The organism is Streptomyces deserti (assembly GCF_054782695.1).
The window spans coordinates 56,172-111,930 of record NZ_BAAGRZ010000019.1 but is presented as its reverse complement, the minus strand read 5'-3'; the positions used below and the strand labels follow the sequence as shown (position 1 = coordinate 111,930).

Here is a 55,759-nt window from a genome sequence, read left to right as displayed (position 1 = left end):
CGTCCGCAGCCTCGCCGGCGGCATCGTCGCCTGGCGCGATGCGGGCGCTCCCCTGGTACGGGACTGACATGACCGTCACCTCGGCCCGGGGCAACGGCATGGTCTTCCCCGACGACCTGCGGGACTGGCAGCGCGAGCTGCGCGGCCAGTTCCCGATCATCACGGCCCATCCGGAGCTGGCCTACCTGGACAGTGCCGCCACCGCCCAGAAACCGCAGTCCGTGCTGGACGCCGTCCAGACGTACCTCACCACCGCCAACGCCAACGCCGGGCGCGGCACCTACACCTGGGCCAACCGCACCACGGAACTGGTGGAGCGGACCCGGGACCGCGTCAGGGAGTTTTTGGCCGACCCGGCTCCGGAACGCTCCGGCGTGTACTTCACCAGCGGCACGACCGAGGGGCTGCGCACGATCGCCCGCGACTGGCTGACCTCGTACCTCACCGACGGGGACGAGATCGTCGCCCCCGTCGCCGACCACCAGGCCAACATCGCGCCCTGGCTGGAGACGCAGGCACTCCTGGCCGGTCAGGGGGTGCGCGTCCACGTCCGTCCGATGCCGTACCAGCCCGGCTCCCACGACTACGACCACCTCGCACTGGCACAACTGGCCGGGCCGCGCACCCGGTTCGTCGCCACCACCCACGTCCACCACGTCTACGGCGGCAACATGAACGTCCACCGCATCCGCCAGGCGGTCGGCCCGGACGCGGTCATCTGCCTCGACGCCGCCCAGAGCATCGGCCACCTGCCGGTGTCCGTGGCCGACCTGGACGTGGACTTCGTCGTCTTCTCCGGGCACAAGGCCCTGGCCCTGCCCGGCACGGGCGCGGTCTGGGCTCGGCAGGCACGTGGACCGGCCTTCTCCCCCGGCGGGTGGAACGGCACCCCGAACACCACCGGCATCGCCTCCCTCGCCGCCGCGCTCGACTGGCTGGAGGCCGCAGGCACCGACCGCGTCGAGCGCTGGACGGTGGCCCTGGCGGCCCGGCTCACCGAGGGACTGCGCCACCTGGACGCCTACGAGATCCTCGGCTGCCACCTCAGCCTGGCCGCCGACTCGCCCGTCCAGCAGCGCCAGGGCATCGTCACCTTCCGGCACCGCGACATCGACTCGGGCGACCTCGGCTTCATCCTCTTCAGCCACGGCTTCATGGTCCGCTCGGACCACCACTGCCAAGGCAGCGCGGGTGAGACGACCGGATCGGTACGGGTCAGCCTGCACGTGTACAACACCCCTGAGGAAATCGACCGGTTGTTGTCCGTACTCGCCGGCCTTCACTGAGATGGCCGCGCCAGATGTGAATGAGAACCGTTTCCACCTGTAGGGTGCGAGAGTTCCCGGAAGACAGGTGCGAACGGCGAGGGTGGCACGACCGGATGGGGCTGAGCATGGCGACGGCCGAGCTGTGGGTGGAACGCTGGGAACGCCAGCAGCAGCGGTACGCCGTCGGCCGCGAGGAGCGGTTCACGGTCATCGCGGACGTGGTCGAGCACATCACGGCCGACAGCCCCGCCACGCCCCTGGTACTCGACCTGGGCTGCGGCCCCGGCTCTCTGGCGGCACGACTGGCCCGGCGACTGCGGGACGCGGAAATCGTGGCCGTGGACTTGGACCCCCTGCTGCTGGAGCTGGCCCGCACCCATCACGGCGCCGCCGCCCGCTATGTCGAGGCGGTCATCGGCGAGCCCGGCTGGATCCGGGCACTGGGCCTGGACCGCCCGCTGGACGCGGCCGTGTCCACCACCGCGCTGCACTACCTCGCCCAGGACGATCTGCGGCGCACGTACCGGCAACTCGCCGCGCTGCTGCGTCCCGGCGGAGTCCTCGTCAACGGCGACCACCTGCCACCGGAGGGCAGCCCCCGGGCCGCCGGGATCGTCACCCACGTCGCACGACGCCGGGCGGAGCGGCAGCAGGCGTTCACCCACGAGGACTGGGACTCCTGGTGGGCGGCCGTGGCCGACGACCCGGAACTGGCGGACCTCCTCGCCGAACGCCGCCGCCGGCAGCCACGCGACGGCACGCGTGCGGGAACCGGCCCCGGCCTGCCGCTGTCCACGCATCTGCGGCTGCTACGGCAGGCCGGGTTCGCGCATGCCGGTCCCGTCTGGCAGTACGGCAACAGTTACGTCGTGGTGGCGACCCGTTAGACGACCTGCCGCGCCGGCCGGTCCCCGTCCGGTCGCCGGACGAGCTACGCGAGGAGCCGAGGAAGGCGTTGATCACCGGGGCTCGGGAACGGTTCGCCCGGCGCCCCACTGCCGGGTCCGGTAGGTGCCCATCAGTCGGCAGAGGATGTAGATCGTGAACGAGATGGTGGTGACGTAGGGGCTGATGGGGATGCTGCTGCCCAGGGCGAGCAGGATCCCGCCCAGGATGGAGGCCACCGCGAACGCGACGCTCAGCACGGGCAGCAGCACGGGGGACGCCGTGATCCGCGCCGCGGCGGCCGCGGGGGTGACGAGGAGGGTGAGGACCAGCAGCGCCCCCACGATCTGCACGGACAGCGCGACCGCGAGCCCCAGTACGATCATGAAGGCGAAGGACAGGGCGCGGACCGGCACGCCCCGCGCCTCGGCCACCTCCGGGTCGGCGCTGACGAACGCCAGCGGCCGCCACATCACCGCCAGCGCCAGGAGCACCACGGCCGACGTGCCGAGCAGCCAGGACATCTGCGGGGTGTCGACGGCGACGATCTGCCCGGTGAGGATGCCGAACTTGTTCGCTGCCCGGCCCTTGTACAGGGCGAGGAAGAGCACGCCCAGTCCGAGGCCGAACGGCATGAGAGTGCCGATCACCGAGTTGCGGTCCCGGGCGCGGGAGCCGAGCAGACCGATCGTCCCGGCCGCGATCAGCGATCCGACGATCGAGCCGCCCACGATGTTCACCCCCAGCAGCAGGGCGGCCGAGGCGCCGGCGAACGACAGCTCGCTGATACCGTGCACCGCGAACGGCAGGTCCCGCATGATCACGAAGACGCCCACCAGGCCGCCGACCAGGCCGAGCGCGGCGCCGGCGATGAGGGAGTTGCGCACCAGGGCGAGCAGTTCTCCGTAGTCGGCGAAGTTGAAGATCTGCTGCCAGATCCCGTCGGCGAGGGTCATGGCCGTACTCCGTGCGGCAGTTCGGGATGGTGCGGCGGTTCCGGATGGTGCGGCGGCTCGGTCACTTCGTCGGGCACGCCCACGACCGTGATCCGGTCCCGGACGCGGACGACGTCGACCTGCGTGCCGTACAACCGCGACAGCGCCTCGGAGGTCAGCACCTCGTCCGGCGTGCCGACCCGGTGGCCGCCGCGGGCGAGGTAGAGCACGCGATCCACCAGTCCCAGTACGGGGTTGATCTCGTGGGTGACGAAGACCACCGCCGTGCCGTGGGAGCGGCGCCGGGCGTCCACCAGTTCCGTCACGGCCCGTTGATGGTGCAGGTCGAGGGAGAGCAGGGGTTCGTCGCAGAGCAGGATCCGCGGGTCGGTCGCCAGCGCCTGTCCGATGCGTACGCGCTGCCGTTCGCCGCCGGAGAGCAGGCCGACGGGGACGTCCGCGTACGCGGCGGCCCCGACGGCGTCGAGGACCTCGTCCACCCGGCGGCGCACGGCGCCGGTGCGCAGCCGGGGTCCGAAGCCGTGTCCGTCGATGCCGAAGCGGACCAGGTCCCGGGCGCGGAGCATCGCGTGGGCGGGCAGCGTCGCCTGCTGCGGGACGTAGCCGATGTGCCGGCTGCCCTTGCGGGGCGGGCGGCCCAGGACCGTGAGCGTGCCGCCGGACAGCTGCCGCCCGCCCAGCAGGGCGCGTACGAAGCTGGTCTTGCCCGATCCGTTCGGCCCGAGCACGGCCAGGAACTCCCCGGGCCGTACGTCCAGATCCAGCCCCTGCCACAGCACGCGCTCGCCGTAGGACAGGGCCGCGCCGCGCAGGCTGATGAGCGCGGCGTCCGCGCCACGGTCCTCGGCCCTGCCCTCGCGGGCACGGGGCAAGGAGGCCACCGTGGGCCGCCTCACTTGCCCAGCGCGCCGGCGAGCGCGTCGACGTTGGCGGTCATCCAGCTGAGGTAGTCCTGGCCATGGGGCAGGGTCTCGGTGACGGGGACGACGGGAATCCGGGCGGTCCTGGCCGCCTGCTCGGCCTTCTCGGTCTGCGGGCCGGAGGTCTGCGCGTTGTAGACGAGCGCCTTGACCTTCTTGTCCGTGAACAGCGCCAGCGTGTCCCGCAGGGTCCTCGGGGAGACGTCGTCACCTTGCTCGACGGCCTCGCTGAACTCCTGGGGCGTCGCGTTCTTGAGCCCGCTCGCCTCGATCATGTACAGCGGCACGGGCTCGGTGATGGCCACTTCCTCGCCGCCGTGGTCCTTCTTGATCTCCGCTTCCTTCGTCTCCAGCGGCTTCAGCTTCGCCTTGAAGGCGTTCGCGTTCCCGGTGAAGGTGGCGGCGTCGTCCGGGTCTGCCTTGCCCAGGACGGCGGCGAGGCGGTCGGCGAGCCTGCCGACCGTGGGGAAGTCGTACCAGACGTGCTCGTTGAGCTCCCCGCCCGCCGGAGCGGTCTTCCCCGAGACCTTGACCGCGTTGACGACCTCGACCGACGAGTTGTCGCTGCTCTTGAGCATCCGGTCGATGAAGTCGTCGTAACCCCCGCCGTTCTCGACGACGACCTTCGCCTTGGACAGCACCAACTGGTTCTGGGTGCTGGCCTCGTAGGAGTGCGGGTCCTGGTCCGGGTCGCTGATGATCGAGGTGACCTTCACCTTCCCGCCGCCGATCTGCTCGACGATGTCCCCGTAGACGTTCGTCGAGGCCACCACCGGGATGGCGGACGAGGCAGCGGGGCTCTGAGAGGCACCGGTGCCGGTGCCGGAACCGGACGAGCCGCCGCATCCGGCCAGGACCACCAAGGAGACGCCGGTTATGAGTGGCGCCAGACGCCGGGACGAGGACGCGCGCATGGAGGATCCCTCCGCAGTGAAGTGAGTTGTCCGCCGAGCTCAGCCTGTCCCGGCTTCGGCACACGCTAGATGGCAATGGATGTCAAGACCACCTTCCGGCCATCCGATACGGGGATCCTTACCAAGAACTCAACTTCCGTCGCCTCGGCCTGCGCGGCTACGGCTCCCCGGGTGCGGCCGACTCGGACGGTGGGGAACCCGTCAGGTGTGGAAGGCGTCATCCGTGGTGAGCGGGGTCTGCCGACGACGAGACGAGGACGACGTATGAGTGACAAGGCCCGGATACTGTTCGAGGCGCTCGACCTCGACCGGAACGGGATCCTGACCCGCGAAGAGGTGATCGTCGCCCTGCGGACGAAGGGGCCCTCCTTGGCCGCGTCGGGCGTTCTGCCGGTGTGGGGAGTGCAGGACGCCGACGCCGCCTCCGCGCTGTTCGACGCGGCCGACCAGAACGGGGATGCCGTGCTCACCCTGGAGGAGTTCGCCGCGGAGGTGGACCGCCGGTTCGGCTGGAGCTGACACATCCACCTTGCGGGGCGCCGTATCGCCGCCCCGACAGGAGCAGTTGGCCACCGCGGGGCACCTCCGTCTTCTGCACCGCCGCTGCCGCAGCGGACTGCCGGCCGTGCCGAACAGGGGCCGAACCGGTGCGCTACATTTTGCCTCTCCTTGACCGCGATCATTCACGATCCCTCACGCTACGGAGTCGGCACCCACCATGAGCGACATCGTCAACGGACTCGGCCGAGCCACCGCCTACGGCGCCCTGGGCCTGGTCCTGCTGGTCCTGGGCATCGTCCTGGTCGACGTGCTGACGCCCGGAAAGCTCGGCCGGCAGATCTGGGAGCAGCGCAACCGCAACGCCGCCACGGTGCTCAGCTCCTCGCTGCTCGGTATCGGCGGGATCGTGTTCACCTCCATCTGGACGACGTACGAGGACTTCGGCAAGGGACTGGTGTCGACCGCGGCGTTCGGGCTGCTGGGGCTGGTGATGATGGCTGTGGCGTTCCTGGTGGTGGACCTGATCACGCCGGGACGCCTGGGCGCGACACTGGTCGAGCCGGAACCTCACCCCGCGGTCTGGGTGACGGCATCCTGCAACCTCGCTGTGTCCGCCGTCATCTCGGCTTCCATCGCCTGACACGGTCTCCCGACGAGCGGGACGGGATCGGGCCGGGGCGCCCTACGGACCGGAACTGATTCACGGCCCGAGCCGCTGGGTACCCGACGCCTCGGCGCGCGGGTCCGGGCACGCGTTCCGCTGTACGAAACCCAGCCGAGGACGGTATCGCGATGACCGAGTACGAACGTTCACGCACGATGCCCGCACAGCCCGAGCACGTCTTCGACCAGGCCGCCAATGTCGACCAGCTGGATGCCTGGCTGCCGGAGGCCCTGCACGTCGACGCCGGGGAGCCGCCCGCCGTCACCGTGCACGAGGACCGCACCGACGAGGACACCCCCGCCCTGTTGCGGGCGCAGCGCGACCAGATGCGGCTCGAATGGGGCACCCGCGACCGAGGCAGCTACACCGGCTGGCTCCAGGTCGCCGGCATCGGCAGCGGCGCCAGTGAGGTGACCGTGCACCTGTCGTTCTTCGACGACAGCCACGACCCGGGCGAGGAGGCCGTACGCGACGCCCTGGACACCAGCCTTCAGCGCCTGGAGGAGCAGGTGCGGCTACGGGTCGACAACGCGGCCGGCTGACCGGCGGCCCGCGCACGCCATGGCACGCGTCAAGCGGTACGCCGTCGCCGCCTCCGGACAGTGGACCGACGAGGAGGAGGGCCGCCGCCGCCTGCCCGCCGGGGAGGTCCACGCCTGGGAGCCGGGCCTGAACCAGACCGTCTGCGGGCTGTCCCTGAGCCGCTCCCAGCTGGTCCGCTTCCCGCACGTCACCTGGTCGGACACCTTCCCCGAGTCCGGCGGCGCGGCGGACCGGGTGCAGCGCCAGTGCCCGCGCTGCGCCTCGGTCGCCGGACGCCGCGGCGGTGACGCACGCCCACGGTGGCACCGCACCAACCCGCGACCGTGAGCGTCGGCGTGTCCGCTGCTCACAGACGGCCGAGACGACACCGGGCCGGAGACGGCCGCTCCGCACGTCACTCTCCGGCCCGACCAGCCGGTTGCGTGGGTGTTCGGGCGGTGGTTCCTGGCCCGGCCTCGGACACCGAGCGGCGTCACCAGGCCATCTCGTCGATCAGCGGGGTCACGTCCGGTTCCGGGGTGCGGCCCAGCGTCTGTTCGGCCCAGATCACCTTTCCGTTCGCGACGTAGCGTGTGCCCCACCGGTCCGCGAACTGCGAGACGAGGAACAGGCCGCGGCCTCCTTCGTCGGTGGTGGCGGCGCGCCGCAGCCGGGGTGAGGTGTTGCTGCCGTCCGAGACCTCGCAGACGAGGGTGCGGCCCAGCAGCATCCTGACCCGTACGGGCGGAGCGCCGTACCGGATCGCGTTGGTGAGCAGCTCGCTGAGGATGAGTTCCGTGGTGAAGGACGACTCCTGCAGCCCCCAGCCGTCCAGCCGGCGGCTCACGTCCGTACGGAGGCGGGAGACGGCCCTCGCGTCGAACGGCACGTCCCAGGCCGCGATGCGGGACGGATCGAGCAGGCGTGTCCGGGCGACCAGGAGCGCCACGTCGTCGCTCGGGTGCTCGGGCAGCATCGTGTCCATGAGGGCCCGGCAGGTCTCCTCCGGTGTCTGGCCCGGATGGGCGACAGCCGAGCGGAGCAGCTCCAGACCCTCGTCGATGTCGCGTCTGCGGTCCTCGATCAGACCGTCGGTGAACAGGACGAGCCGGCTGCCCTCGGGCAGGTCCAGCTCGCCGGCCTCGAAGGGATGCCCGCCCACTCCCAGGGGCGGCGACAAGGGCAGGTCGGGGAAGGTCACCCTGCCCCGGGGATCGACCACGGCCGGTGCGACGTGCCCGGCGCGGGAGAGGGTGCAGTGCCCGCCGACCGGGTCGTAGATGGCGTACAGGCAGGTGGCGCCCGTGACCGGCGCGGCGTCGCTGTGGGCGTTCGCGGTCTGGGTGTCCAGGAGTGTCACCATCTCGTCGAGACGGGCGAGCAGCTCGTCCGGGGGGAGGTCCAGCGACGAGAAGTTCAGCACCGCCGTCCGCAGCCTTCCCATGGTCACCGCGGCGTGCAGCCCGTGCCCCACGATGTCGCCGACGACCAGCGCCACCCGGAAGCCGGGCAGCGGGATGACGTCGAACCAGTCGCCGCCCACGCCGGCCTGCGCCGGCCGGTAGCGCCAGGCGATCTCCAGCGCGTCCTGCTCCGGAATGTCCCGGGGCAGCAGGCTGCGCTGCAGGGTGACGGCCATGGCGTGCTCGCGGGAGTACCGGCGTGCGTTGTCGATCGCGACGGCCGCCCGGGCCACCAGCTCCTCGGCGACCGCGACGTCCTCCTCCTCGAACGCGGGGGAGCCTGCGCCCCGCCAGAAGTTGGCCATGCCGAGGACCACGCCCCGTGCCCGCAGCGGCACCGTGATCAGCGAATGGATGCCGTAGTTCAGCGCCTGGCGTGCCCCCTGCGGATCGTGGGCCCGCCAGTCCTGTGCGGTGTGCAGGTTCGGCACCAGCACGGCCTTGCCGCCTTGCAGTGCCGCCACCATCGGTGTGTCGGCCACCACGAACTGAATCAGGTCTCCCACCGGCTGGAGCGGATGCCCGGTCTGGGACTCGCGCAGCGCGGTGCGCCGCATCCGGTTCACGGCGCCGGTGGGCTCCTCGCCGCGCAGCACGGAGTCGAGCAGTTCCACGGTGACGAAGTCCGCCATGCGCGGGACCGCCACCTCGGCGAGTTCCTCCGCGGTACGCCGCACGTCGAGCGTGGTGCCGATGCGCACCCCTGCCTCGTACAGGAGGGTCAGCCGGCCCCGCGCCACCTCGGCCTGGCCCGACAGGGCCCGCAGCTCCGTGGTGTCGCGGAAGGTGGCCACCAGGCCCTGCGCGCCGCCGTAGGGCTCGGTGAGCCGTGTGTTGACCGCCAGCAGCCGTTCACCGGCCGGGAGGACCTCGTCGGAGACGGCCTCGCCCGACACCAGCAGCCGCGTCAGACCGGGGGCCAGTCCCAGCTCTCTCACCGGCCGCTGGTCGGCGTCCTCCGGAAGGTCCAGGAGCCGGCGTGCCTCGTCGTTGGCGAGCAGCAGCCGCCCGTCGCCGCTGACGATCACCACCCCTTCGCGCACCGCGTGCAGCACGGCGTCGTGGTGCTCGAACATCCGGGTCATCTCGGCCGGTCCCAGACCGTGGGTCTGCCGGCGCAGCCGCCGGCTGACCATGGCCGTGCCCCCGGTCGCGAGCGCCAGCGCCGCCGCGGCCGAGCCCAGCATCACCGGCACCTGCTGGTTCAGCACGTGCCCCAGCGTCTCGAACTGGATCCCGGCGCTGACCATGCCGACCACGCGCCCGCTCTCGTCGGTCACGGGCGCCACCGCCCGCACGGCGTCGGTCGGCTCGCCGTGGAACGTCTCGGTGAAGCTCTCCCCCGCGGCGGCCCGGCCGACGCCCTCGGCCTTCGTGCCGATCAGCTCGGGCTCGGGGTCGGTCAGCCGCACCCCCTGCCTGTCCAGGACGGTGATGAAGTCGACGCCGGATGCCCGCCTGGCGTTCTCCGCCGGCGTCTGCAGCCGTGCCGTCGGGTCCGGCGACCGCAGCGCGTCCGCCGTGCCGGGCGCGTGCGCGAACGCCTCCGCCGCCGCCAGGGAACGGTTGACGGCGCCCCGCTCGCCGTCGTACCGCCCCTGTACGACCAGGGCGGCGACCGCCGCCGCGACGAGCACCAGCACGATGAGGACCTGCAGCAGAAAGACCTGCGCGGCGAGCGTACGGACGCTCAGGGACGGCGCGAGGCGGCGTCCGGGGGAACGCCACGACGGCGCACGGCGGGACGGGTCAGGGGACCGCCGTTCGCCGAACGACGGCGCCTGTCTCGCCCGGGACCGGAGGGAACGTCCGATCATGTCCCATTTCTAGCACTGCGCCTCCTTCGCGGGCGACCGGTATGCGTGCCGCCCCGGGCTTTGCCAGGGGTGAACCGGGCTTCCCCAGAGGTGACAGGGCTGATCCGTCCCGTGGGGGGTAACCGGCCTGAAGGAGGGACAAGCACGGTGCCTGAGGAAAGGAGTGCCATGCCAGGCATGCTGGAGCGCATCAAGCGGTTCGCCAGGAGCCCACAGGGGCGACGTACGGCCGGCCAGGCGCGGCGTGCCGCGGCCGACCCCCGGCGCCGGGCCCAGGCCCAGCGCCTGCTGGGCAGGCTCCGCGGCCGCCGCTGACCGCATCACCACACCACCTGCGCGGTCCGGCACACCCATATGGCCGGGCCGCGCAGTCACGCCCGGGTCGGGCATCCACTGCGTTCAGCAGCCGGAGGTCCAGGTGTGGGAGTCGCCGCGGTCGTTGGCGGTGGCGTTGTAGCCGACCTCCTGGCCGGGGTCAGGCAGACGGTGACGCCGCCGCCCTGCCATGCGCCGGCGTAGACCTTGACATGGTCCTTGACGCCCGGGCCGGAGATGCCGTGGTTGGCCCACGAGCTGTCCTGGTCGGCGATGTTGCTCTCCCACCAGCCGTCGTCACCGGTCCAGCCCACGGCCAGGCCGCCGAAGTCGGCGTCGGTGCAGGCGCAGAAGCTGCCGGAGGCACAGGGGGCGGCGGCCTGGGCCGTACCGGGGACGGTGGCCAGGGCGGCGCCGGCGGCGAGGAGCACGCCGGCCGCGGTGATGAAGGTCTTGCGCATGATGTCGGTCCTTCCGTGTGGAACGCGGTGCGGTGGGGCGACGAGTGGTCTCCGACGGGGGCGCACTCGCCGGACCCGGTGGCTGCCGGCCGGTCGGCCGGGGCTCCGGGAGTCTGGCTGTCGAGATGCGGTGGCGTGGGCTACCGCGGCACGCGGCGGCCGCCGACGTGCTGAGGTGTTGCCGGGCCGCCGGGTGTCTCGACCGGGGGCGTCTCAGAGGACGTGCCGGAGGGCGTGGCGCAGGGCGCGCTCGCGCATCCGCTGATGGTCGGCGATCCGGTCGGCGTACTCGGCGCGCAGGTCGGCCGCGTGGCGCTTCTCCAGCCGCGTGCCGGTGTCGGCGAGGTCCGTGCTGCGTACGCAGCGTGCCTCGGCCATGGCGAAGCGCCGCTGCAGAGCCGCCGCCCGACGCGGTTCGAGACCGCGGGCGCGGTCCTGGAACGCGCTGCGCAGCCGCCCGGGGTCCTCGGCCTTGTGGACCGGGGCGATGCAGCGCGCCCAGCGGGCGAGCGCGGCGCGGTAGGCGGGGTCCCGCATCACGCGGTGGTGAGCGGCGGCCTGGAGGTTGTTGACCGCGACCTCGGTGCGGAACCAGCGCGCCTGGTCGCCGTACAGGACGCGCTGTGCTTCGGCGAGGCAGCCGTCGCTGTGGGCCCTGACGAGGTGTCCGGTGGCGGTCCGGGTGGACAGTTCACGGCGTCCGGTGCCGAACAGCGCGTCGACCAGCCGCTGTCGCCGCTGCGCCGCCCGCTCGGCGGACCGCGGCGTCTGCTGTGCCTGTGGCGTGCGCTGCGGGGCCTGCCTCTGCGGAGACGTGCGGGCTTGGTCGGTGCGGGGCCGGTCTGTGGTGCCCGCGGCGCTGCCGAAGCCGTGCTCGGCGGCCCAGGCGGGGTCGTCGATCCCGTACGGGAACTCCCGCTGCCGCCCGGACGTGCCGTCCTGGGCGGCACCGCCGCCGGATCCGGTTCCGTGCGCCGAGTCGCGCGGCGGCGCCGGTGGCGGCGTCACCCCGCGGCCGGTCAGGCAACGCCGTACCAGCACGGATTCGGCGCTCTTGAGCAGGTCGTCCTGGGCACGGGAGGAGCGCGGTACGGGGCGCGGGTTTCCCGCATCGTTCTGACCCGCTTCCTGCGTGCAGCCCCCCACCAGGGTCGCCGCGCACATCCACAGCGCCACCGTGGAAACGAACCTCGAAGCCCCCACCATGGTCACCCCTCCGCCCCGTCCGGCCCCTGAGGCCGGATCAGCCGTCCTCCGACTCCCCCGTCGGCTCGACTCCCATGAGAGGGGAGCGGGAGAAGGCTGTGACCCTCGGACGTCATAGGGCCGGGCCGCAGCCGGCCCGGCCGCGCGCCTGGTCCTTTTCCTCAGTCGTCGAGCAGCCGCCACGCGGTCAGGGCGAGCCTGGCCCGTATCAGGCCGGTGGGCTCGGTGAGGTCGATGCCCAGGGCCTTTCCGGTCTGTTCGAGCCGGCGGGCGACGCTGCTGTGGTGCAGGTGGAGAAGGTCGGCGGCCCGGCGCAGGGAGCCGGTGGCGCAGTACGCGTCCAGCGTCTCCAGGTCTTGGGGGTTGCCGGCCATGCGGGCGATCGCGGCGACGTCGGCGTTGTCTCGCGCGGCGTTTGGGGGCGTCTCGGCCAGGAGCGCCAGCGCGCCCAGGTGGTCGTAGCCGATGACGGGTTCGCGGGGGGTGGTGAAGCGGAGGGCGGTGCGGGCTTGCTGCCAGGACCGGTCGGGGCTTTCGGCGGCGCCGATGCCCGCGCGTACGCCTGCCGGGAACCGGGCCGGGTCGACGGTGGTGGCCAGGATGACGCCCACGTCGGCGAGTGGTGCCGCCTTCACCGGGCGGGCCGGGCAGACCAGCCGGCCGACCTGGTCGAGGGGAAGCCGCGAGCGTACGGCGACGACGCGGACCGGCAGGTCGGCGGCGAAACCCAGGAGCCGTAACGCCCGGGCTCTGGCCGCCTCGTCGCTGTCCGGGCTGATCGCCAGTTCGACGAGGGCGGGGTCGGCCATGGTGGTGCGGGCCGGGCCGTACCGCTCGACGACCGCGGCGGCGGCGATGGCGAGCCGGTCCAGCAGCAGTTCGTCCAGCGGGCCGGGCGCGCCGGGGCGTTCCAGCCACACCGTGCCGATCTCCTCCTCGTCGAGGGTGATGGGCATCGTGGTGGACGCGGGCGGCGGCGGGGCGGAGGCCTGCCTGCCGTCGGACGAGACGCGGATCGTCCGGCCCGTGCCGTGGAGCCGGATCCCGGTCACGCACTCGGCCAGTCCCGCCGAGGCCCGGGCGAGCGCCGGGAGATCCACCCGGCGGCGCATGAGCGTGTCGTAGAACATGACGACGCGGATCGCGCCTTCGGCCTGGGAATCCAGGTGCGACAGCCGTGCGGCCAGTGCCTCCATGGCAGGAGGATAGGTGCTCCGTGGCGGACGGAGAGCGCCGATCGGTGCGTGATCCGGGCGAGTTGGCCGACGGTCGGCGGATGACCTCGCCGGGTGGCAGCCGTGAGGATGGCCGTCATGGATCCCGAACTGGAAGCATTCATCCCCTTGTTCCCCCGCGCCGACCTGACCGACCCGGTCACCGAGCGCAAGAACTTCACCGCGTTGGCCGCGGCGGTGCCGGCGCCGGACACCGCGGGACTGGAGATCGAGGACCGCACGGTGCCCGCCGATCCGGCCGTGCCGGTGCGGCTGTATCGCCCGCACCGGGCGCAGGGCGCCATCGTGTGGCTGCACGGCGGCGGATGGGTCATGGGTGACCTGGACACCGAGCACCCGTGGGCCGCCCGGCTCGCGGACGCCTCCGGCGCGACGGTGATCTCGGTGGGCTACCGCCTGGCCCCCGAGCACCCGTTCCCGGCCGCCCTGGACGACACCTACGCCGTACTGACCTGGGCGGCCGAGCACGCCGCCGAGCTCGGCATCGACCCGGAGCGGATCGCGGTCGGAGGTCACAGCGCCGGTGCGGGACTCGCGGCCGGGGTGGCGTTGCGGGCGCGCGACCAGCAGGGGCCGCCGATCCGCTTCCAGTTGCTCAACCAGCCGAGTTTGGACGACCGGCAGGAGACATGGTCGGCGCGGCACTTCACCGACACGCCCTGGATGAACCGCGACAAGATCGCCGCAGCGTGGCGGCACTACCTGGGCTCCCAGCCCGCCACGCCGTACGCCGCCCCGGCGCGGGCCGCCGACCTGTCCGGCCTGCCACCCACCTACCTCGCCACCGCCGAGTTCTGCCCGAACCGCGACGAAGACATCACCTACGCGCTGCGGCTGCTGCAGGCGGGCGTGTCGGTGGAGCTGCACCAGTGGCCCGGCACGTTCCACGGATCGCAGGCGATCCTGTCCGCCGAGGTGTCGCAGCGGCAGATCGCCGAACTCAGCTCAGCCCTGCGCCGTGCCCTGGCCGAGTGAGACGGTCACCGCCGGCCCAGCCGACCACCCCCGTGCCACGAACCTGACCGACGAAAGATCACCGAGATCACCACAGGAAGGACGTCCCGGCATGACAGTCACCCCGATCGATCTCTTCTCCTCCTTCCTCCACCTCCGGCAGGGCGGCCAAGTGCGCGCCGAACAGCCGGTGTTCGACCCCGAGCGGGACGGCTGGCAGCTGATGACCTTCCATGTGGAGACCGACGCCGACGTCCACGCCGACCACTGGGAGGTCCACCCCGACGCGGATGAAGTCGTCTCCTGTCTCACCGGCGGGATACGCCTCTGTCTCCGTCCGGAGCAGCCCGGAGACGCGGAGGAGGAGATCAAGCTGGCGGCGGGAACCGCGGTCATCGTGCCGCGCGGACGATGGCACCGCATCGCGCTGGACGCCCCCAGCGACATCATGTCGCTCACCCTGCCCCGCGGCAGCCGCCTGGAGAAGCGAGCCGACGCCTAGAAGGGCGGCGGGTCGTGGCGCCGGTGGAGGTACGAGACCGCCCCCTTCAGGAACGGGCGGTTCCTGAAGGGAGGAAGGCGACGACGGCGGCGGCGATGCACACCGCCAGGGGCACGGCGAAGGCGAAGTGCGCGCCCAGGGGGAGCAGGGCGGCGACGGCGAAACCGGCCAGGCCGTACCCGGCGCCGTTGGCGGCGTACAGGGCGGAGAACCCGGCGCTCCACGCCGACTCCGGCAGGTCCCGCTGCAGGGTCAGAGAGCGGGCGGTGAGCTGCGGCGCGGCGAACAGCCCCGCCGCCACGATGCTCACCGCGATGACCGGCAGGCTGGGCACCAGCGCCGCCGGCAGCAGTACCAGGCACAGGGCCGCCAGCAGCGCCGCCGCCTGGCGGTGGATCCTGCCCGGCCAGTGACGCAGCCCGTAGATCAGCCCGCCCACGACGCTGGTGATGGAGTAGCCGGTGAACAGGACCCCGGCGAGCGAGGCGGGGGAACCGGAGGCGTCCAGGACGGGTGGCACCGCGGTGTCCAGGACGCCGCCGGCGAAGCCGCCGACCAGGGCCAGTGCGAGGGAGGGCAGGGCCGCGCGCAGCAGGACCGGGCCCAGCGCCATTCCCGAACGCCGGGCGCCGTCGGCCCCGTCACCGTCGGACGGTGCCGCCGGCAGGCGCAGCGAGGCCAGTGCCGCGGCGGCGGCCAGCACGGCCATGGTGGCCACCGCCAGCCGGGGGTCGCCGACGGCGACCAGCACGGACACGCCGACCGGGGCCACGGTCCAGGCCAGCTCCAGCAGCGTGGTGTCCAGACTCATCGCCGGGTGCAGCAGCGGCGGGTCCATGGTGCGGGCGAGCAGCGCTCTGAGCTGTCCGGGCACTCCGGCCCCGATGCCGCCCGCCACGCCCGCCAGGATCACCAGGGCCGCGGCGGGCAGCACGCTGGCGGTGGCGGCCAGCAGGGTGTAGGCGGCGGCGCGGACGACCAGCGCCACCCGCACGTAGCGGTGGCCGCGCCACCGGTCGGCGAGCACGCCGAGCCACGGCGCCAGCGCGGCCTCGGTGATGGCGTGGGCGCCGGAGGCCAGTCCGCCGACGGTGAACGATCCCGTCTGATGGCCCAGCAGCACCAGCGCCAGCGGCGCCATCGCGTCGGGGATCCGGCTCAGCAGTGTGGTCAGCGCCCAGGGCCGCCACCAGGGCACCGACATCACCTGCCGGTATCCCGCCGGTCGTGCGGTCACCTCCGTGCCCAACAGGGCCCTCCCTTCCACGAACGCGGCCAGGGCCCGCACCGGCCCCCGTGGGCGCGTCGGGTTCCCCCGTGGACGTCCGTCATGGGTGCCTCACCGCGCGCAGCCGGGCGGCGAGCGCGCCGACCGTCGGGTGGCGGAACAACTCGGTCGGCGGCAGGTCCGGCGCCAGCGCGCTCATGGCGCGGATCGCCCGGAACGAGTCACCGCCCAGGGCGAAGAAGTCCGCGTCCGGCCCCGGCGGCGGGACCTGCAGCACCTCGGCCCACACCGCCGCCACCCGCTGCTCCTCCGGATCCGCGTGTCCGTCGTGCCTCCCGGGCTCCCCGTGCGCCGCGGTCCGCTCGGGGCGGATCCCGGGCGGGCCCGGAGGTGCCTGGGCCAGCCGCCGCCGGTCGACCTTGCCGTTGGGGCTGAGCGGGAGGCTGTCGGTGACGATCACGGTACCCGGCACCAGGGCCGCGGGCAGCCTGGCGGCCAGTTCCGCGCGGACCGCCTCGGGGCGCACCGTGTCCCCCGGGCGGGGGACGACGTACCCGACGAGTTGCCGGCCGGTGCGTCCGCCGGTCGCGACGGCGACGGCCTGCCGTACGCCGGGCACCTGCCGCAAGTGGTGCTCGATCTCCCCGAGTTCGACCCGGACCCCGCTGATCTTCACCTGGAAGTCGAGCCTGCCGAGGAGTTCCACGAGCCCGTCCGGGTGGTAGCGGGCCAGGTCGCCGGTGCGGTAGAGCCGCTCCTCGCCCACCGCGGGGTGGTGCCAGGTCCAGAACCGTTCGGCGGTCAGTTCCGGCCGGCCGGCGTATCCGCGGGCGAGCCCGGTCCCCGCGAGGTGCAGTTCGCCGGGCACACCGACGGGGACCGGCTGCCCGCCGGGGTCGAGGATGTACAGACGCTGGTTGGCCAGCGGACGGCCGTACGGCACGCTCGGCCAGTCGGGTGGGCCCGTGGGCGGGACCTCGTACAGCGTGGAGTGGATGGAGGATTCGGTGGCACCGCCCAGGGCGGCCACCCGCACCCGCGGGGCGAGTGCCCGCAGCCGGTCCGGCAGCGTGACGCCGATCCAGTCGCCGCCCAGCATCGCCAGCCGCAGTCCCGGCAGCCGCAGCCCGGTCCGCTCGGCGTGTTCGACGAACAGCTCGAGCAGAGCGGGCGCCGAGTTCCACACCGTGACGCCGTGGGCGCGCATCAGCTCCGCCCAGTGCGCCGGCCGCCGCACGCCTTCGGGGTCGGGCACCACGACGGTCCCGCCGGCGATCGTGACGCCCAGGAACTCGTACACGGACATGTCGAAGCCCGGCGAGGACAGGGCGAGGACCGCGTCGCCCGGGCCCACGCCGAAGCGGCCGTTGAGGTCGGTGAGGTTGTTGACCACGCCCCGGTGCCGCAGCTCGATGCCCTTGGGTTCGCCCGTGGTGCCGGAGGTGTGGATGACGTAGCACAGGTCGTCCGGTCCGGCGCGCCGCGGCAGGTCGTCGGCCGGTTCCGGCGGTTCGTCGCCGGTGTCGTCGACCAGGAGTACGCGGCCGGGCCCGTCGGGCAGCGCCGCGGCCGTGGCGGCGGAGGCCAGCACGGCGTCGCAGCGGCCGTCGCGGCGCAGGAGGGCGAGCCGCTCGGCCGGGTAGTCGGGGTCCATCGGCAGATAGCAGCCGCCGGCCTTGAGCACGGCCAGCACGGACACCAGCAGGTCGGCGGAGCGCGGCAGGGCGATGCCGATGACGGACCCGGGAGCCGCGCCGAGGCCGACCAGCCGGCGGGCGAGCCGGTTGGCGCGCCGGTTGAGCGCGGCGAAGGTGGTGGGCCTGCCGCCCTCCCACACGGCCACCGCCTCCGGCTGGGCGGCGGCCCGGTCCTGGAAGTGCTCGTGCAGGCAGCGGTCGTGCGGCAGATCGGCGGCCGTACGGTTCCACTCCCCCAGCATCAGCCGCTCCTCGGCCGCGGTGAGCAGGGGCAGGCCGGCCACCGGGGTGTCCGGTGCGGCGGCCGCGGCGGCCGCCAGCACACCGAGGTGGCCCGCGAGCCGCCCGGCCGCGTCCGGCGACAGCGCACCGGGGGGCGCGAGGAGCCGGGCAGCGGTTTCCGGCCCGTCGGCGGCGGTGACGGCGAGGGTGAGCCGGCCGGGGTCGGCGGCGGCATCGAGGTCCGGCCCCCGGCAGGCCGTCACCCGGACCGGCAGCAGGCCGGTGCCCGGACCGGGCTCGCCGGGGCCGCCGCCGGCCGGAGCGCCGCCCGGGTCCCGCGGGGCGCACAGGGCGGCGCGCACCTGCGTCAGCAGCTGCCGGAACGTCGGGTTCCCGGTGAGGTCCACGGGCACGGCGGCCGGCCGGGCCTGAGGTCCCGCGGGCAGCACGGGCAGCACGAAGCCGTCGGCGCCGGCGTGGCGGGCCAGCACCACCGCGCAGACCGCCGTGGCCTCGGCCAGCCCCGGGACTCCCGTGCCGTCCGGCGCCGGCCGCAGCCACTGGGCCGGCAGGCGCACGGGGTGCACCGAGGCGGTGCCGGAGCCCGGCGGGCCGGCGGCGGTCGCCGGTTCGCGGGCCACCGGGAGCAGCAGTGGTTGCATGGTGACGTCCCTTCTCAGCGGGCAGCGGGGTACAGGGGCACGGGGAAGCGGTCGCACAGCTCCCGCACGGCGGCACGCACTCGGTCGCGGACCGCCGGATCGAGCCGGTGGCTCCCGCCGTGCCGCGCGCGCAGGCCGCGTACGACGGTGTCGACCAGGTCGGCGCAGACGGCCATGTCGGACGGGCCCATGCCGCGCTGGGCGAGGATGTTGGTGCCCAGCCGCAGCCCGCTGGTGACCAGGGGCGGCCGGGTGTCGCCCGGGACGCGGTTGCGGTTGGCGAGGATCCCGCAGTCCTGCAGGGCCTCCTCGGCGGCGGCTCCGGTCACCGTGCCGCCGGACAGGTCGAGCAGCACCATGTGGTTGTCGGTGCCGCCGCTGACCAGCCGGTGGCCGCGCGCCGACAGGGCGTCGGCCAGGGCGCGCGCGTTCGCCTTGATCCGGTGGGCCAGCGCGGTGAACCGCGGCTGTGCGGCCAGGCCCAGAGCCCGCGCCTTGGCGGCGATGGCGGCCGCGTCGGGGGTGCCCTGGGTCCGCGGGAAGACGCCCCGCTGGATGCGCTCGGCCAGCGGCGTACGGCCGGCCGCGCCCGGTGCCGTGTCCGCCGCCGCTCCGAGCAGGATGAGGCCGCCGCGTGGTCCGGCGAGTTGTTTGTAGGTGCTCGTGGTGGTGACGTGGGCGATGTCGACGGGACTCGGGTGGGCCCCGGCCGCCACCAGGCCCGCGATGTGTGAGATGTCCGCGAGCAGGTAGGCGTCCACCTCGTCGGCGACGGCCCGGAAGGCGGCGTAGTCCCAGGTGCGGGGGTAGGCGCTGGCTCCGGCCACGATGACCTTGGGCCGGTGCCTGCGGGCCAGGTCGGCGACCTGCTCCAGGTCGACGCGGCCGTCGGCGCCCAGGCCGTAGTGCACCGCGTGGAAGCAGCGGCCGGTCACCGAGGCGGGCGCGCCGTGGGTGAGATGGCCGCCGGCGTCGAGGTCGAGGCCGAGCAGGGTGTCCCCGGGGCGCATCAGGGTGAACAGCACGCTCAGGTTCGCCGAGGAGCACGAATGCGGCTGGACGTTGGCGTACCGGGCGCCGAACAGCGCCGCCGCCCGGTCGGTGGCGAGCCGTTCGACCTGGTCGAACCAGCGGCTGCCCGGGTGGTAGCGGGCGCCGGGGTAGCCCTCGGCGGTGACGTTGGACAGCGCGCTGCCCGCCGCCGCCAGGACGGACGGGTGGGCGAGGCTGGCGTAGGCGACCATGGCGAGGTTCTCCTGCTGGTACCGGGCTTCGGCGTCCAGCAGGCCGGCCAGTGCGGGGTCGTCGTCCGGCAGGGTGCCAAGGCCCCGGTCGAGGAGCCGGCGGTGGGCGCCCGGGGCGGTGACGGGGGGTGCCGTGGAGGTGGGACGGGTGGGAGACGGGCTTTTGATGGTCATGGCTGGTTTCCCGGGTGGTCATGGGGGCGGCGGTACGGGGAGTCGCGGACGTGGGGCAACGGGCGGACGGCGGACGCCGCCCCGGTGGCCAAAGGACGTCAGGGGCCGGGTCGTGGCGCGCCGGTGCCCGGCCCGGCCGCGGTGCGGAGGGCCTCCTGGTGCCAGCGGTCCGCCAGCGAGGTGAGCCGGTCCGCCCAGAGGGATCGGGAGGGTGCCTGCAGGACACCGTGCACGGGGCCGTGACCGTCGTCGTACAGCTCCAGCAGCACCTCCGCCTGCGGGGCGGACGGTGGTACGGGAACCGTGCGGACGGTGACCGGCCCGGCGTCGTGGGGGTGGCGCGGCCAGTTCTGCAGCAGGAACGTCGCCTGGTACAGCGGCATGCGCCGGCCGCGTCCGGCGCCCGCCGCCCGGACGATGTCCTCCAGCGGGAGCCCGGCGTGCAGGACGCAGTCCACGACCGCCTGCCACAGCCGCGGCACGCAGTCGGGGGCGAGCGGGTCACGGACCGGGACGGGCACCATGGTGAACAGGCAGCCCACCTCCTGCTCCGTACCGGCGCGGCGGTCGGCGACCGCGGTGCCGACGGCGAAGTCCCGTACCCCGGCCAGCGCCGACAAGGCACGCGCGTACGCCGCGAGCAGGACGGCGAACGGCGTGGCGGCGACGGACCTGGCCCGCTCGCGCAGCGTCGCCGCTTCGGCGGCCCCGAGCCGGACCGGCCGCTGCACGAGCGTGTCCCGCAGCAGGTCGCGCCGGGTCAGGCCGCGGCCGCCGTCCGGCAGGTCGGCGAGGCCTGCCAGGGCCTGCTGCCAGTACGCCTCGTGCTCGGTGCGCCGGGCCGGGGCCAGGGGCTGCGCCCGGTGGCGAGGGGCCGGGGCGGGCCGGGGCCGCTCGCCGGCGAGGGCCTGGGCGTAGGCGTGGGCCAGATCGGCGGCGAGCACCTCACCGGACGCACCGTCGAACGCGATGTGGTGCACGGCCAGGTACAGGTCGGCACCGTCCGGGAGGGGCACGACGGCCCAGCGCAGCAGGTCGGCCCGGGTCGCGTCCGGCGCGGGCCCGGCGCGCAGGAGGCGTATCGCCTCGCCGGGCGCGGTCCCCGGCGGCAGCACCAGCGGATCGTGCTCCACGGGCCGGTCGACCACCTGCGCGAGAAGCGTCCCGCCCCGCACCGTGTAGGCGGTCCGCAGGCCCTCGTGGCGCTCGCGCACCGCGCGCAGTGCCACCGCCAGAGCGGGCAGGTCCACCGGCCCGGTGAGGCGGAACCGGCCGAACGTCAGGGCGGCGGCCGGATGACCGGCGGTGTGCTGCAGCGCCCAGAACCGGCGCTCGGTCGCGGTCGCGGGCTCCCCCGCCGGCTCCCCCGGCGGCGGCGCCGACGACGGCGCTCGAGGTGTGGGGAGCGGACCGGATCGCTCGGCGCCGGGGTGGGGTCCGGCCCGTCGGCCGGCCTGCGGACCGGGCGGTTGCGCGGGTACGGCTGTGCCTGCTCGGGTTTCTTCGGCGGGGCGGGGTGTCGTGACAGCCGGGCGGGCGGTGTCCGGTGTGGTGTGTCCGGTCCCGGGCGGCGTGGGCGCCGTGGACGCGTCACGCATGGCGGGGCTCCCGGAGTGCCGCGGCGATGCCTGCCGGTGTGGACGCCTCGAACAGCACGGCCAGCGGGAGGTCTTCGCCGAGCCGCTTGCGGAGCCGGTTGACGAGGCGGGCGGCCTGCAGGGAGCTGCCGCCGAGGTCGAAGAAGTCGTCGTCGGGGCCGACCGAGGGGCGGCGCAGCACCTCGCGGAAGACGTCCACGACGGCCCGGGTCGCCTCGTCGTCCGGCGCGTCGGGGCCGGCGGCCTCGTCCTCGCCGCCAAACTCCGGTGCCGGCAGGGCCGAGCGGTCGGTCTTCCCGGTCGGGCCGAGCGGCAGCGCGTCGAGGACCACGAGGTGCGCCGGGACCAGCTGGGCGGGTGCCCGCTCGGCCAGTTCCCGTCGCAGGGCGCGCGGATCCACACCGTCCGGCCCGGGTACGACGTAGCCGACCAGGACGCTGCCGTCCCCGCCGGGGTCGTCGACCGTAGCGGCCGCCGCCGCCCGCACTCCGGGCAGCGCCAGGAGCTGCGCCTCGACGTCGCCCAGTTCGATCCGGTGGCCCCGGATCTTGACCTGGTCGTCCTGCCTGCCGAGGAACTCCAGGGCACCGTCGGGACGGCGGCGCACCACGTCTCCGGTGAGGTACATGCGGGAGCCGGGCCGGAAGGGATTGGCCGGGAAGCAGCGGGCCGTCAGTTCCTCATCGCGGTGGTAGCCGAGGGCGAGCTGGTCACCGGCCACCGCCAGCTGTCCCGGCCGGCCGTCGGGAACGGGCCGCAGAGCGTCGTCCAGTACGTACAGCTCGGTGCGGTCCAACGGGAAGCCGATCGGCACCTCCTGGCCGGGCGGCAGCGGACGGCAGGTCCAGCAGGTGGCGTCGATGGCGTACTCGGTCGGCCCGTACATGTTGTGCAGGCGCGCCGTCGCGTGCCGCAGGAAGCGGTCGTGCAGGGGGCGGTCCAGGCGCTCGCCGCCGCAGAACACCTCACGCAGGTGCGGGCACGACCGCAACCCCTCGTCCTCGTCCAGCAGGGCGCGCAGCAGCGACGGCACCAGCGCCAGGGTGGTGACCCGCTCACGGGCGAGCAGACGCACCAGCTCGGCCGGGTCCCGCTGTCCGTCGTCGTCCGCGACGACGACCCGGGCGCCGGCGGCCAGCGGCGGGAAGATCTCCTGCAGGGAGATGTCGAAGCCCAGGGAGGTGCGGTGCAGGACGCTGTCGCCCGGCCCGCTGGGGAAGGCGGCCGTCTCCCACACGACGCGGGAGCGGATGGCGCCGTGCGGCACCACGACACCCTTGGGCCGTCCCGTGGAGCCCGAGGTGTGGATGACGTAGGCGGGCGACTGGGGGGAGAGCCCGGCCCCGGCGGTGCGCGTGTGCCTGCCCGGATCCGGTGTGGCGGGTATCGAGCCGAGCGCCACCAGGGGGACGTCCGCACCCAGCAGCCGGGTGGTCTTCTCGCGGTCGGCGGCGAGGACGAGCCGCGGGCGGGCGTCGTCGAGCACCGCCCGCAGGCGCTCGGCGGGGTAGCCGGGGTCCAGGGGCACGTACGCGGCACCGGCGTTGAGGACGCCGAGGACGGCGACCAGCGCGTCGGCGCTGCGGTTGAGCGCGACGCCGACGAGGGTGCCCGGACCGCAGCCGGCGTCGGCCAGCCAGTCGGCCGTGGCGTCGGCCCGGTCCTGGAGCTGCCGGTAGGTCAGCGTGGTACCGCTGTCGGTGACGGCGGGCGCGTGCGGGGTGCGCCGGCTCTGGTCACGGACCAGGTCGTGCAGGAGGCCGTACGGCTCCGGCCGTACGGGAGGCAGGCCAGGTGAGGGGTGGGTGAGGCTGGTCATCGGTCACGTCCTTGGGGAAGCGGCTCGTACGGGTGGGGCGCCGGCCGGGCGAGCGCGGTGTGGAACAACGCGCGGCGGTACAGGAGCTGCGCCGGGGACTGTTCGGTGAGTCCTTGGGCGCCGTGCAGGTGGAGCGCGCACCAGGTGGCGTCCAGGGCCAGGTCGGAGGTGTGCCGGACGAGGTCCGCCACCCGTTCGGCGAACGGGCGCTTGTCCGCGTCGTTGGCGTTGCTGGCGTCGTTGGCGTTGCTGGCGCCGTTGGCGTTGCTTGCGCCGTCGTCGAGACGGGCGCGGTGGTCGGCGAGCGCGGCCGTGCAGCGCGTGAGCAGGCGGGCCGCGTGCAGGCGGGCGGTGAGGGCGGCCAGTGGAAAGGCGACCGCCTGGTGGCGTCCGATCGGTGTGCCGAACTGCCGGCGGTCGTGGGCGCGCCGGACCGCGGCGTCCACGGCGGCCTCGGCGAGCCCGCACAGGTAGCCGGCGCGCCGGATGCCGTCGAGGTCGGCGAGCGCCGGAGTGCCGTCGCCGATTCCGGCACTGTCCCGGATGAGCGGGTCGCCGGTGGCGATGTGCTGGGCGGCGGTCTGGGCGGGCAGGTCGAGGCGGTGGCGGGGTTCGGCGTGCAGTCCGGCGTGCGGCCGCCAGGACGCCGCGTGCAGCGGCACGAGCGCGAACCGCTCGCCACCGCCGGGGATCCTGGGCAGCCGCAGCAGCGCCGCGGTGGCGGGCAGTCCGCTGACGAAGTCGCGGTGCCGCGGCGGCGGGGCTTCCTCGGCTCGTTCGTCCGGCCCGGGGCACAGGCTCACGGCCAGTCCGGCCCGCCCGGCCAGCAGGTCGCGCAGGGCGTCGGCCGCGGGTCCCTCGCCGGCGGCGGCGAGTGCTTCAGCAGCGGCGGTCAGGTCGAGCAGGGTGCCGTCGCGTCCGGCCCGGCCGGTCTCCTCCGCGACGAGCACGGCTTCCAGCTGGCCCAGTGCGTGGCCGCCGCGCGCCGCGGGCACGGTCAGTCCGGCCCAGCGGGGCACGGCCGAGGCGACCGCGCCCTGCGACGTGGCCAGGAGCTGCCGGAACTCGGCCACCAGTTCCCGCTGTGCGGCGGTGGGCTCAGTCAGCATCGCCGGCCTCCAGTCCGAGTTCACCGGCGATCACCTGGAGCATCATTTCGGAGGTACCCGCCGAAAGGCTCAGCCCCGGTGCCTCGCGGTCCAGCAGCAGTGCGCTCGGGTCGGGCGGCGCGCCGGGGTCGTCGACCGTCAGCAGGTCGTGCGGCGAGGACAGCTCCCGGCCCAGCGGCCAGACCTCCCGCATCAGCTCGCTGTTGAACCACTTGGACTGCGCGGCCTCCGCGGGGTCGAGATCGCCGTCCTGGAGCCGGCCGGCCATGGACCAGGCCAGCAGGCGTCCGGCCTCGGCCGCGGTGCACAGCCGGCGCAGCCGGCCGGCGAGGGCGGCGCCCTGCCCGCCGCGTGCCGCCCGCCGCCGGAGCCACTCCAGGTGGGCCCGCACCCGTGCGCTGTAGTCCATGCCGACCCGTTCGACGGCCAGACCCTCGGTGATGACCAGCCATCCCTCGTCGATGCCGCCGACGGCATCGTCCGGACCGACCCGTACCCCGTCGAGGACGACCTCGTGGAACGGCTCGTGGTTGACGCCGGCGACGGGGCGGACGGTGACGCCGGGAGAGCGCAGGCCGACCGTGAACAAGGTGATGCCGAGCAGCGGCTGCGGATGCCGCGAGGTGCGGGCCGCGACGATCGCCAGGTCGCAGTGGGCCGTCTTGACGCTGTGCACCTTGGTGCCGTGCAGCTCCCAGCCGTCGTCGCGGGGCCGCGCCGTGGTGGTCAGCGACGCCAGGTCGGAGCCGGCGTCCGGCTCGCTGTACAGCACGGCGGCGAGGACCTCACCGCGGGCCATCGGGGGCAGCAGGCGGGTCCGCTGTCGTTCGTCACCGCACAGCAGCAGGCACCGGCCCGCGTTGCGGACGCTGTTGACGTGGGCGCTGTCGGGGATGCCGTGGGCGGCGAGTTCCTCGGTGAGGATGCTTGCCGTCGCCGCGTCCAGCCCGGCACCGCCCAGTTCGGGCGGCCAGTCGGGGGCGAGCCAGCCGCGGCGGCCGAGCAGGCGGTAGGCGGGACGGGGGTCGGGATCGTCCGGGTGGTCCCGGCTGCCCTCGCGCAGGGCGCGGCGCATCGGCTCCCCGGCCAGCAGCTCGCGCAGTCGGTCACGGAAGGCCACGTGTTCGGGGCTGAGCAGGAAGTCCACGGTCACGCTCCCGTGAGGGCACGGTCCACCGCGGCGGCGACGGCGGCGGCCGGTGCCGCGCCCATGAGGCCGAAGTGGTCGGTGGGCAGGCACAGACGGTGCACGGGGCCGGCAAGGTGGGGCAGCCAGGCGTCACCGCGCCCGCCCGCACCGCCGGCCGGTTCGGTGTCCACCACGAGCGCCGGGCCCGGGTGGGGGCGGACCGGGCGGTGACCGGTCAGGCTGCGGGCGTGCCGGCGAAAGGCCGCGAAGCGCCGGTACGTCTCCTCCTCGTCGGCGTCCGGATCGACGGCCGCCATCTCGCGCACCGCCGCGCCGAGGGGATCCGCGGCGAGCCCGGCGCGGGCCTCGGCGTCGGACACGCCGCTCATCCGGCGCACCTCGTAGAGGAACTGCCGGGCCAGCGTGTCGTCGTCGAGCGGGCCGGTCGAGCTGCCCGGTGGCGTCGCGTCGAGCAGGACGAGCAGGTCCACGGTGCGGCCCTGCGCGGCCAGTCGTCCGGCCGTCTCGAACGCCGCCGCGCCGCCGAACGACCAGCCGCCGACCAGGCAGGGACCGCGCGTGTCGGCGGCGATCCACCCGGCGTAGCGCTCGGCCAGCTCGGACAGTTCGTCGGGCGCCGGACGCCCGGACAGCAGAGGTGAGGCGATGCCGCGCACCGGATGGCGGGCGGCCAGCGCCCGGGCCAGCGGCAGGTAGCACAGCAGGCTGCCGCCGACCGGATGGACGAGGTAGACCGGCGCCGCGCCCGGGGGCCCGGGCAGCAGCGCGGTGATCGCGTCCACGTCGTGGGCGGTGTCGCCGGTGTCCGCGGGGTGCGGACCGTCCGGGACGGGGACGGAGGGTGCGGGACGGCCACGGCGTGCCGCCGAGGCGGCAGCGGCCGACCCGGAGGCCGGGACCTCACGGGGGTGGTTCGCGTGGGTCTCCCGGATCATGCCGGAACTCCCTTCGAGGATGTCGGGCCGGAGGAGTCCAGAGGAGCGGCGCGCCACCGGACGGGGTGCGACAGCAGCCGGCCGACGGCCGCCAGCACCGCGTCGGCCTGCGGTGCGGGCACCGTGGCGGCGTCCGTGCGCAGCACCAGGCGCAGGGAACCGTCACCGACCCGGGCCTCCAGGTCGAGGGGGTACTGCACGGAGCCCGGCTCGACGTGGACCGCCTCGCTGACACAGCCCCGCAGCGGCAGCGCCGGTGGTTGCTCGTGCCGTACGTCGATGACGGCCTGGTACGGCGACTCCAGTACGGCGGTGCCGGCGGCGCGGGCCAGGGCGGCGGCCGGCACCGCGCGGTGCCGTAGGGCCTCCAGGCTGCGTTCCCGGACCTGCCGCAGCAGTGCTGTGCGGTCCCGCCCGGCCGGCTGCACACGCAGCGGGAGCAGCGTGACGAGGCAGTCGACGAGGTCCGCTTCGCCCGGGCCGCGCAGCGACACGGGTGTGCCGAGGATGACGTCGTCCCGGCCGAAGACCTCGCCGAGGGCCGCGGCGTACGCGGCGGTGAGGACCATGTGCGGGGTCGCGCCGGCCGCGCGGGCCGTCTGCCGCAGCGCACACACGGCTGCGGCACCGCGTCGCAGCTCCCTGACGCGGGCGGGCCGGCCGGTGGGTGGCACCCGCCCGGCCGGAGCGGGCAGCAGGGGCGGGGGCGGTGCGGCGAGCCGGTCCGCCCAGTAGGCGGCCGACCGCGCGTCGTCGCCGTCGCGGGAGGCGGGCGCCTGCGCCGGTGCTGGGGCGCGATCCCGCCCGGTGGCAGACGCGGGAGTGGCGCGGACACCGTCCGGTGATGTCTCGGCACGGTAGGCGTCGGCCAGGTCCCGGCAGAAGACGACGGCCGAGACGCCGTCCATGGCGATGTGGTGGAAGCAGAAGGCGGCCAGCGTCGTCCCGTCCTGGCCCGGACGGCTGATGCCCGCGCGCACCGGCGGCTCCGTCTCCAGGTCGAAGGGGCGGCGGTGGAAGGCGGCCAGCTCCCGGTCCGAGCCGGTGCCGAGGTCGTGCCAGCACGGGGTGCCCGGCGGCGGCTGGACGCGGCGCACCGGACCGTCGGGGCCGTCGCCGGGATGCAGGGAGCGCAGCGCGGGGTGACGGGACGTCACGCGGGCCAGTGCCCGGGCCAGCGCCGCGCGGTCCAGCGGGCCCGAGATCCGGAAGGCGCGCAGGACATGGAGGTCGGCGTCGCCCGGCCGCATCTGGTGGGCGAGCCACAGGCCGAGCTGGGCGTCGGTGAGCGGGCGGAGCAGGGGCTGGTCGGCAGCCGGTGCTGCCGGATCGCGCAGGGTCATGTCGCTGTCCTGACGTTCGCGCGTGGAAGGGGGGCCGACGGGGTGTCCGGGCGGGCGGGCCACGGGGCCACGGTGATGCCGTGCGCGGTGATGCCGTGCGCAGCGGGCCCGCCGTGGCGGCCGGGCCCGCCGTCCGGTCCGTCAGTGACGGGGCTTCACCGCTTCTACGAGCAGGTGATAGCCGAGGTGATTGAAGGGCGGGGTGTCGCAGAGGGTCCGCTCGAAGGACTGCACCGCCAGAGCCACGGCAGGGTCGCTGAGCACCTCGTCGGCCAGCCACACCGCCAGGGGCGAGTTGCCCCGCAGCTGCGTGACCACCATGCCCTCGGTGGCGAACAGGGCGTTGAGGTCCTGCGGGCTGAAGCTGTACCAGGGGGCGGTGTACTCCTCGCCGGTGCGGGTGCGGGTGAAGACGAGTTCCTTGGCGGTGACGTCGGTGACGTCCACGGACGCGAACCGGTCGCCCTTGAACAGCCGCTCGATCAGGCTGTTCTTGACGCCGAGCAGCATCCGCCCGCCGGGCCGCAGCACCCGCCGGACCTCGGCGAAGACCTTCGGCCGGTCCTGCAGGGGGATGTGCATCAGGGCCAGCATGCTGGTGACGACGTCGAAGGACTCGTCGGGGAAGGGCAGTGCCGCCATGTCACCCTCGCGCAGTTCGGCGTGCAGCCCGCGCGCGGCGAGCTTGCCGCCGAGCACGTCGAGCATGGCCCGGGACAGGTCCAGGCCCGTCACCTGGGCGCCGCGCTCGGCCATCGGCACGGTGAACCGTCCGGTGCCGCAGCCCATGTCCAGGACCCGCTGACCGGCTTTCACCTTGTTGAGCAGGAAGCTCCGCTCCGCCGCGGTGAACATGTCGTCGGAGGGGCCGGCGCCCGGTATGCGCTCGTCGTACTCCTCGGCGACGCGCTGGTACACCGAGCGGACGGTGTCCTTGACCTCGGCGGCCTCGCGCGGCGGCGCGGTGGTGTCGGCGCTCAGGTTCTGGTCGTAGGTGGTCATGGTGTTCTCCTCGTGATTCGCGACTCGTGACTCGTGACTTGCGATTTGTGACGTGGGACTTGGGACTTGGGATTTGTGACGTGGGACTGGGGACTTGGGACTTGTGACGTGGGACTGGCGACTTGGGACTTGGGATTTCGGACTTGCGACTGGAGTTGAAGTGGCGGACGTGGGGGTGGGATCAGTCCCGGCGAGCTGGGGCGCGGCCGGTCTCGGCGGCGCGGAGGTACGGGGGGGCGGACCGGACGCACGGCCCTCGCGGGTCGAACGGCGCACGGGCCCGGGTACGGGCCGGGCGACAGACGGACCGGGGGCGAGGGACGTGCCGGTGGTCAACGGACGTGCCGGTGTCGAGGCCCGTGCCGGGAGTGTGGATCTGCCCGGAGCCCGGCGGCGGGCCGTGCCGGGACGGTGGATCTGGCCGGAGCCCTCGCCGGGCCGGCCGGCGGCTCAGGCCGGGTCGCGCACCAGAGGGCAGGACAGGCAGTGGGGGCCTCCGCGCCCTCGGGCCAGTTCGGAACCGGGGAAGGTGATCACCTCGATGCCGGCCCGTTCCAGGCGTTCGTTGGCGGTGGTGTTGCGGTCGTAGGCGACCACGAGCCCGGGGCGCAGGGCGAGGACGTTGGCGGAGTCGCTCCACTGTTCCCGGCGTACCGCGAAACCGTCGTCGCCGGTGTCCACCACACGGACGGTCGGCAGGCCCAGGGCGTCGGCCAGCACGGCGAAGCCGTCGTCGGCCGGACGCGCGCGCACCTCACCGCGGCGGTCCAGGACCAGTTCGTGCCAGCGGCAGGCCTGGTGGTGGGCTCTGCTCACCAGGAAGGTGTCGTGGTCGACCATGGTCATCACCGTGTCCAGGTGCATGGTCTGCCGGTCCCTCGGCAACGACACGGCCAGCACGCGCCGTACGTCGCCGCCCGTGAGCAGGGACCGTGCCAGCCCTTCGGCCGCCGCGGCGCTGGTGCGCTGACCGACGCCGACGACCACGCAGCCAGGGCCGGCCACCATGACGTCACCGCCCTCCAAGGGGGCCGGTGCGGCATCGCCCGCGGGCAGGACCCCTGCGACGCGCGCGGTGCGCAGCAGCGCTTCGGTCAGCGCGCCCTCGCGGGCCCTGGCCGGGGTGGCCATGCGGCCGGCCGTGCAGTGTCTGCCGATCCAGCTGAGGGTGTCGCGGACGAACATGGCGTTGGGCAGCGGGGGCAGTGCCGGCCAGTCGGACGGCCGGTCCCCGGCGTCGAGGCTCTCCCGCAGGGCGGCGCGGTGCCGGTCGGGCAGCTCCGCCAGGGTGGCGCCGAGCAGCAGCCGGTCGGCCAGCTCCGCGGGGGGCAGGTCCCGCAGCCAGTCGCGCAGTTCGCGTCCGGCCAGTCCGCCGAGTCCCAGTGCGGCGGCGGTGCGCGTCGTGCCGTCGAGGAGCAATCGCCGGCCGGCGGGCAGGGCCGCCGCCGCGGTCAGCAGGTCGGCCAGTTCGACCACGGCCACGCCGCGTTCGCGCAACAGGCCGCTGAAGGCGTCGTGTTCGCGCCGGGCCGCGCTGAGCCAGGGGATGTCGTCGAAGAGCAGCGTGTGCAGGTTCTCCGGGACCAGACGGTCCAGTTCGGAGCCGGGCCGGTGCAGCAGCACGCGTCGCAGGGGTGAGGTCTCGGAGTCCACGGCACAGTCGCCGAGCGCCGCGTCGAGGAAGGCCGCGGAGGATCGGGCCGCCTCGGCGGCGGGCGTGGACGGGGCAGAGGAGGGGCGTACGGCGGGGGCGGGCCCAGCCGGTGGGCCGGGCAGCGGGCGCGGTCGCGTGCGCACAGGGCCGCGGACCGTCGATGAGATCGCTAACGCGTCATCCACGAGTTCGTCCGGAGTGAAGTGTGGGGGGAAGTGTGGGGGAGGCCGGAAACGGCCGGGGTCGGCTCTGACGGGCCGTCGGCTCAGGCCCTGGTCCGGTCCTCGGCGAGCGCCCGCAGGGCCGGCAGGCCGTCGCTCGTGAGAACGTCGAGGTAGTCGACTTCGATGCCAGTGGCTTCGTAGAGACGGGTGGACAGCAGGACGGCGTGGAAGGAGTCGCCGCCGTTGTCGAGAAAACCCCGCAAGGGGTCGGCGGCGGGGCCGAGGATTTCTCGCCACAGACTTTCGGCGACGTACGGGGCAGGCCGGGAATTCAAGGGACCCGGGCTCTCATCAGTGGTCATTGCGTCCTCCCAGGACACAGGGATGGAGAGCACGCCGAAGAAACCGGAAGAATTGCACCGGTCGGCGAAACCCGACGCTAGGGACGGGATGAGTGCAGTGTCAACCCACTGGATGAGGCGACCCGTTTATGCGTGGCGCATGCGGAGTGGGCGGCGATGCCCGCCTGACCTGTTCATAGGCGGCATGGACTTCACTGGGCAGCGCTTTTCGCAGCCCCCAGGCACACAAATGGAACCTGGCCATCCGGTCTGTTCCGTTTCGAAGAAACGTCGCCCACCTGCGACGACGCAGGATTCGAAAAAACCCCGTTTAGCCATGGGAGGCTCGGGTACGCGTCAACCGGTCGCCTCTGAAATGGAGATCGACCCCGCCCTGGAAACGGCCGGGCAATAGCGTCTGCACGCTTTCCGATTTCCTCCCCCTGCCCTTCAGGTCTCCATCCACCGGACCCCGCGGAGCCTTTCCATGCCTTTTTCGCGCCCGTCCTCCCTGTACGGCCTCTTACAGGCCGCGGCCCACCGGTACGCACGGGAACCAGCTCTGGAAATCTCGGGCGACTCCTTCACCTACCGGGAACTGCACTCGATGGCCGCGAACATCGCCGGCCCCCTGGTGGCGACGGCGGGCCGTCGGCCGACGGTGCTGGCACTCTGCGCGGCGCGCAGCCTGCCGGCCTATGCCGGATACCTGGCCGCGGTCCGGCTGGGCTGGACCGTCGTACCGCTCAACCCGGCCTTCCCCGCCGAGCGCAACGCCGCCGCGGCCGCGGCGGCCGGTGCGCGGGTGGTGCTCGCCGACGCCTCCGGCGCCGGGCAGGCGGCCGTGGTCGCCGACCGCGCGGGGGCCCGGCCGCTCGTCCTCGACGACTCCTGCGCCGGGCTGCCACCGACGGATCCGGACACGCTGCCGGCCGCACGCACGGGTCCGGACGACATCGCGTACGTGATCTTCACCTCGGGCACCACCGGCCGCCCCAAAGGCGTGCCGATCCGGCACCGGCACCTGTTGCCCTTCCTGCGGCACTGCGTGCGCGCCTACGCGATCGGCCCCGGCAGCCGGCTCTCCCACACCTATGACCTGACCTTCGACCCGTCGGTGTTCGACCTGTTCAGCACCTGGTCCGCCGGCGGCACCCTCGTCGTGCCGGACCGCAACGCCGCGCTGCGGCCGTCCGTGTACGTCAACGAGCACCGGCTCACGCACTGGTTCTCGGTCCCGTCCGTCGTCTCGGTCGCCGAACGGCTCGGGGACCTGGCGGAAGGCAGCATGCCCGGCCTGCGCTGGACGCTGTTCGGCGGGGACCGGCTGACCCGCCGCCAGCTGGAACGCTGGTCGGCCGCGGCGCCGGGCAGCGTCATCGACAACACCTACGGCCCCACCGAGGTGACCGTCTTCTGCACCGCCCTGCGGCTCGCGGCCGGGCAGCGGTGCATGGACACCTCCAACGGGACCGTTCCGATCGGCACCCCGCTGCCGCACCTCGAACACGTCGTCGTCGACCCGGCCGGGCGCCCCGCCGACCAGGGCGAGCTGTGCCTGCGCGGCCCGCAGCGCTTCGACGGCTACCTCGACCCCACCGACAACACCGGCCGGTTCGGCCTCGGGAGCGCGGCCGGTGGACTGCGCCCCGCGCCCGCGGGCCCGCCACCGCCCGACGCCTGGTACCGCACCGGCGACCTGGTCGTCCGGGAGCAGGGGCAGCTGGTGCACCTCGGACGGCTCGACCACCAGGTCAAGATCCGCGGCTACCGCATCGAGACCGGTGAGATCGAGTCGGCGCTGCGGTCGGACCCGGCGGTGACCGACGCATGCGTGGTGGCGGTCGGCCCGCCCGGGGCAGGGGAACTGCACGCGGCCTACGTCGGTCCCCCGGGCCGGGGCCCAGCCCTGTCCGCCCGGCTGCGCGGCCTCCTCCCGCCCTACATGCTGCCCCGGCGCATCGTGCACCGCGACGCCCTCCCCCTGACCGCCAACGGCAAGATCGACCGCACCCGGCTGGCCGAGGAACTCCGAGCACAGCCCGTCCCCGCCACCACCGGCCCGGCTCCCCGACGGCACGATCCGGCACCGGCCGGTGAGACAGCCGGCCGGTGATGCTGCCTGCGCGGCGGGGGCAGGGTCCCCCATGGCCACCCATGGCGCGGCGGCGTACGCCGGCCGAAAGGGCCTGTCCCCGCGCGACTCACCGTCCGCCGGCGGGGCGGTCCGGCAGCGGGGCGAGCGGATGGACACGCCAGACGAACGCGTCGGCGGCGTGCTGATCCCCCGCGAAGTTGACGCCCCGCAGCGCGGCTGCCAGGTCGGCCGCGCCCACTCCCGAACCCCTCCCCCGCAGCACACTGCTCCTGCTCAACAACTCGCCGCGGTTGCGCGGGGCACCCCGACGCGCTAGCGGTCAGTCCGACACGACATGGAGGATCGCCGTGCCGTCCTCCCCGGTCGCCATCTGGATCACCACGGCGCCGGGTTGGGCGCTCGGCCGGACGGCGTCGCCCAGACCGCCGCACGAGTTGCCCGAGCCGTTGGCGCGGAGCACGGTGATGCAGCCCTGCCCCGGGCCGCCGGCTCCGCCCTTGGACCGGCCGCTGCCCGACTGCACCGTGTACTCGACCTCGTTCGAGCCGACCTCGGTGACGGACAGCGTCGCCGGACCTGCGGGCCCCTGGAAACGGACCGTTACCGGATCGGACACCGCGACCTCGCAGTTGCCGTCCGCGCAGGCACGGATGTCCTGTCCGTCCGCCGCCGACACCGACGGTTTCGCCGAGGCGGTGCGATCGGCGGACGGGCTCCCCGAGGGCCGCGCGGAGCGGGACTGCGACCCGCCCTCGTCCCGCGGGGACGCCCCGTCGGACTGGTCCGAGCCGCTGCAGCCGATCGCCGTGAGGGCGGTCAGTACCGCCAGCGCCACGCCTGCCGCGGGCCTGCGGCCCGATCGTGCCGTGCCTGCCGATGTCGTCGCGGTCATGATTCCCCCGTGTCCCGGCATACCTCGGTTCGGCGTTCGGCAGCCAGTCTTCCCCTGTGCCGCCCGCCCACTCCGGAGGACCCTCAGCCGGCAGAGGGAGCGGTGCGGATCGCGGCGATGTCGAACTGGAGGCGCACCTTCTCGCTCACCATCGCACCGCCCTCGGCCAGTCTGCTGTTGTACGTCAGGCCCCAGTCCGAGCGGTTGATGGTGGTGGTGCCGTCGAAGCCGACCCGCTCGTAGCCGAACGGGTCGGTGACGTGCCCGATGTAGGTCAACTCCAGTACGACGGGACGGGTGATGTCCTTGATGGTCAGGTCGCCCGTCATGCGGTACAGGTCGGTGCCCGCGAGTTCCACGGCGGTGCTGGTGAACCGCATCCGGGGATGGTTCGCGGCGTCCAGGAAGTCGCGGCCGACCAGGTGTGCGTCGCGTTGTTCCACACCGGTGTCGACACTGGCGGTGGACAGTACGATCTCGGCCCGCGATCGAGACGGGTCGCGCCCGTCGAAGTAGAGCCTGCTTTGGAATTCCGTGAAGCAACCGCGCACCGTGGTCACCATGGCATGGCGGACCGAGAATCCGATTCGGCTGTGAGCGGGGTCGACGATCCATTCTCCGGTCAGCCCCGCAAGGGCCGGATCCGGCAGGACGGCGGCGGAGGAAGCCGGCGAACCGGTGGTGCGCTGTGGAGCAATGGGCGGCGCCTGGCGGCGGGACGAGGCGCCACGGTTGAACAGACTCATGATCACCTAGTTACTGCACAACAGTTACGGCCGCAAGTCATCGGCGAGTTGGAAGCTCCTCGAGATCCGCACCGAATGCCCCATACACGGTCACCGCACAGCGGGCGTCCACGAAATCCACACACCTGCCGCCGCAGGTTCATCGGGACAGCCCCCCACGGGGGATAAAAGATCGCACTCCCTGAATCACCACCGGCGAACTCCACCACCGGCGAACTCCATGGATTCATTTCGGCCATATCACCGGTCATATCAGCAAGCCCGAAACGGGGGCCGGGCGAGTGAAACGGTGCGGCACTCGCGTGTCCAGCCCGGTCGGCACGCGGCGTGGCGGGACGGCCAGGGGAAACGCTTGCCTAGGATCCGGCCGCGTGGCACACACCTTTGACGAGCTCGTGGCCAAGCAGCGCGCCGCGGAACAGGCGTACAACCGGGTGGTGGAGCTGCGGGACGCCTACGGGCCGCCCACCCAGCACCCGTGGACCGCGCAGCAGAACATCACGTACGAGACGGCTCTGCGGGCCTGGCGAGACCTGGCCCGGGACGTGCAGGCGGCGATGACCGCGTACGCGAAGACCTCCGGGGAGTCGCGGGCCGACGTCGAGGCGGCTGTGAAGCGAGCCGTGGGGCACACGGGGCGGGGACAGCCGAGGCGCAGCTGATTCGGTGGCTTCCTGCTCCGGGTTCAGTCGCGTTCTGCCGCGGCCGCCGGAGTGGCGCCGGACGTCAGGGTCTCCCAGCGGACGACCCGGTCGCACCAGCGTCGCAGCAGCACGTCGTCGTGGCCGACGGCCAGCAGGCCCGCGCCGGTGGTGCTGCGGTAGTCCTCGACGACCGCGACCAGGGCGGCGGTGGTGGAGGCGTCGAGCATGGCGGTCATCTCGTCGCATATCAGCCAGCGGGGGCGCAGCACCAGGGCGCGGGCGAGGCAGGCGCGTTGGAGCTGGCCGTCGCTGACTTCGTGGGGGCGTCTGCCGAGGAGGTCGGGGGTGAGGCCGACGGCTGCGGCCAGTTCGGCGATCCGGTCGGGTACGGCGTCCCGGCGGCCGGTGGCGCGCAGGGGTTCGGCGATCAGGTCGGCGAGGCGCAGGCGGGGGTCGGCGGCGAGTCTGGGCTGCTGGAAGACGACTCCGAAGGCGGTGCGCAGTTCGCGCGGGGCGCGGTGGCGCCAGCGTCGTACGGGTCGGCCGTCCAGCAGCAGCGTTCCGGAGTCCGGGCGGTGCAGCAGGGCCGTGACGCGGGCGAGGGTGGACTTGCCGCAGCCGCTGGGGCCCAGCAGGCCGACGGCTTCGCCGGGTGCGATGGTCAGGGAGACGTCCTTCACCACGGGGGCGTTCCTGGTGTATCCGGCGGTGATGGAGTGCAGTTCAAGCACGTACGTCCTCCGGCTCGGACGAAGCGGGACGGGGGTGTTTCCGGTCGGCGGCCGGGAGGGGGTGGTGGCAGGCGACGGCGTCGGTCAGCGGCGGCAGTTCGGCGCAGGTGCCGGTGGCCCGGTCGCAGCGGGCGGCGAAGGCGCAGCCGTCGGGCAGGTCGCCGAGTTCCGGGGGCATGCCGGGGATGGGGGTGAAGGCGCGGTCGGGGAGGGCCTGGAGCAGGCCCCGGCTGTAGGGGTGGCGGGGTCCGGGAGAGCCGAAGAACGCGGTGGCGTCGGCCAGTTCGACGATGCGGCCCGCGTACATCACGGCGATCCGGTCGGCGATGCGTTCGGCGGCGGCCAGGTCGTGGGTGATCATCAGCAGGGCCCGTCCGGTGGGGTGCGTGTCGCCGGGGGTGTCGACGTGGCGGCGTAGTTCGTCGACCGTGCGGTCCACCAGGTCGCGGTCGAGCCCGGTGGTCGGTTCGTCGGCGAGCAGCAGGGGTGCGTCGCCGACGAGGGCCAGGGCGGTGGCGGCGCGCTGGGCGAGGCCGCCGGAGAGCTGGTGCGGGTGGCGGTCGAGGTGGTCGGCGGGGAAGGCGGCACGTTCGGCGGCCATCAAGGCTGCGGAGCGCAGGGCTTCGCGTCCTCGGATCCCGGTCAGTGCCGCGACGGTCTCCTCCAGGTGGGAGCGGATGGTGCGGACGGGGGTGAGGTGCGCGGCCGGGCTCTGCGGTATGAGGCCGATCAGGCGGCCCCGTACGGTGCGGGCGAGGGTCCGCTCGTCGGCGGAGAGCAGGTCGAGGTCGCCGAGGCGGGCCTCGCCCGCGGTCTGCGCGTTGGCGGGGAGCAGCCCGAGCAGGGCGGAGGCGAGGACGGACTTGCCGCAGCCGCTCTCCCCGATCAGGGCGAGGCACTCGCCGTCCGCCACGTCGAAGTGCGCGTCGGTGACGGCGGCGACGCGGCGCCCGCCCGGCATGCGGAAGCGCACCGACAGCCCGCGCACCGACAGCACGGGGGGTCGCCCGGTCACAGCACTGACTGCGGCGGTCACAGCATCAGCTCCGATCGGCGGCGGGGGTTGATCCGCTCCCGCCAGGTCCCGGCGAGACCGGCGATGGCGAGGGTCGGGACGATGAGGAAGAGGCCGGGGAAGAGGGTCGGCCACCACTGCCCCGCGAGCAGCGAGCCCCGCGCGCTCTGGATGAGGGTGCCGAGGCTCGCCGTGTGGGTGGGCAGGCCGAGCCCGAGGAAGGACAGGGCCGATTCGTGCCACATGGCGTGCGGCACCATCAACACGGCGGCGAGGGCGGCCTGGGGCAACACGCCGGGCAGCAGGTGGCGTACGGCCACGCGCCACCAGGAGGCGCCGCCGGAGACGGCCGCGTCGATGTACGGGCGCGAGCGCAGGGACAGGACCTCGGCGCGGACGATGCGTGCGGTCGACAGCCAGTGGGTGAGCGCCACGGACACCACCACCGGCCAGACGCCGGGCCGGAACAGGGCGACGATGAAGATGCCGAGCAGCAGGTGGGGTACGGACGAGACCGTGTCGACCAGCCGCATGACGGCGCGGTCGGCCCAGCCGCCCAGCGCCCCGGCGGTGGCGCCGACGGCGGTGCCGATGACGGTCGCCGTGAGGGCCGCCGCCACGCCGACGAGCAGGGAGACCCGCAGGCCGTACACGCAGCGCAGCAGCAGGTCCCGTCCGACGTCGTCGGTGCCGAACGGGTGTGTCCACGAGGGGGGTTGGAGTTTGGCGGCCAGGTCGACGGCCTGCTGGTCGAGCTGGACCAGCGGCGGTACGACGAGGACCGCGAGGACGGTCACGACGAGCAGCGCGGCGGACGTACGCGCCCGCAGGGTGTGGGTGGAGCGGCGGTCGGTGCCGCCCGAGCGCCACTCGGTGTGCACTGCGGCCTCAGCCATGGCGTTCACATGTCATCGAGCTTCACCCTCGGGTCGATCAGTCCGTACAGGAGGTCCGCCAGCAGGTTTCCGGCGAGGACGGCGGCGGTGGCGAGCGTGGTCAGGGCGGCCAGCAGCGGGAAGTCGACGGCGGTGGCCGCCTCGACGGTGGCCGCGGCGATGCCGGGCCAGCTGAAGACGCTCTCCACCAGCAGGGCACCGGTGATGAGTTCGGGCACGCGGGAGCCGACCAGGGTGAGCACCGGCAGCAGTCCGGAGCGCAGCGCGTGGCCGAGCAGGACGGTGCGTTCGCTCAGGCCCCGGGCGCGGGCGCCGCGCACCGGGTCCTCCGCGAGCGCGTCACCGACGCCCTGGCGGACGTACAGGGTGAACCAGGGCAGTTGGGAGACGGCGAGCACTCCGGCGGGCAGCACCAGGTGGCTCGCGACCTGTCCCGCGGTGACCTGTTCGCTGGCGGTGTCCGTGAGGCCTCCGGCCGGCAGTACGCCCCACTGGAGGGCGAACAGCCAGACGGCGAGCAGGGCGATCCAGAAGACCGGCGCGGCCTCCAGGGTGTAGGCGAGCGAGGTGACGGTCCGGTCGAGCCACGAGCCGGGGCGGCGGGCCGCGAGCACCCCGAGCAGCGTGCCGGCCAGTACGGCGACGGCGAAGGCCACCGCGCACAGCAGCGTGGACCACACCAGGCGTTCACCGATCACCTCGGCCACCGGCTGCCGCATGACGCTCGACTGGCCCAGATCGCCGGTGAGCGCGGAGGTCAGCCACCGCCACCAGCGCACGGCGAAGGGCTCGTCCACGCCGAGGTTGGCCCGCAGCCGGTCCAGGGTGTCCTGGTCGGCGGTGAGCCCGGCGGTGCCGGCGTACGCCTTGACGGGGTCGAAGGGAGAGGCGGCGGCGATGGCGAAGACGCCGAAGGTGACGACGAGGAGCACGGGGACGGCGTACAGGGCCCGCCGCCCCGCCAGGCGCGCCATCGCTCCCCAGGGGCGTGGCGTCATGTGTTCGGCCGCCAGTCCTCGATGTTCCACCACGGGCCGCTGGCGAAGCCGTGCTCGTGCGGTTCGAGCTGCGTGGTCAGCCCGTTCCAGCGGTCGGCGAGCACGTAGAGGTGGTCAATGTGGGTGAGGAACGTGTAGCCGGGGTCCTTCACGAGTTCGCGCTGCAGCGTGTCGTAGGCGGACTTGCGCGCGGCCGGGTCCTGGCTGCGGCGGCCGGTGTCGAGCGCCTGGTCGACCTTCGGGTTGTCGTAGCGGCCCATGTTGTTGAAGCCGTCGCCGGCGAGGGAGGAGTGCAGCATGGTGTAGAGGCCGAAGTCGGGGTCGCCGGTGCTGCCGAAGCCCGCGAGGACGGCGTCGCTCTTCATCCGCGGCTCGATCACCTCCCAGGTGGCGCTCTCCACCCGCACGTCGATGCCGGCCTTCTTGGCGTCGGAGGCGTAGGCGAGGGCGTGGTCCTGGCGGACCTTGTCGCCGGAGGGGTAGAGCAGGGTGAACGCGGCCCGGCGGCCGTCCTTGGCGCGGATGCCGTCCTTGCCGGGCTTCCAGCCCGCCCGGTCCAGGATCCGCCTGGCCTTGCCGAGGTCCTGGGGGCGTTCGATGCCCTGGGCGAACCAGGGGTCGTCGCCGGGCAGCGGCCCGTACGCGGGACGGCCCGCCCCGTCGAGGATCTTGTCCACCATGGCCCGGCGGTCGACGGCGGCGTCGAGGGCCTGCCGGATCGCGCGGTCGCCGGTGACCTTGTTCCCGGTGGGGAGGGTGACGGCGCGGTAGTCGTAGGACTTCGCCTGGTAGGTCCGCTTGTCGCTGTCGTTCTTGAACGTGGCGGCGAGGTTGGGCGGCAGGACCGCGCCGTCGAGGTCACCGGAGCGCAGCCGCGTGGCGCGCACGTCGTCGTCCTCGACGATCGCCATCGTCACCGTCTTCACCTTCGGTACGCCGCCCCAGTAGCGGGGGTTGGCCTTGAAGGTGAGCTTCTCGCCCTTGCGCCAGTCGGCCAGGACGTACGGGCCGGTGCCGACCGGCTCGGTGCTGAAGGAACCGGTGTTGGGGTCCTGGTTCCCGGCGATGTGCTCGGGGACGATGGGCAGCACCGTGCGCCCGGCGAAGGACGCGTACGGGTACTTGAGCGTGAAGACGACCTTGTCGTCGCCGACGGCCCGCACCTCCTTGATGGCGTCCAGTTCGCTCTTGGAGGTGTTGTTGGTCCTGTCGTCGAGGATGGTCCGGTACGTGAAGACGACGTCGGCGGCGGTGAGCGGCTCACCGTCGCTGAACTTCACGCCGTCGCGCAGGGTGTAGGTGTACGTGCGGCCGCCGTCGGCGACCTGGGGCAGTGCCGCCGCCAGCGCGGGTCTCAGCTTGAGGTCGGCGTCCCGGGCGAGCAGGCCGTCGAAGATCTTGGAGTTGCCGTCCTTGCCGTAGCCGAGCAGCGGGCTGAGCGTGTCCGGCTCCGAGGCCACCCCGATCACGACGGACTGGGCGGACTCGCCTCCGCCCGCACCACCGCCCGGCGCCGAGCACGCGGTGACCCCGGTGGCCACCGCCGCCAGGACGGCGGCACCTCGTATCCGTCGGGTCGTCATGAGCCTCACACCCTTATTGCCGTTGAACTGTTGTTGCATATTAATTGCAGCTGAGCCCCTGTCGGCACAGTGGGGCTGCCGCCGGTCCGCCGATCGCGACCGTGACCGCGCCCGTCGGCGGGTCCGGGGCGGTGTTCCTCCTCCCGGCACGCTCGCCACACCCCTCGGCGGCCTGTACGTCGCCCAGGGGCCGGCCTGAGTCCCCAAGTGGCTGGGCCCGCTGGTGTTCTGCGGGCGCCGTCAGCGTCAACGATCACAGGCCCGGAATCCCGTCGGCGTACATGATCAACCGTCTTGCAGATGATTCACCTGGTCGAGCCCCGTGCCGATCTTCCGCCACGTCGTTAGGCCTGCTGATCCCGGCCGACCCGCCGGGACCGATCCAACGGAAGGAACCCGACAACGATGTACGGCGCGCGGCGTATCGCGGTGGTGGCCTCGATGATGGGCCTGCTGATGGCAGTTCCCGCAGGACTGGGCACGGCCCATGCCGGTGACGGCGACGCGGGGGCGGGCGGTGTGCTGTCCAACGTCTCCGGCAGGAACTCCTCCGGCCACGCCAACCTCTGCGGCACGGGCAAGCTGGCGCTCTTCAAGGAGCGCACCTGTGTGACCGAGGACAACGGCCAGGGCGGCGGGGACCAGGCGGGCCCCAGCGGCGGCGTCCTGTCCGACCTCCTGTTCGCCCGGAACGCCTCGGGCCACAGCAACAACTGCGGCAACGAGACGGTGGCGATGTTCAGCAAGACCACCTGCGTCACCGTGGACCGCTCCGCCCGCTGAGCGGCCACACCGGCTCAGCGCAGAGCGCGGGAGTGTCAGGGGGCCGGTGCCCGCCGATGCGGCGCACCGGCCCCCTCGGTGGAATCGAGTATCGAGCGAGGACGGACGGTTCAACCCAAGGTGTCGTCAACTTCCCTGTGTGTAGGCGTAGTAGCACCCCTGACGGGTCGGCTGGCCCCTCTCGGGTCCCCGTTGTCGTACGTCCTGCGGGCGCTCGCACCCAGCCTCGCGCACGTCCGCAACGGCACTCGCCGCTACGACGTGACCGTCGCCGTGCGCGACAGCCGCTCCGATCCTCAGGCGGCCCGGCGGGCCGTGCGCGATCTGGCCGGTACGGACGGGGCGCACATCGTGCTCACCATGGCCGGGACGCGCGTGCTGCCCGCCGTCACCGCCGCCTGCGAGGAGGCGGAGGTCCCCTGCGTGTCGACCACCTTCCCCTGGCAGGCGTACATCCGCACACGCGGTGCCGATCCCGGGCACCGCTTCCGGTGGACGTACCACTTCGCCTGGGGACTGGACGACATCGCCGCCGTCTTCGCCGACCTGTGGGAGGGGATCGACGGCCGTCGGGGCATCGGATGCCTCTGGAACGATGATCTGCAGGGCGAGCTGCTGCGCCACGACCGGTACGGCTTCGCCCCGGTGGCGTCCGCGCGCGGACACACACTGGTCGACCTCGGCGCCTACCGTGAACCGGCCCGTGACTTCCACGCGCAGGTCGGCCGGATGCGTGAGCACGGCGCCGACCTCGTGACCAGCGCCGCCACCGCGACCGACCTGGCCCTCTTCCACCGCCAGGCACGCGAGACGGGGCTGCGGCCCCGGCTGATCACCTGTTCTCGCTGGCTGACCTACCCCCACACCCACACCACGCCCGCCCCGACGTCCACGGCGAACTCGCCGACGCGCGCGTGGCCACCCTGGTCTACTGGACCCCCGGCCATCCCCACCGGTCCAGCCTGGACGGCACCACGTGCGCCGCGCTGGCCCGTGCCTACCAGGAGGCCACCGGCGCTCCCTGGCTTCAGCCCCTGGGTCTGGCCCACGCCCTCCTGGAGACCGCCCATCACGCCCTGGCCGCCGCGGCCGATCCCACGGACCGCGCGTCCGTCGCGCAGGCCCTCGCCGGCACCGCCCTCGACACCATCGCCGGAACCCTCGACTGGACGCGGGGCCCCACGCCCAACATCGCCCTCCTGCCGCTGGTCGGCGGGCAGTGGCAGGAGGGCCCGCGAGGTCCCCGCCTGGCCGTCGTCAGCAACGCCGGACACCCGGACGTGCCTGTCACCGGGGACCTCACACCGGCGGCATGACGCCGACGGCTCCGCGGACTGCCGGAGGCGTGCGGGAGAGCGGCAGCGGCAATCCCGGCCGGTGTCACGGCGCGCCCCGCCGGCCGGAGCCCGCTGCCGCGAGGTCGTCGTACACGAGCAGCCCGTCCTGGCGCAGCCGTACGCCGGCCGTCGGGACGTGGGCGCCGACCCGCCCGTCATGCATGAGGTGCCGGGTCGGTACCGCGCGGGCGAGCACGGCGAAGTCGGCGATGAGGCGGCGGTGACAGCGCCACCAGACCGCTTCGCTGCACATCACCGCCGTGCGGACGGACGACGCGTCGCGCAGGACCCGGTCCATGGCGGTGACGAACTCCGGGGAGCGTGTGTGAGCGGCGTAGCCGCGGAAGGAGGCATTGCGCCAGACGGTGTCCGGGCTGTCCGGAGGGGGTGTGCGAAACCCGCCGAGGGCGGGCTCCCACCGGTAGGCGACGCCGCTGCGTGGCAGCCACTCGGCCAGCCTCTGCCGGGACAGATCCGGGTCGCGGCGGCTGCCGGGTGCGATGCGGACGTCCACCACGGCCGCGACACCGGCGTGGCGCAGCAGGTCGATGATCCGCTCACGCCCGGCCGTGCTGTGCCCGAAGGTGAGCAGAAGCGTTTCCACCATGGCGAACCTGTCCGGGGACACGGTGTGGGGCGAGGCGGTGTGCCGGTCGTGCGCGACAGGCGCTTCGCTGTCAGCACAGGCGCTTCGTACGCGACACGCGCTTCGCTGCGGCACAGGCGCTTCGTGCGGGGCAGGCTCTTCGCTGCGGCACAGGCGGTTGGTGCGGGCCGGCGCCGGTGGTGCGGCTGCGCCCGTCGCGTGCTACCGGCGCCGGTCGGGCCCCGCCTCCCCGCCTCGGTCTTCCTGCGCTGCCTGCTGTTCCTGGTCCTCCGCCTCGACGGCCTCGAGGGGTTTGCCGGCCGCCGTACCGCGGTTCGGCTGGTAGCCCTCCTTGGCGCTCGCCGTGCCCGGTATCGTGCGCTCCCGCGCCTGGCTCTCCGAGCCCGAGTGGGCGCCGGGCTCCTGGTCGCCGCGCGCTCGTGCGTACTTGTCGGTGTGGTCGTCCTTGCGGCCGGTCATGTCGGTCCTCCGATCGGCGCGTCGGCTTCGCCGGGTTCCCCTGGGCCGGGGCGCGGAAACGGCAGGTCGCACGTCGTCGCCCACAGTCCCGCGGCCGAGGGCCTCGTCCCGGTCACGCAATCTCCTGCTCCGCCCAGATGATCTTCCCGCTCGGCGTGTACCGCGCACCCCAGCGGTGCGTGAGCTGGGCCACGAGGAAGAGGCCGCGGCCCCCTTCGTCCGTGCTCCGGGCGTGCCGCAGCCGGGGAGCGGTACTGCTGCCGTCGGCGACCTCGCAGGTCAGACGGGTGTCGCGGAGCAGTCGCAGCCGTACGGGTCCGGAGGCGTAGCGGAGCGCGTTGGTGACGAGCTCGCTGACGACGAGCTCCGTCGTCATGGCCAGGTCCGGGTAGCCCCACGCCACGACCTGACGCGTCGCCCGGGCCCGGATGTCGGCGACGGCGGCCGGGTCCAGCGGCACGTCCCAGGAGACGACGTGGTCGGGCCCCAGGGCGCGGGTACGGGTCAGCAGGAGAGCGACGTCGTCGGGCTGGGACGCCGGAACGAGCTGCTGGACCGCGGTCGCGCACAGCGTTTCCAGATCGGAGCCGGGCCGGGACAACAGGTGCGCGAGACGGGCCATGCCCAGATCGATGTCGCGGTCGGCTCCCTCGATGAGGCCGTCGGTGTACAGGCCGAGGACGCTGTTCTCGGCGAGCTCCAACTCGGTCGCCTCGAACGCCATCCCGCCCAGCCCAAGCGGTGGCCCGGCGGGCAGCTCCGGGAAGGAGACGTGTCCGTCCGGCGCGACGACGACGGGCGGCGGATGGCCGGCCCGGGCCAGCGTGCACCGCCGTGTCACCGGGTCGTAGACGGCGTACAGGCAGGTCGCTCCGAGGAAGGCCGTGACGGTCCGGCTGGCTGTCTCGTCGGTGGTCTCCTCCTCGCTGAGCCGGAGCACGAGGTCGTCGAGGTGGGCCAGCAGCTCATCGGGGGGCATGTCCATGTCGGCGAGGGTCTGTACGGCGGTGCGCAGCCGGCCCATCGTGGCCGCCGCGGTGATGCCGTGGCCGACCACGTCACCGACGACGAGGCCCACCCGGGCGCCCGACAGCGGGATCACGTCGAACCAGTCGCCGCCGACCCCGCCCGTCGGGTCCGCCGGCAGATAGCAGGACGCCACCTCCAGCGCCGTTCCGCCCGTCAGGGCGTGGGGAAGCAGACTGCGCTGGAGGGTGACCGCCGCGGTGTGTTCCCGGGTGTAGCGGCGGGCGTTGTCGACACACAGCGCCGCCCGCGCCACCAGCTCCCTGGCCAGCAGGACGTCGTCCGGCTGGAACGAGGCGGGGTTCAGCGACCGTACGAACGAGGCGAGGCCGAGGACGGTGTCGCGTGCCCGCATCGGCACGGAGATGAGCGAGTGCAGCCCGTACTCGCGGATGCTGGCGGCCCTGGCCGGTTGTTCGGTGGCCCACACGGGATCACTCGGGTCGAGGACCGGTACGAAGATCGGTTCGCCGTCGATGAGCAGGGTCGCGTTGTGCGGCGGCGGGACGAAGTCGACCTTGTCCCCGATCCGGGCGACGGCCTCGGGGCAGCCCTCTCGTACGGAGCTCATCCCGGCTCGGCGCATCACCGGCTTGGCGGGGGCCGGTCCGGCGTCGGACAGCCACGCACCGTGTCCCTCGGTGCTGAGGACGGGCTCGAGAAGATCGACGATGACGAAGTCGGCGAAGCGGGGCACGGCGAAGTCGGCGAGTTCCTGGGCCGTGCGCATCACGTCCAGCGTCCTGCCGATGCTGGTCCCGGCTTCGTTCACCAGGGCCAGCAGCCGGCGGGCGTTCCACCGCTCGGTGACGTCCATGACCATGTAGCAGATGCCGGTGACGGAGTTGTCGGCGTCCACCAGGGGGAAGAACGACGTCGAGTAGGCGTGTGGGCGGTGCGGGTCGGCCCAGCTCCATCCCACGTACTCGTAGTCGGTGACCGGGATGCCCGTCGCGAGCACCTTGCGCATCACGCCTTCGAGGGTCTCCGCCTGCAGGCCCGGCAACAGCTCGCTCAGCCGGCGCCCCAGCCGCTGCTCACGGGGCACGCCGCCGAAGCGCTCCAGGGTGTCGTTCAGCCAGACGTACCGCAGGTCGAGATCCATCACCGCCATGCCGACCGGCGAGCGGGTCAGGAAACCGTCGAGGACGGACTGGCCCATGGTCCACTGCTGGCGCTGCTCCCGCGCGGAGATGAGGAAACACTCGTCCGCGCCGATGCGGAAGGACGCGGACACGCGCAGGTCGACCTCGATACGGCCGCCGTCGCGGCGCCGTACGGGGATCAGGCCGTTCCACCCCATGCCGGCGCGGCACCGCTCGGCGATACCGGCCACACGGACCGGATCCCCGGGCATCGCCAGCAGCTCCGCGGCGGAGCGCCCGACCACCTCCGCGTCGGTGTAGCCCAGGAGGGTTTGGGCGCCCCGGGTCCAGCCGACCACCTCGCCGGCTGCGGACACCACCGCCACCGCGTCATGGGACGCGTCGAAGAGATCGCGCGCTCCTACGGACGGAGGCGCGTCGGACCCTTCTCGCACAGACGCCATCGATGCCATCCCTCTTTACGCCAGTATGGTCCCGCTCGGGCCCTGATGCGCAGGCGCTCGGTGGGTGGCGGCTCGGAGGCCCGTCGCAGGGCAGTCCGTCCCGGGCGCGGTGCGGCCCGTGGTCGTCGGATGCGCGGCCGCGGCCGGCCGGCTTGTTCCCCGGGCCTCCCCCGGGACCCACGGGCTTCCGTCAGGGCCGCACAGGGCCTGCCGTCGCGGTGCTCGGTGCCTGCGTTCCGGTGGCCCCGAAGCGGATGCCCTTGGCAAGGGATCCTTGCCGATCGCGCTCAGCTGATCACCACGGCCGGAGTGGGCAGGACGGTCCACGCCATCGCCGCCGGGTAACCGTGGCGCTCGGCGAGGGCCTCCTGGATCGGCAGGTTGAGGGCGGCGCTCAGATTGCCGAGCCGGTAGGTGACGTCGGGGTAGAAGCCCCGGATGGCGTCGGGGCTCATCTCGGTCAGGTGTGCCGGGATGACACCCCGGGCTCCCTGCACGCACACCTGATGATGCCCTCGGCGTCCACCGCGTAGTCACTGCGATCCACGTCCGGGCCGCGTCCGTAGCCGCGGCGGTCCATCAGCAGCAGCCGGGCGTCAGCGGCCAGGGGGCGCTGCGCCGCGAGCCGTACGCGGCGTCGTCCCCCAGGTGATGACGTTGTGGACGAACAGTGCCACCGGCTTGTCGGCGCCGCCGTCCTCCCAGACGGCCACGTGCACGGGCGCGGTCGTCATGGACACCTCCTCGTTCGGCCCACGGCACCCCCGCCACGGATACCGAAAGCGCCGCTCCCGCTGCGACAGCAGCGGCAGCGCGTTCCCTCACCGGGACGGGGCGTTGAGGGCGAGCGGGGTGGGGGAACGTTCACGGGCCTGCGGACGGGGACGCCCATGGCGGCCGCCGTAGGCGCCGACGGCACGTAGCGGTACTTCTGGTGGCCGTGTATTACCGCACGAACCGCACCATGCGGCAGCTCGCGCCGCTGTTCGGCGCATCTCGCCGGCCACCGTGTGCCGGGTCGTCAAAGACTCGGCCCACTGCTCGCGCTCGTCGAGAGGCGGGAAGGGTTGCCGATCCGGACACCGTGCAGCAGCCCACGCAGCTTCGCCATCTGCGCTGCGGGGAGCAGAAGGGTCTCGCTACGCCTGTCACTGAAGTTGCCGTGTGAACAACTGAGTTCGCAACAGAAATTGAAGCTGATGCACAATAGAAGATGACACCATTTGAAAGGTGCACGAGTTGCGACTGGCGCAGAGTGCAGTAAAATACTGCCAACTCTCTTCATCGGCAGCGGCCTTCTTTTTTCCGTCACTTTTCCACGGTCACTCTTCTCGAGTGCGGCGAAGCTTACTAGAGTAGTCACATGGAAAAGACAACGCAGTTCTATGTGGTGAAACACGGAGACAACCTCACCAGGATCGCTTCCATGTTCCACGTGACGCTGGATCAGATACTGGAGTGGAATCCCCAGATCGAGGACCGGAATTTCATCCACCCTGGCCAGCGGATCCGCGTGGCCCCACCGGATGTGGACGGGGAATACGAGCCCTTTCCGGGCGCCGACTTCTTCCAGTCGTCCGTGAGCAGTCCGATCATAGAGGCCATGGGCTACCGACTCATCGAGGAGGGCTGCTCGGCGTATGCCGGGGAGCCCGACTCCCAGTGGAGCGAGGCGGACCGGAAGTCGTATGCCAAGTGGCAGCGCAAGCTTGGATTCGTGGGCGACGACGCGAACGGCATTCCGGGTCGGAAGTCGTGGGAGCGGCTCCGTGTGCCCGCCGTCTACAAGTGACTAGCCCGACCCTGGACGCCAACGGGGACTGACCATGGACACCTCCGTGGTGGGCCCGGCGGGCCGGTCGGCCCCCACGCGCCGGCGGATCACGGCCGGGCTGCACACCCGGCCACCGCGGTCGGCATGGCGCGCACGGGCAAAGACACGTATCGCCTATCTCGAAGCGCAGCTGAAGCGCGAGAGCGTCAGGCCGTGTCCCGAAGACCGCATGGCCCTTGTCGAGGGAATGCGCGCCCATCTCGAAAAGGCCCGCTCCGCCGCAGACGAGGGATTCGGATGGCGGCGGCCGTGGTCGGGGTCGACCGCCTGCGAAGGCGTCTGGTCGAATGTGCGCAGTGCCGAAGTGCTGTTGCTCCAGTTGGTGCCCGAAACGGAAGCCGCCGGCCGCGCGAGTGAGGTCATGGCACTCGTCAAGAGCCATCTGAGCACCGACGACCCACGGCGCGTCAGACTCGCCCGGCGGATCCGCCACATCGTCTCCGGCGACATGACACCGAGCGACCGGGATCTCATGGTCCGGGCGCTCGACGCCGCGTACATGGCTCTGGACGACGAACTGGCCCGGGTCCGGAGCCTGCGCAACATTCTCTGGTCCGCCACGTTCATCGTTCTTCTCGGCGTGGCGGGTCTCGCCCTCTACGGCTGGTTCTCCCCCAGGTCGCTGAGCATGTGCTTCACGCCCAAGGTCAGCCCCGGCGACGCGAACCGGATCGATGTGGTGTGCCCCACCGCGGAGCATCCCGACGTGGCGGCGGGCACCCCCGCCAGCGACTTGGCCCAGAGGGCCGACATCCTCACCGTCGAGATCGCCGGGCTGGCCGGCGCGGCACTCACCGTCATCGCCTCACTGCGCCGCATACGGGGCACCAACGCCCCCTACATGCTGCCCCTGGCGTCGGCCGTACTGAAGTTCCCCACCGGCGCCCTGTCCGCCTTTCTCGGGCTGCTGCTGATCAGGGGGGCCTTCGTCCCCGGGCTCAGCGACCTCGACAGCAGAGCGCAGGTCCTCGCCTGGGCCGCGGCCTTCGGCGCAGCGCAGCATCTGGTGACCCGCCTCGTCGACGACCGCGCGCAGCTGACCCTGTCGGAGGTGGGCAAGCCCACCGACGTCGCGACCAACCCGGAGAACGCCGCCGTCAAGGGAAGCCGCCAGGAGGAAGAGGCCTGGACGCCTGCATCGCCGACCGCCGAACGGGCCGGCCAGGGAGCCCACGGTGGACCGGGAGAGGAAGGACAGGAGGAGATGCCCGGACGTCAGGCCGGGCCGTGACCGAGTCACGGCCCGGGTACGCCGGCATGACGGGGCCGGACACACGGAGTGCCCGGCGGGACGGGTTCATCGCCGGAGCGGTGGTGTGAGGGCTCCGGAGGTGAGGCCGGTCAGCAGCACCATCCCCGCGCGCTGCACCAGTAGCAGCATGGCGAAGGAGTCGCGCGGCTCGTTGACAAGATCACTCACTCCACTATCCGACCAGCGGGCGTGATGAAACGCATCGGGCAGCGCGTCGGACCATCGGCCTCGGTCGCGGCCGAAAAGAAACGATATGTCACCACGGTCCCGCACCCTATCCCTCTGTCCGCCACCAGGTCGGTCCGGTGTTCGCGTTGCGGGGCGTGCGGTGCGGGTGAAGAGTGGATTCATAGCGGCTCCCGTATTGTCCGAGCCGGATTTCCATCTCCATCTCTCCGCGCAGCGCCACCCGCAATTGGGCAGAGCCCGCGCTGGACGCACAGCACGACGCAAAACGCATCTGGAACCATCATGGCCAGAAACACCCGGCGACATGTATCCCGCACGGTCGGCGTATCCATCATGGCCACGGCGCTTGCGTTGCCCGCGGGTCTGTCCAGTGCCGCGGCGGCACCTCACCTCGGCAGCGAGATCACGGCTGGAATACCCGCGCAGACAACCCCTCCTCCACCCACGTCCACGCCCACGCCGACACCGACACCGACACCGACACCGACACCATCGACGACGCCGGAGGATACGCCCCCGCCGGAATCGACGCCCACCGATGAGTCGACGCCGACGACATCCACACCCCCCACGGAGGGCGAAACGCAGGATCAGGACAGCACACCGGAAAATGAACAGTCAACAGGGACCGGCGAGGAAAAACCGGACCAAACGGTGCCCGAGTCCACTGCGGAGCAGGAGAAAGAAATTGAAAGCATAACCGAAGAACTGAGCCAGAAAACTACGGAGGTTCCCAAGACGCTCGAGCCGGCCGTGGCACGATTGACCGCCACTCTGCAGGCGGCCCAGAATCCGGAGACGACGCCGCAGGAGAAGGACGGAATCATCGACAGCACGAAGGAGATCGCCGCCGTACTGGAAACGATCAATGATCCTGATACGCCCGCCGATGTGCGGGAAAAGCTGATTGGGATCGTGAAGCAGGTCACGTCCGCCCTGGAGGTGGTCAGTGATTCGAGCGTGCCGCCCGAAGAGCGGGCCATGACCATCCTGACGGTGCAGAGGTCGACATCCGTCCTGAAGACGATCGGTGACTCGGCGACGCCGCAAGGGCTGCGGGATGATCTGAGCAACAGCGTGGACCATCTGACCCGCGTCGTCCTGAGGCGGAGCCAGGGCGAGACAACCAGAGGAAGCATCCCCTCGCAGCAGAGTCTGGGGGCCGAGAGGACGATCGCCGTGGCGTTGGCCATGATCAGCGAGAGCGAGACGTCCGAGGGAGACAGTAAAGGCCTCGCGGGGACCACCAGTGATTCAAGTTCATCGCTGGACGGAAGCAGTGATCCCAGGGTGTCGAACGAGGATCGGGAAAGAGAGAAGAAGGAACTGGCCGAGAAGATCGAACGGTTGGAAAAGCAGGTGGAGGAGGTGGCGTCCGCCAGGGGTCTACCGGACGTGCCACTCGGCGAGGCGGCTGAAGTCTGCACCAACGCCATGTTCACATCCGTCACCGAGCCCAAGCTCATCGGGGGCCTGACCGACCTGGCTCCGGCGAAGTGGGACAGCGAAGGGGTGAAGGACTACTGGAAGTCCAAGGAATCCGGGCAGGACTCCCTCGACGTGCAGGCGCAACTGCAGAACGACAAGCTCGACCACGCCCCGTTCGACATCGCACGGCTCATACCCGAGCTCGCGAAGGCCACACCGGCCGGCGAGCTGTTCGGCACCGTCGGAACTCCGGCACTCCATTGCCTGCGGTCGGCTCTGCACCTCCACCGGGAGGGTGTGGAAGCGGGGACCTGGCTCAAGATGGCCGAACAAAAAGCGTAGAAGGATGTCAACCGCTGCCGGCCTCGGCTGATCTCAGCAATTCCGCGACGGACACCTCGGAATCCACGTAGGCCGTAGCGGCACCATATCTGTCCACGTCCCTCCTCTCTTCCGAACGAGCTACTCTGCCCTCGAAATTAAAGGAAGAGATTGAATACCTGGGCGGCTCCCTCGGGGACCAGATCACTGTCACGTAGCGCGGTTTGCGCGTCACGTTGACGAGGTTGTTGTTGTGTCGCACCCTGCCGTGGTAATAAAGCTCTTCCCCGCACTTTTTTGGAGCACAGTAGTATCGGCCTTCGGCCTTGTCCCACGACCGATGCATGCGCCTGAATTGGGCTACGTCGAGTTTCCCCCGGTCCTTCCTCATGTACGTGATCTGGAGCACGACGTCGAGCGTGTCGAACTCGGTGGTGGTCGGGATCTGGACAACGCGCTCCATGGCGAACTCCTGCCCGACATCGAGCCAGTCACCAGGACGATGGAGGCGCCCGCTGCTGACTTTCATGAGTTTCAACCGGTCGACGTAACGTTCAGCTTCCTCCGGACGTTTCTCGTCCAGACTCCTCCTCCACTCCTCCAGCCGGTTCGCGCCCTCGGAATATTCGGCGATTCGGCCGTAGACCGTATAGTCATCGATGATGACGTAGACCGGGATGCCTCCGGCGTTCTTCACATACAGTTTCAACGGGACGTGCACGTGCATCCGTAAGGGGTCGGCCCGCGACGTGCCGAATTCCGCCTTCAGGATGAAGTGCATGGGCGCTGCCGCGGGTTGGTACATGGTGGAGTACGCCAGGCTCATGGCGGTCAGGAGCGCTGTTGCCACGACCCCGGCCGCGAAGGTTTTGGGTCGCGGCATTCCCCGCCACGCCTTCTCGCGGACGAGGAGCCAGAGCGCGCACGCGGACCAGCACCAGAGAGGCATGAAGACCAGCAGGTAGGGCGTGTACTCCCGCTCGTCGACCCACATGAACAGCAGAAGGCTGTCCGTGGCCAGCGCCACAAGCACTCCGACCAGGACGACCGCCCCGGAGCTTTTGCCCTGCCGTTTTCCCCAGTGGTCGAGCACCGCGATCGCCGCCGCGCCCTGCACCACCCCGGACAGGACGAACAGTGCCCCGCTTATTCGCTGCGCGAAGGTCAGCGCACCGAGGGCGTCCGGCCATCCGATGACGACGTTGAAGGCCATGGACGCGAGCATGCCCGCCGTCATCAACACGGTGATCGCGCGCCTTCGCCCAGCGCGGTCGGGCCACGTCCCGCTGTCCCCTCCGCGCCAGCACACGGACGCCGGGTCCTCCATGTCCATGTCCTCGGGATAACCGAGGCGGCCGAGCATGCGGCGCAGTTGACGCAAGGACCAGACACTGCCGACCGTCTCGCTGCCGACAATGACCCGCCGAAGACCACGACTGTCCGGTGCCTCGACGATCACCCAGGGACGGATACTCATGGCCCCAGGCTCCAGCCCGCACCGGCACGGTGCATGCGGGGCTCCCCCGTTCGGCGGCTCCTGCCGAAAGCAACGTGTGACCTCCGCCTGACCGCGGGCGACGGTTCGTCCCGAGGCCTGCGTGCGCCGAGGCACCAGTCGTAGCTGCACGCGGCGGGCGGGACGGCGTGTTGTTCTGCGTCCGCCGCCGCCTCTCAGCCGAAGCGGCGCCGAGGTCGTTGGCCCGGTCGCTGGTCGTGGGGCTGGTGGCCTGCCACTGATCGGGGTTCTGCAGGTGGATCCGCTCGACGAGGCGGCGCAGGGCGGCGACGGCTCCTTCGTCGAGGAGCGCCCCGCTGCAGCCGACGTACGCCACGACACCGGGCTGACAGTGGTGTCCGGCCGATCGAGGAAGGCGCTGCCGGAATGTGACGCCGTCGACGAGCTCCGGGGTGTTGCCGGGGTCTGCCGGTCGTCGCCGGTCACGGCCACGATGCCCACCTCGAGCGCCACGGCCGCGGTCCGCCGGCCGCCGGTTGGTTCCGCCGGAGGCCGGCACACGCGCTCGGCCTACGGGCACCGTGGCATGGCGGGGACGACCAAGAGCTCAGCCGCTGTGCACACCCACCTCGCGGAGCGAGTACCCCCAGCCCGTGCCGCGTTCCAGGCCCTGGACGCGGATGTGGCGGGCGGGTGCGGGGGTGAAGCGTGCGGTGTCCAGGCCGCCGTCGCCGGAGGTGGTGGACCAGGCGGTCCGCCAGTTCACGCCGTCGGTGGACAGCTCGATGCGGTACGACTTGCCGTACGCGCGCTCCCAGTCGAGGGTGACGCGTCCGACCAGGTTCGTGGCGCCCAGGTCGATCCGCAGCCACTGGTCGTCGCTCCAGTCGCCGGCCCAGCGGGTGTCGCGTACGCCGTCCACGGCCCGGGCCGGGGCATAGCTGGTGAACGGGTTCCACTCCGTCGAACTGGCGGTGGCTGAGGCGCCGTTGGCGAGGTTGGCCGCGGCCCGGTGCCGTTCGGAGGCCGCCCAGGTGTCGAGGTAGGACTCGGCGCCCCGGAAGAGGTCGTCCACCACGTCCCGGCCGCCGACGAGCCGGATGTCCTCGATCCAGTCCGGGACGAGGCCGTAGTGCGCGGCGCCGTCGGTGTTCAGGTCCCAGGTGCGCTCGCCGGTGGTCTGCCGGTCGATGACGGAGCCGCCGTCGACGCTGCGGAAGGGGTACTTCACCGGGTTGGCGGTGTCCGCGCCGCGCGGGGCCGGCCAGCCGCCGACGCCGTTCATGTCCGTGCCGTAGCCGTAGCCCACGTCGTACTTGTCGCGCAGCGCGTCCGTGCGCCTCGCCTCCGCGCTGAAGGCCTCGGAGCCGTGCATGTACTGGGCGATGAAGCCGCCGAGGCCGTAGACCCGTTCGGTCCAGTTCAGGTCCATCCAGCTGTGCGAGGAGAGGACGCCGGGGTAGGACTCGGCCTCGAAGATGTCGAGCACCCGGCCGGTGGCCTTGACGCTCATGTGGTCGATCTCCAGCATCATCTTGCGCTTCATCATGCCGCGCACGGCGTACTCACCGAGTTCGGTCAGGCCGCGGACGTTGCACTGCGCGTCCGCGGCGTAGGAGGGGACCTTCACGCCCGCCGGGAGTTTCTTCTCGGCCCCGGGCGCCGAGGCCCCGCCGATGGGGTTGTCGTGCTGGGGGCCCGTGCACTTCTCCGTCTTCCAGAAGGTGCCGGTCGACAGGAACTGCCCGACGTTGATGGCGGTTCCGAGCGTGCCCTCGTCGAAGCGGACGCCGCACAGCGCGTTGTCGAACTTGTGGCACAGGAACATGCTGCGCACACCTAGGTCGTACAGCTCGTCCAGGCCGGCGTCGATGTCCTCCTTGTCGCACTGCGGGACGTCCAGGACCTGCTTGCAGCCGAACGGCTCGGAGGTCTCGACGCCCAGGACGACCGCCAGCTTGCCCTGTTCGACGACCTGCCGGGCCTGCGCGCTGTCGGTGACGATCCGGAACCAGCCCTTGCCGGTACCGCCGTACATCTTGTCGATGTGGGCCTGCAGGTCGTACGTCAGCTTCGCCTGCAGCCGGATCGACGTCATCTCGTCGCAGCCGCGGTCCTTGAAGAAGTACACCGAGCAGATCACGCCGTTGGTGACGAGGTCGTTCACCAGCACGCGCTGCCCGCCGCGCCAGGCCCGCTCCACCCAGGCGTAGTAGTTCTGCTGGTGGGTCAGCGAGTCGTGGGCGGGCCAGTCCTTGAACGTGGGCCAGCCGACCGGGTCGTGCCTGCCGTCACCGCCGTTGGTGAGGAAGTCGAAGATCGCGAGTGAGCCGTCGGGGTAGTGCTCGGGGCAGTCCTTGAGCGCGTCGGCGATGCCGGCCTCGGAGAACGGCTTGCCGCAGATGAGCCGTCCGCCGAAGGCCTCGTTGGAGAACAGGTGGTTGTGGGCGTCGACGAACCCGCGCACCTCGCCCTGGGAGTCGGTGCCGGTGAACGGCTCTCCGGTGACGTTGACCTGGGAGTCCGGCACCGGCCGTGCGGTCGGGACCCACCAGTCGGCACCGGCCGCGGACGTCGGCGTGGGACCGAGGGCCATGGCCAGGACGAGGAGGAGCAGCGACACTACGGTGACGTCTTTGCGTCGGCGGTACGGGCGTCGAGCCATGGTCACCACTGATGTCCCTCGGTCGGCGGGATCGCGCGGTCGCCGAGCCGGGCCCTCCAGGGCCGGGCCGGTTTGTCATGACCAGCGCAAGAGCATGCGACGAGGATCGCCACTGCTGTACTCCGCGTCAAGAGGCCCGTCCTCCCGCCCGGTGCGGGCGAGCCGTCATGCGGCAGGATGGGGCCATGAGCATCGTCAAGATCAACGTGTTGACCGTCCCCGCCGAGCAGCGGGAGACGCTGGAGAAGCGCTTCGCCTCCCGTGCCCACGCCGTGGAGAGCTCCGACGGGTTCGAGTGGTTCGAACTGCTGCGGCCGGTCGACGG

Annotated in this window: 52 protein-coding genes and 3 pseudogenes (2 of these 55 only partly in view); 20 read left to right on the top strand and 35 right to left on the bottom strand. The window is 72.6% G+C overall.

The features are described 5' to 3' along the window. From ACYVMZ_RS27020 to ACYVMZ_RS27010, 3 genes are all read left to right on the top strand, one after another. A protein-coding gene (locus ACYVMZ_RS27020) for a pyridoxal-phosphate dependent enzyme (RefSeq protein WP_461084060.1) crosses the window boundary here: on the top strand, positions 1-67 show its final stretch. Its footprint begins 1,265 nt before the window's first position; only the last 67 of its 1,332 coding nucleotides appear in the window; its start codon lies beyond the left edge, outside the window; the stop codon is at positions 65-67. A 1-nt stretch (position 68) separates the two neighbouring features. Continuing rightward, a complete protein-coding gene (locus tag ACYVMZ_RS27015) occupies positions 69-1,286 on the top strand; it encodes an aminotransferase class V-fold PLP-dependent enzyme (protein ID WP_461084058.1) in 1,218 nt (405 codons plus the stop codon). 95 nt (positions 1,287-1,381) lie between these two features. After that, positions 1,382-2,155 carry a class I SAM-dependent methyltransferase gene (locus tag ACYVMZ_RS27010; RefSeq protein WP_461084056.1) on the top strand — a complete coding sequence of 258 codons (774 nt, stop codon included), beginning with the start codon at positions 1,382-1,384 and terminating at the stop codon, positions 2,153-2,155. A gap of 72 nt (positions 2,156-2,227) precedes the next feature. Here the strand turns inward: ACYVMZ_RS27010 and ACYVMZ_RS27005 are convergent, their stop codons facing one another. From ACYVMZ_RS27005 to ACYVMZ_RS26995, 3 genes are read right to left on the bottom strand one after another with little or no spacing between them, the layout of a single operon-like run. After that, entirely contained in the window at positions 2,228-3,109 is an 882-nt protein-coding gene (locus ACYVMZ_RS27005) for a metal ABC transporter permease (protein ID WP_461084054.1), read from the bottom strand. Continuing rightward, entirely contained in the window at positions 3,106-3,981 is an 876-nt protein-coding gene (locus tag ACYVMZ_RS27000; protein ID WP_461084052.1) for a metal ABC transporter ATP-binding protein, read from the bottom strand. The genes ACYVMZ_RS27005 and ACYVMZ_RS27000 overlap by 4 nt, the downstream gene beginning before the upstream one ends. Before the next feature lie 20 nt (positions 3,982-4,001). Beyond that, on the bottom strand, positions 4,002-4,943 hold the full coding sequence (locus ACYVMZ_RS26995) for a metal ABC transporter solute-binding protein, Zn/Mn family (protein WP_461084050.1): 942 nt from the start codon (positions 4,941-4,943) through the stop codon (positions 4,002-4,004). Between the two features lie 264 nt (positions 4,944-5,207). On the opposite strand from ACYVMZ_RS26995, the gene ACYVMZ_RS26990 reads away from it, so the two are divergent. The 4 genes from ACYVMZ_RS26990 (at position 5,208) to ACYVMZ_RS26975 (ending at position 6,978) form a co-directional block, all read left to right on the top strand. After that, a complete protein-coding gene (locus tag ACYVMZ_RS26990; RefSeq protein ID WP_461084048.1) occupies positions 5,208-5,462 on the top strand; it encodes an EF-hand domain-containing protein in 255 nt (84 codons plus the stop codon). 199 nt (positions 5,463-5,661) lie between these two features. Then, a complete protein-coding gene (locus tag ACYVMZ_RS26985; RefSeq protein ID WP_461084046.1) occupies positions 5,662-6,084 on the top strand; it encodes a DUF350 domain-containing protein in 423 nt (140 codons plus the stop codon). Between the two features lie 152 nt (positions 6,085-6,236). Further along, a complete protein-coding gene (locus tag ACYVMZ_RS26980) occupies positions 6,237-6,650 on the top strand; it encodes an SRPBCC family protein (RefSeq protein WP_461084044.1) in 414 nt (137 codons plus the stop codon). Positions 6,651-6,669: 19 nt separating this feature from the next. Beyond that, positions 6,670-6,978, top strand: a complete 309-nt coding sequence (locus tag ACYVMZ_RS26975; RefSeq protein WP_461084042.1) for a hypothetical protein — start codon at positions 6,670-6,672, stop codon at positions 6,976-6,978. A 145-nt stretch (positions 6,979-7,123) separates the two neighbouring features. Here ACYVMZ_RS26975 and ACYVMZ_RS26970 read toward each other — a convergent pair whose 3' ends face one another. Beyond that, on the bottom strand, positions 7,124-9,910 hold the full coding sequence (locus ACYVMZ_RS26970) for a SpoIIE family protein phosphatase (protein ID WP_461084040.1): 2,787 nt from the start codon (positions 9,908-9,910) through the stop codon (positions 7,124-7,126). 168 nt (positions 9,911-10,078) lie between these two features. On the opposite strand from ACYVMZ_RS26970, the gene ACYVMZ_RS26965 reads away from it, so the two are divergent. Continuing rightward, positions 10,079-10,225 carry a hypothetical protein gene (locus ACYVMZ_RS26965; RefSeq protein ID WP_461084038.1) on the top strand — a complete coding sequence of 49 codons (147 nt, stop codon included), beginning with the start codon at positions 10,079-10,081 and terminating at the stop codon, positions 10,223-10,225. An 84-nt stretch (positions 10,226-10,309) separates the two neighbouring features. On the opposite strand, the pseudogene ACYVMZ_RS26960 reads toward ACYVMZ_RS26965, so the two are convergent. The 3 genes and pseudogenes from ACYVMZ_RS26960 to ACYVMZ_RS26950 all read right to left on the bottom strand — a co-directional run bounded on the left by ACYVMZ_RS26960 (position 10,310) and on the right by ACYVMZ_RS26950 (position 13,088). Beyond that, positions 10,310-10,686, bottom strand: a pseudogene (locus ACYVMZ_RS26960) (peptidase inhibitor family I36 protein). A gap of 213 nt (positions 10,687-10,899) precedes the next feature. Further along, entirely contained in the window at positions 10,900-11,892 is a 993-nt protein-coding gene (locus tag ACYVMZ_RS26955; protein WP_461084036.1) for a hypothetical protein, read from the bottom strand. A gap of 161 nt (positions 11,893-12,053) precedes the next feature. After that, complete coding sequence (locus ACYVMZ_RS26950; protein ID WP_461084034.1) at positions 12,054-13,088, bottom strand: PucR family transcriptional regulator; 1,035 nt, start codon at positions 13,086-13,088, stop codon at positions 12,054-12,056. Between the two features lie 117 nt (positions 13,089-13,205). On the opposite strand from ACYVMZ_RS26950, the gene ACYVMZ_RS26945 reads away from it, so the two are divergent. Continuing rightward, complete coding sequence (locus tag ACYVMZ_RS26945; RefSeq protein WP_461084032.1) at positions 13,206-14,102, top strand: alpha/beta hydrolase; 897 nt, start codon at positions 13,206-13,208, stop codon at positions 14,100-14,102. A 91-nt stretch (positions 14,103-14,193) separates the two neighbouring features. Next, positions 14,194-14,583: a cupin domain-containing protein gene (locus ACYVMZ_RS26940; RefSeq protein ID WP_461084030.1), complete on the top strand. Its 390-nt coding sequence runs from the start codon at positions 14,194-14,196 to the stop codon at positions 14,581-14,583. Positions 14,584-14,629: 46 nt separating this feature from the next. Here the strand turns inward: ACYVMZ_RS26940 and ACYVMZ_RS26935 are convergent, their stop codons facing one another. The 12 genes from ACYVMZ_RS26935 to ACYVMZ_RS26880 form a co-directional block, all read right to left on the bottom strand. Further along, positions 14,630-15,832, bottom strand: coding sequence for an MFS transporter (locus tag ACYVMZ_RS26935; RefSeq protein ID WP_461084028.1), 1,203 nt, complete (start codon positions 15,830-15,832; stop codon positions 14,630-14,632). 79 nt (positions 15,833-15,911) lie between these two features. Continuing rightward, positions 15,912-18,392: a non-ribosomal peptide synthetase gene (locus ACYVMZ_RS26930; RefSeq protein ID WP_461084026.1), complete on the bottom strand. Its 2,481-nt coding sequence runs from the start codon at positions 18,390-18,392 to the stop codon at positions 15,912-15,914. A gap of 14 nt (positions 18,393-18,406) precedes the next feature. After that, positions 18,407-19,810 (bottom strand): serine hydroxymethyltransferase, encoded by a 1,404-nt coding sequence (locus tag ACYVMZ_RS26925; RefSeq protein ID WP_461084025.1) that lies wholly within the window; start codon positions 19,808-19,810, stop codon positions 18,407-18,409. 98 nt (positions 19,811-19,908) lie between these two features. Continuing rightward, positions 19,909-21,408, bottom strand: coding sequence for a condensation domain-containing protein (locus tag ACYVMZ_RS26920; protein WP_461084023.1), 1,500 nt, complete (start codon positions 21,406-21,408; stop codon positions 19,909-19,911). Then, positions 21,401-23,227 carry a non-ribosomal peptide synthetase gene (locus tag ACYVMZ_RS26915; RefSeq protein WP_461084021.1) on the bottom strand — a complete coding sequence of 609 codons (1,827 nt, stop codon included), beginning with the start codon at positions 23,225-23,227 and terminating at the stop codon, positions 21,401-21,403. The genes ACYVMZ_RS26920 and ACYVMZ_RS26915 overlap by 8 nt, the downstream gene beginning before the upstream one ends. Continuing rightward, positions 23,224-24,336 (bottom strand): acyl-CoA dehydrogenase family protein, encoded by a 1,113-nt coding sequence (locus tag ACYVMZ_RS26910; RefSeq protein WP_461084019.1) that lies wholly within the window; start codon positions 24,334-24,336, stop codon positions 23,224-23,226. Before ACYVMZ_RS26910 ends, ACYVMZ_RS26915 begins: the two co-directional genes overlap by 4 nt. Beyond that, positions 24,326-25,483, bottom strand: coding sequence for an acyl-CoA dehydrogenase family protein (locus tag ACYVMZ_RS26905; protein WP_461084017.1), 1,158 nt, complete (start codon positions 25,481-25,483; stop codon positions 24,326-24,328). The genes ACYVMZ_RS26910 and ACYVMZ_RS26905 overlap by 11 nt, the downstream gene beginning before the upstream one ends. Positions 25,484-25,485: 2 nt before the next feature. Next, complete coding sequence (locus tag ACYVMZ_RS26900; RefSeq protein ID WP_461084015.1) at positions 25,486-26,421, bottom strand: thioesterase domain-containing protein; 936 nt, start codon at positions 26,419-26,421, stop codon at positions 25,486-25,488. Continuing rightward, entirely contained in the window at positions 26,418-27,764 is a 1,347-nt protein-coding gene (locus tag ACYVMZ_RS26895; RefSeq protein ID WP_461084013.1) for a condensation domain-containing protein, read from the bottom strand. The genes ACYVMZ_RS26900 and ACYVMZ_RS26895 overlap by 4 nt, the downstream gene beginning before the upstream one ends. A 141-nt stretch (positions 27,765-27,905) precedes the next feature. Continuing rightward, complete coding sequence (locus ACYVMZ_RS26890; RefSeq protein ID WP_461084011.1) at positions 27,906-28,766, bottom strand: class I SAM-dependent methyltransferase; 861 nt, start codon at positions 28,764-28,766, stop codon at positions 27,906-27,908. Between the two features lie 450 nt (positions 28,767-29,216). Then, a complete protein-coding gene (locus ACYVMZ_RS26885) occupies positions 29,217-30,563 on the bottom strand; it encodes an arginine deiminase (RefSeq protein ID WP_461084009.1) in 1,347 nt (448 codons plus the stop codon). A 122-nt stretch (positions 30,564-30,685) separates the two neighbouring features. After that, the gene (locus tag ACYVMZ_RS26880) at positions 30,686-30,946 is read right to left on the bottom strand and encodes a phosphopantetheine-binding protein (RefSeq protein ID WP_461084007.1); all 261 of its coding nucleotides are present in this window, start codon (positions 30,944-30,946) and stop codon (positions 30,686-30,688) included. A gap of 466 nt (positions 30,947-31,412) precedes the next feature. Between ACYVMZ_RS26880 and ACYVMZ_RS26875 the strand changes: the two genes are divergently transcribed. Next, positions 31,413-33,041, top strand: coding sequence for an amino acid adenylation domain-containing protein (locus tag ACYVMZ_RS26875; RefSeq protein WP_461084005.1), 1,629 nt, complete (start codon positions 31,413-31,415; stop codon positions 33,039-33,041). Between the two features lie 88 nt (positions 33,042-33,129). On the opposite strand, the gene ACYVMZ_RS26870 is transcribed toward ACYVMZ_RS26875, so the two are convergent. The 3 genes from ACYVMZ_RS26870 to ACYVMZ_RS26860 all read right to left on the bottom strand — a co-directional run bounded on the left by ACYVMZ_RS26870 (position 33,130) and on the right by ACYVMZ_RS26860 (position 34,661). Further along, positions 33,130-33,261, bottom strand: coding sequence for a hypothetical protein (locus ACYVMZ_RS26870; RefSeq protein WP_461084003.1), 132 nt, complete (start codon positions 33,259-33,261; stop codon positions 33,130-33,132). 81 nt (positions 33,262-33,342) lie between these two features. Beyond that, positions 33,343-33,915 carry a hypothetical protein gene (locus ACYVMZ_RS26865; RefSeq protein WP_461084001.1) on the bottom strand — a complete coding sequence of 191 codons (573 nt, stop codon included), beginning with the start codon at positions 33,913-33,915 and terminating at the stop codon, positions 33,343-33,345. 83 nt (positions 33,916-33,998) lie between these two features. Continuing rightward, on the bottom strand, positions 33,999-34,661 hold the full coding sequence (locus ACYVMZ_RS26860) for a YceI family protein (RefSeq protein ID WP_461083999.1): 663 nt from the start codon (positions 34,659-34,661) through the stop codon (positions 33,999-34,001). Between the two features lie 371 nt (positions 34,662-35,032). On the opposite strand from ACYVMZ_RS26860, the gene ACYVMZ_RS26855 reads away from it, so the two are divergent. Continuing rightward, entirely contained in the window at positions 35,033-35,323 is a 291-nt protein-coding gene (locus tag ACYVMZ_RS26855) for a hypothetical protein (RefSeq protein ID WP_461083997.1), read from the top strand. A gap of 23 nt (positions 35,324-35,346) precedes the next feature. Here ACYVMZ_RS26855 and ACYVMZ_RS26850 read toward each other — a convergent pair whose 3' ends face one another. The 5 genes from ACYVMZ_RS26850 to ACYVMZ_RS26830 are packed head-to-tail and all read right to left on the bottom strand — an operon-like array spanning position 35,347 to position 40,528. Continuing rightward, entirely contained in the window at positions 35,347-36,036 is a 690-nt protein-coding gene (locus ACYVMZ_RS26850; RefSeq protein ID WP_461083994.1) for an ABC transporter ATP-binding protein, read from the bottom strand. Beyond that, positions 36,029-37,051: an ABC transporter ATP-binding protein gene (locus ACYVMZ_RS26845; RefSeq protein WP_461083992.1), complete on the bottom strand. Its 1,023-nt coding sequence runs from the start codon at positions 37,049-37,051 to the stop codon at positions 36,029-36,031. The genes ACYVMZ_RS26850 and ACYVMZ_RS26845 overlap by 8 nt, the downstream gene beginning before the upstream one ends. Positions 37,052-37,068: 17 nt before the next feature. Further along, positions 37,069-37,947, bottom strand: a complete 879-nt coding sequence (locus ACYVMZ_RS26840) for an ABC transporter permease (protein WP_461083990.1) — start codon at positions 37,945-37,947, stop codon at positions 37,069-37,071. Positions 37,948-37,952: 5 nt separating this feature from the next. Beyond that, on the bottom strand, positions 37,953-38,921 hold the full coding sequence (locus ACYVMZ_RS26835; protein WP_461084107.1) for an ABC transporter permease: 969 nt from the start codon (positions 38,919-38,921) through the stop codon (positions 37,953-37,955). Between the two features lie 20 nt (positions 38,922-38,941). Continuing rightward, the gene (locus ACYVMZ_RS26830; RefSeq protein WP_461083988.1) at positions 38,942-40,528 is read right to left on the bottom strand and encodes an ABC transporter substrate-binding protein; all 1,587 of its coding nucleotides are present in this window, start codon (positions 40,526-40,528) and stop codon (positions 38,942-38,944) included. 405 nt (positions 40,529-40,933) lie between these two features. On the opposite strand from ACYVMZ_RS26830, the gene ACYVMZ_RS26825 reads away from it, so the two are divergent. The 3 genes and pseudogenes from ACYVMZ_RS26825 (at position 40,934) to ACYVMZ_RS26815 (ending at position 42,627) form a co-directional block, all read left to right on the top strand. Further along, positions 40,934-41,311 carry a hypothetical protein gene (locus ACYVMZ_RS26825; RefSeq protein WP_461083986.1) on the top strand — a complete coding sequence of 126 codons (378 nt, stop codon included), beginning with the start codon at positions 40,934-40,936 and terminating at the stop codon, positions 41,309-41,311. 78 nt (positions 41,312-41,389) lie between these two features. Next, positions 41,390-42,175 (top strand): annotated as a pseudogene (locus tag ACYVMZ_RS26820) (ABC transporter substrate-binding protein); the annotation flags it as partial. Positions 42,176-42,225: 50 nt separating this feature from the next. Then, entirely contained in the window at positions 42,226-42,627 is a 402-nt protein-coding gene (locus tag ACYVMZ_RS26815) for a hypothetical protein (RefSeq protein WP_461083984.1), read from the top strand. A gap of 64 nt (positions 42,628-42,691) precedes the next feature. Here ACYVMZ_RS26815 and ACYVMZ_RS26810 read toward each other — a convergent pair whose 3' ends face one another. From ACYVMZ_RS26810 to ACYVMZ_RS26790, 5 genes are all read right to left on the bottom strand, one after another. Beyond that, positions 42,692-43,255, bottom strand: coding sequence for a DUF488 domain-containing protein (locus ACYVMZ_RS26810; RefSeq protein ID WP_461083982.1), 564 nt, complete (start codon positions 43,253-43,255; stop codon positions 42,692-42,694). A 201-nt stretch (positions 43,256-43,456) separates the two neighbouring features. Next, positions 43,457-43,714, bottom strand: a complete 258-nt coding sequence (locus ACYVMZ_RS26805; protein WP_461083980.1) for a hypothetical protein — start codon at positions 43,712-43,714, stop codon at positions 43,457-43,459. 112 nt (positions 43,715-43,826) lie between these two features. Then, a complete protein-coding gene (locus ACYVMZ_RS26800) occupies positions 43,827-46,289 on the bottom strand; it encodes a SpoIIE family protein phosphatase (RefSeq protein ID WP_461083978.1) in 2,463 nt (820 codons plus the stop codon). Between the two features lie 287 nt (positions 46,290-46,576). Continuing rightward, positions 46,577-46,786 (bottom strand): hypothetical protein, encoded by a 210-nt coding sequence (locus tag ACYVMZ_RS26795; RefSeq protein WP_461083977.1) that lies wholly within the window; start codon positions 46,784-46,786, stop codon positions 46,577-46,579. 99 nt (positions 46,787-46,885) lie between these two features. Beyond that, entirely contained in the window at positions 46,886-47,023 is a 138-nt protein-coding gene (locus ACYVMZ_RS26790; protein ID WP_461083975.1) for a hypothetical protein, read from the bottom strand. Between the two features lie 136 nt (positions 47,024-47,159). Between ACYVMZ_RS26790 and ACYVMZ_RS26785 the strand changes: the two are divergent. From ACYVMZ_RS26785 to ACYVMZ_RS26775, 3 genes and pseudogenes are all read left to right on the top strand, one after another. Further along, positions 47,160-47,289, top strand: a pseudogene (locus tag ACYVMZ_RS26785) (transposase family protein); the annotation flags it as partial. Positions 47,290-47,652: 363 nt separating this feature from the next. Further along, complete coding sequence (locus ACYVMZ_RS26780) at positions 47,653-48,081, top strand: peptidoglycan-binding protein (RefSeq protein ID WP_461083973.1); 429 nt, start codon at positions 47,653-47,655, stop codon at positions 48,079-48,081. Positions 48,082-48,412: 331 nt separating this feature from the next. After that, on the top strand, positions 48,413-49,354 hold the full coding sequence (locus ACYVMZ_RS26775) for a hypothetical protein (protein WP_461083971.1): 942 nt from the start codon (positions 48,413-48,415) through the stop codon (positions 49,352-49,354). Positions 49,355-49,420: 66 nt separating this feature from the next. Here the strand turns inward: ACYVMZ_RS26775 and ACYVMZ_RS26770 are convergent, their stop codons facing one another. Continuing rightward, entirely contained in the window at positions 49,421-49,543 is a 123-nt protein-coding gene (locus ACYVMZ_RS26770; RefSeq protein ID WP_461083969.1) for a hypothetical protein, read from the bottom strand. A 303-nt stretch (positions 49,544-49,846) separates the two neighbouring features. Between ACYVMZ_RS26770 and ACYVMZ_RS26765 the strand changes: the two genes are divergently transcribed. After that, positions 49,847-51,334: a hypothetical protein gene (locus tag ACYVMZ_RS26765; RefSeq protein ID WP_461083967.1), complete on the top strand. Its 1,488-nt coding sequence runs from the start codon at positions 49,847-49,849 to the stop codon at positions 51,332-51,334. Positions 51,335-51,341: 7 nt separating this feature from the next. On the opposite strand, the gene ACYVMZ_RS26760 is transcribed toward ACYVMZ_RS26765, so the two are convergent. After that, the gene (locus tag ACYVMZ_RS26760) at positions 51,342-52,790 is read right to left on the bottom strand and encodes a hypothetical protein (protein WP_461083965.1); all 1,449 of its coding nucleotides are present in this window, start codon (positions 52,788-52,790) and stop codon (positions 51,342-51,344) included. 586 nt (positions 52,791-53,376) lie between these two features. Beyond that, positions 53,377-55,434 carry a discoidin domain-containing protein gene (locus ACYVMZ_RS26755; RefSeq protein ID WP_461083963.1) on the bottom strand — a complete coding sequence of 686 codons (2,058 nt, stop codon included), beginning with the start codon at positions 55,432-55,434 and terminating at the stop codon, positions 53,377-53,379. Between the two features lie 185 nt (positions 55,435-55,619). On the opposite strand from ACYVMZ_RS26755, the gene ACYVMZ_RS26750 reads away from it, so the two are divergent. Further along, positions 55,620-55,759 carry the beginning of an antibiotic biosynthesis monooxygenase family protein gene (locus tag ACYVMZ_RS26750; protein WP_461083961.1) on the top strand. 190 nt of this gene lie beyond the right edge of the window, so the window shows 140 of its 330 coding nt (coding positions 1-140); it begins with the start codon at positions 55,620-55,622; its stop codon lies off the right edge, out of view.

Bases quoted from the DNA above. Each gene is read 5' to 3' on its own strand.
- ACYVMZ_RS26810 (WP_461083982.1), bottom strand. From the start codon at position 43,255: ATGGTGGAAACGCTTCTGCTCACCTTCGGGCACAGCACGGCCGGGCGT.
- ACYVMZ_RS26990 (WP_461084048.1), top strand. From the start codon at position 5,208: ATGAGTGACAAGGCCCGGATACTGTTCGAGGCGCTCGACCTCGACCGG.
- ACYVMZ_RS26985 (WP_461084046.1), top strand. From the start codon at position 5,662: ATGAGCGACATCGTCAACGGACTCGGCCGAGCCACCGCCTACGGCGCC.
- ACYVMZ_RS26760 (WP_461083965.1), bottom strand. From the start codon at position 52,790: ATGAGTATCCGTCCCTGGGTGATCGTCGAGGCACCGGACAGTCGTGGT.
- ACYVMZ_RS26930 (WP_461084026.1), bottom strand. From the start codon at position 18,392: ATGCAACCACTGCTGCTCCCGGTGGCCCGCGAACCGGCGACCGCCGCC.
- ACYVMZ_RS26830 (WP_461083988.1), bottom strand. From the start codon at position 40,528: ATGACGACCCGACGGATACGAGGTGCCGCCGTCCTGGCGGCGGTGGCC.
- ACYVMZ_RS26780 (WP_461083973.1), top strand. From the start codon at position 47,653: ATGGAAAAGACAACGCAGTTCTATGTGGTGAAACACGGAGACAACCTC.
- ACYVMZ_RS26835 (WP_461084107.1), bottom strand. From the start codon at position 38,921: ATGGCGCGCCTGGCGGGGCGGCGGGCCCTGTACGCCGTCCCCGTGCTC.
- ACYVMZ_RS26895 (WP_461084013.1), bottom strand. From the start codon at position 27,764: ATGACCCTGCGCGATCCGGCAGCACCGGCTGCCGACCAGCCCCTGCTC.
- ACYVMZ_RS26840 (WP_461083990.1), bottom strand. From the start codon at position 37,947: ATGGCTGAGGCCGCAGTGCACACCGAGTGGCGCTCGGGCGGCACCGAC.
- ACYVMZ_RS26755 (WP_461083963.1), bottom strand. From the start codon at position 55,434: ATGGCTCGACGCCCGTACCGCCGACGCAAAGACGTCACCGTAGTGTCG.
- ACYVMZ_RS26875 (WP_461084005.1), top strand. From the start codon at position 31,413: ATGCCTTTTTCGCGCCCGTCCTCCCTGTACGGCCTCTTACAGGCCGCG.
- ACYVMZ_RS26805 (WP_461083980.1), bottom strand. From the start codon at position 43,714: ATGACCGGCCGCAAGGACGACCACACCGACAAGTACGCACGAGCGCGC.
- ACYVMZ_RS26945 (WP_461084032.1), top strand. From the start codon at position 13,206: ATGGATCCCGAACTGGAAGCATTCATCCCCTTGTTCCCCCGCGCCGAC.
- ACYVMZ_RS26965 (WP_461084038.1), top strand. From the start codon at position 10,079: ATGCCAGGCATGCTGGAGCGCATCAAGCGGTTCGCCAGGAGCCCACAG.
- ACYVMZ_RS26910 (WP_461084019.1), bottom strand. From the start codon at position 24,336: ATGCTGACTGAGCCCACCGCCGCACAGCGGGAACTGGTGGCCGAGTTC.
- ACYVMZ_RS26900 (WP_461084015.1), bottom strand. From the start codon at position 26,421: ATGATCCGGGAGACCCACGCGAACCACCCCCGTGAGGTCCCGGCCTCC.
- ACYVMZ_RS26925 (WP_461084025.1), bottom strand. From the start codon at position 19,810: ATGACCATCAAAAGCCCGTCTCCCACCCGTCCCACCTCCACGGCACCC.
- ACYVMZ_RS26860 (WP_461083999.1), bottom strand. From the start codon at position 34,661: ATGAGTCTGTTCAACCGTGGCGCCTCGTCCCGCCGCCAGGCGCCGCCC.
- ACYVMZ_RS26995 (WP_461084050.1), bottom strand. From the start codon at position 4,943: ATGCGCGCGTCCTCGTCCCGGCGTCTGGCGCCACTCATAACCGGCGTC.
- ACYVMZ_RS26825 (WP_461083986.1), top strand. From the start codon at position 40,934: ATGTACGGCGCGCGGCGTATCGCGGTGGTGGCCTCGATGATGGGCCTG.
- ACYVMZ_RS26800 (WP_461083978.1), bottom strand. From the start codon at position 46,289: ATGGCGTCTGTGCGAGAAGGGTCCGACGCGCCTCCGTCCGTAGGAGCG.
- ACYVMZ_RS26790 (WP_461083975.1), bottom strand. From the start codon at position 47,023: ATGACGACCGCGCCCGTGCACGTGGCCGTCTGGGAGGACGGCGGCGCC.
- ACYVMZ_RS26970 (WP_461084040.1), bottom strand. From the start codon at position 9,910: ATGATCGGACGTTCCCTCCGGTCCCGGGCGAGACAGGCGCCGTCGTTC.
- ACYVMZ_RS26915 (WP_461084021.1), bottom strand. From the start codon at position 23,227: ATGACCAGCCTCACCCACCCCTCACCTGGCCTGCCTCCCGTACGGCCG.
- ACYVMZ_RS26950 (WP_461084034.1), bottom strand. From the start codon at position 13,088: ATGGAGGCACTGGCCGCACGGCTGTCGCACCTGGATTCCCAGGCCGAA.
- ACYVMZ_RS27010 (WP_461084056.1), top strand. From the start codon at position 1,382: ATGGGGCTGAGCATGGCGACGGCCGAGCTGTGGGTGGAACGCTGGGAA.
- ACYVMZ_RS26765 (WP_461083967.1), top strand. From the start codon at position 49,847: ATGGCCAGAAACACCCGGCGACATGTATCCCGCACGGTCGGCGTATCC.
- ACYVMZ_RS26865 (WP_461084001.1), bottom strand. From the start codon at position 33,915: ATGACCGCGACGACATCGGCAGGCACGGCACGATCGGGCCGCAGGCCC.
- ACYVMZ_RS26920 (WP_461084023.1), bottom strand. From the start codon at position 21,408: ATGCGTGACGCGTCCACGGCGCCCACGCCGCCCGGGACCGGACACACC.
- ACYVMZ_RS26940 (WP_461084030.1), top strand. From the start codon at position 14,194: ATGACAGTCACCCCGATCGATCTCTTCTCCTCCTTCCTCCACCTCCGG.
- ACYVMZ_RS26890 (WP_461084011.1), bottom strand. From the start codon at position 28,766: ATGACCACCTACGACCAGAACCTGAGCGCCGACACCACCGCGCCGCCG.
- ACYVMZ_RS26955 (WP_461084036.1), bottom strand. From the start codon at position 11,892: ATGGTGGGGGCTTCGAGGTTCGTTTCCACGGTGGCGCTGTGGATGTGC.
- ACYVMZ_RS26975 (WP_461084042.1), top strand. From the start codon at position 6,670: ATGGCACGCGTCAAGCGGTACGCCGTCGCCGCCTCCGGACAGTGGACC.
- ACYVMZ_RS26980 (WP_461084044.1), top strand. From the start codon at position 6,237: ATGACCGAGTACGAACGTTCACGCACGATGCCCGCACAGCCCGAGCAC.
- ACYVMZ_RS27005 (WP_461084054.1), bottom strand. From the start codon at position 3,109: ATGACCCTCGCCGACGGGATCTGGCAGCAGATCTTCAACTTCGCCGAC.
- ACYVMZ_RS27015 (WP_461084058.1), top strand. From the start codon at position 69: ATGACCGTCACCTCGGCCCGGGGCAACGGCATGGTCTTCCCCGACGAC.
- ACYVMZ_RS26880 (WP_461084007.1), bottom strand. From the start codon at position 30,946: ATGACCACTGATGAGAGCCCGGGTCCCTTGAATTCCCGGCCTGCCCCG.